The organism is Streptomyces sp. AC627_RSS907 (assembly GCF_019049165.1).
This window is the reverse complement of sequence record NZ_JAGMUE010000027.1, coordinates 30,414-87,071: the sequence shown is the minus strand read 5'-3', so window position 1 is coordinate 87,071 and position 56,658 is coordinate 30,414. Positions and strand designations below refer to the sequence as shown.

General features: G+C 73.3%; 51 protein-coding genes, 1 pseudogene and 1 riboswitch (1 of these 53 cut by a window edge). Of the genes and pseudogenes, 37 read left to right on the top strand and 15 right to left on the bottom strand.

The features are described 5' to 3' along the window. The 3 genes from coaBC to KUM32_RS07915 all read left to right on the top strand — a co-directional run. On the top strand, positions 1 to 514 hold the end of the coding sequence (gene coaBC, locus KUM32_RS07925; RefSeq protein ID WP_217141083.1) for a bifunctional phosphopantothenoylcysteine decarboxylase/phosphopantothenate--cysteine ligase CoaBC. 689 nt of this gene lie to the left of the window's left edge; the window shows 514 of its 1,203 coding nt (coding positions 690-1,203); its start codon lies beyond the left edge, outside the window; the stop codon is at positions 512 to 514. Positions 515 to 754: 240 nt separating this feature from the next. Further along, a complete protein-coding gene (metK, locus tag KUM32_RS07920; protein ID WP_217141082.1) occupies positions 755 to 1,963 on the top strand; it encodes a methionine adenosyltransferase in 1,209 nt (402 codons plus the stop codon). Between the two features lie 278 nt (positions 1,964 to 2,241). Then, positions 2,242 to 4,392, top strand: coding sequence for a primosomal protein N' (locus KUM32_RS07915; RefSeq protein ID WP_217141081.1), 2,151 nt, complete (start codon positions 2,242 to 2,244; stop codon positions 4,390 to 4,392). Between the two features lie 72 nt (positions 4,393 to 4,464). Here the strand turns inward: KUM32_RS07915 and KUM32_RS07910 are convergent, their stop codons facing one another. Continuing rightward, on the bottom strand, positions 4,465 to 5,016 hold the full coding sequence (locus tag KUM32_RS07910) for a hypothetical protein (RefSeq protein WP_217141080.1): 552 nt from the start codon (positions 5,014 to 5,016) through the stop codon (positions 4,465 to 4,467). 307 nt (positions 5,017 to 5,323) lie between these two features. On the opposite strand from KUM32_RS07910, the gene fmt reads away from it, so the two are divergent. The 11 genes from fmt (at position 5,324) to KUM32_RS07855 (ending at position 18,289) form a co-directional block, all read left to right on the top strand. Next, entirely contained in the window at positions 5,324 to 6,256 is a 933-nt protein-coding gene (gene fmt, locus KUM32_RS07905) for a methionyl-tRNA formyltransferase (RefSeq protein ID WP_217141079.1), read from the top strand. Between the two features lie 74 nt (positions 6,257 to 6,330). Next, the gene (locus KUM32_RS07900; protein WP_217141078.1) at positions 6,331 to 7,758 is read left to right on the top strand and encodes an RsmB/NOP family class I SAM-dependent RNA methyltransferase; all 1,428 of its coding nucleotides are present in this window, start codon (positions 6,331 to 6,333) and stop codon (positions 7,756 to 7,758) included. Positions 7,759 to 7,985: 227 nt separating this feature from the next. Continuing rightward, on the top strand, positions 7,986 to 8,672 hold the full coding sequence (rpe, locus tag KUM32_RS07895; RefSeq protein ID WP_217141077.1) for a ribulose-phosphate 3-epimerase: 687 nt from the start codon (positions 7,986 to 7,988) through the stop codon (positions 8,670 to 8,672). Positions 8,673 to 8,749: 77 nt separating this feature from the next. Next, the gene (locus KUM32_RS07890) at positions 8,750 to 9,793 is read left to right on the top strand and encodes a sugar-binding transcriptional regulator (RefSeq protein ID WP_217141076.1); all 1,044 of its coding nucleotides are present in this window, start codon (positions 8,750 to 8,752) and stop codon (positions 9,791 to 9,793) included. A gap of 51 nt (positions 9,794 to 9,844) precedes the next feature. Beyond that, on the top strand, positions 9,845 to 10,198 hold the full coding sequence (locus tag KUM32_RS07885; RefSeq protein ID WP_217141075.1) for a barstar family protein: 354 nt from the start codon (positions 9,845 to 9,847) through the stop codon (positions 10,196 to 10,198). 108 nt (positions 10,199 to 10,306) lie between these two features. After that, complete coding sequence (locus KUM32_RS07880) at positions 10,307 to 11,749, top strand: GuaB1 family IMP dehydrogenase-related protein (protein ID WP_217141074.1); 1,443 nt, start codon at positions 10,307 to 10,309, stop codon at positions 11,747 to 11,749. A 468-nt stretch (positions 11,750 to 12,217) separates the two neighbouring features. Then, the gene (locus tag KUM32_RS07875) at positions 12,218 to 13,702 is read left to right on the top strand and encodes an amino acid permease (protein WP_217141073.1); all 1,485 of its coding nucleotides are present in this window, start codon (positions 12,218 to 12,220) and stop codon (positions 13,700 to 13,702) included. 10 nt (positions 13,703 to 13,712) lie between these two features. Continuing rightward, a complete protein-coding gene (locus KUM32_RS07870; protein ID WP_043375183.1) occupies positions 13,713 to 14,165 on the top strand; it encodes an Lrp/AsnC family transcriptional regulator in 453 nt (150 codons plus the stop codon). Positions 14,166 to 14,349: 184 nt separating this feature from the next. Beyond that, positions 14,350 to 15,582: an MFS transporter gene (locus tag KUM32_RS07865; protein WP_217141072.1), complete on the top strand. Its 1,233-nt coding sequence runs from the start codon at positions 14,350 to 14,352 to the stop codon at positions 15,580 to 15,582. Between the two features lie 158 nt (positions 15,583 to 15,740). Then, entirely contained in the window at positions 15,741 to 16,529 is a 789-nt protein-coding gene (locus KUM32_RS07860) for a carbon-nitrogen hydrolase family protein (protein ID WP_217141071.1), read from the top strand. Positions 16,530 to 16,576: 47 nt separating this feature from the next. Further along, a complete protein-coding gene (locus KUM32_RS07855; RefSeq protein WP_217141070.1) occupies positions 16,577 to 18,289 on the top strand; it encodes an NAD(P)/FAD-dependent oxidoreductase in 1,713 nt (570 codons plus the stop codon). Between the two features lie 97 nt (positions 18,290 to 18,386). On the opposite strand, the gene KUM32_RS07850 is transcribed toward KUM32_RS07855, so the two are convergent. Continuing rightward, entirely contained in the window at positions 18,387 to 19,316 is a 930-nt protein-coding gene (locus KUM32_RS07850; RefSeq protein WP_217141069.1) for an LLM class F420-dependent oxidoreductase, read from the bottom strand. Between the two features lie 103 nt (positions 19,317 to 19,419). Then, positions 19,420 to 20,115 (bottom strand): DUF5995 family protein, encoded by a 696-nt coding sequence (locus KUM32_RS07845; protein WP_217141068.1) that lies wholly within the window; start codon positions 20,113 to 20,115, stop codon positions 19,420 to 19,422. Positions 20,116 to 20,289: 174 nt separating this feature from the next. On the opposite strand from KUM32_RS07845, the gene KUM32_RS07840 reads away from it, so the two are divergent. Then, positions 20,290 to 21,441 carry a glycoside hydrolase family 6 protein gene (locus KUM32_RS07840; protein ID WP_217141143.1) on the top strand — a complete coding sequence of 384 codons (1,152 nt, stop codon included), beginning with the start codon at positions 20,290 to 20,292 and terminating at the stop codon, positions 21,439 to 21,441. On the opposite strand, the gene KUM32_RS07835 is transcribed toward KUM32_RS07840, so the two are convergent. Next, a complete protein-coding gene (locus KUM32_RS07835; protein ID WP_217141067.1) occupies positions 21,423 to 22,829 on the bottom strand; it encodes a uracil-xanthine permease family protein in 1,407 nt (468 codons plus the stop codon). The genes KUM32_RS07840 and KUM32_RS07835 overlap by 19 nt on opposite strands. 184 nt (positions 22,830 to 23,013) lie before the next feature. Here KUM32_RS07835 and KUM32_RS07830 point away from each other — a divergent pair, with 184 nt between their 5' ends. After that, positions 23,014 to 23,472, top strand: coding sequence for a thioesterase family protein (locus KUM32_RS07830; protein WP_217141066.1), 459 nt, complete (start codon positions 23,014 to 23,016; stop codon positions 23,470 to 23,472). Here the strand turns inward: KUM32_RS07830 and KUM32_RS07825 are convergent. Beyond that, positions 23,432 to 24,643, bottom strand: coding sequence for an MFS transporter (locus tag KUM32_RS07825; protein WP_217141065.1), 1,212 nt, complete (start codon positions 24,641 to 24,643; stop codon positions 23,432 to 23,434). The two genes, KUM32_RS07830 and KUM32_RS07825, sit on opposite strands and share 41 nt — an antisense overlap. A gap of 132 nt (positions 24,644 to 24,775) precedes the next feature. Here KUM32_RS07825 and KUM32_RS07820 point away from each other — a divergent pair, with 132 nt between their 5' ends. From KUM32_RS07820 to KUM32_RS07775, 10 genes are all read left to right on the top strand, one after another. Further along, positions 24,776 to 25,969: an ROK family transcriptional regulator gene (locus KUM32_RS07820; protein ID WP_217141064.1), complete on the top strand. Its 1,194-nt coding sequence runs from the start codon at positions 24,776 to 24,778 to the stop codon at positions 25,967 to 25,969. A gap of 241 nt (positions 25,970 to 26,210) precedes the next feature. Then, positions 26,211 to 26,341, top strand: a riboswitch (FMN riboswitch). Positions 26,342 to 26,491: 150 nt separating this feature from the next. After that, positions 26,492 to 27,103, top strand: coding sequence for a riboflavin synthase (locus tag KUM32_RS07815; RefSeq protein ID WP_217141063.1), 612 nt, complete (start codon positions 26,492 to 26,494; stop codon positions 27,101 to 27,103). Then, positions 27,100 to 27,744 (top strand): nicotinamide mononucleotide transporter family protein, encoded by a 645-nt coding sequence (locus tag KUM32_RS07810; protein ID WP_217141062.1) that lies wholly within the window; start codon positions 27,100 to 27,102, stop codon positions 27,742 to 27,744. The genes KUM32_RS07815 and KUM32_RS07810 overlap by 4 nt, the downstream gene beginning before the upstream one ends. Continuing rightward, positions 27,741 to 29,030: a bifunctional 3,4-dihydroxy-2-butanone-4-phosphate synthase/GTP cyclohydrolase II gene (locus KUM32_RS07805; protein ID WP_217141061.1), complete on the top strand. Its 1,290-nt coding sequence runs from the start codon at positions 27,741 to 27,743 to the stop codon at positions 29,028 to 29,030. The genes KUM32_RS07810 and KUM32_RS07805 overlap by 4 nt, the downstream gene beginning before the upstream one ends. Before the next feature lie 30 nt (positions 29,031 to 29,060). After that, entirely contained in the window at positions 29,061 to 29,546 is a 486-nt protein-coding gene (gene ribH / locus KUM32_RS07800; protein WP_217141060.1) for a 6,7-dimethyl-8-ribityllumazine synthase, read from the top strand. Between the two features lie 34 nt (positions 29,547 to 29,580). Then, positions 29,581 to 29,853 (top strand): phosphoribosyl-ATP diphosphatase, encoded by a 273-nt coding sequence (locus KUM32_RS07795; protein WP_030946750.1) that lies wholly within the window; start codon positions 29,581 to 29,583, stop codon positions 29,851 to 29,853. Between the two features lie 46 nt (positions 29,854 to 29,899). Beyond that, positions 29,900 to 30,748: an ATP phosphoribosyltransferase gene (hisG, locus tag KUM32_RS07790; protein ID WP_217141059.1), complete on the top strand. Its 849-nt coding sequence runs from the start codon at positions 29,900 to 29,902 to the stop codon at positions 30,746 to 30,748. 21 nt (positions 30,749 to 30,769) lie between these two features. Next, positions 30,770 to 31,237 (top strand): PH domain-containing protein, encoded by a 468-nt coding sequence (locus tag KUM32_RS07785; protein WP_217141058.1) that lies wholly within the window; start codon positions 30,770 to 30,772, stop codon positions 31,235 to 31,237. A gap of 249 nt (positions 31,238 to 31,486) precedes the next feature. Next, the gene (locus tag KUM32_RS07780) at positions 31,487 to 32,818 is read left to right on the top strand and encodes a hemolysin family protein (protein ID WP_217141057.1); all 1,332 of its coding nucleotides are present in this window, start codon (positions 31,487 to 31,489) and stop codon (positions 32,816 to 32,818) included. After that, positions 32,815 to 33,852, top strand: a complete 1,038-nt coding sequence (locus KUM32_RS07775) for a hemolysin family protein (RefSeq protein ID WP_217141056.1) — start codon at positions 32,815 to 32,817, stop codon at positions 33,850 to 33,852. The genes KUM32_RS07780 and KUM32_RS07775 overlap by 4 nt, the downstream gene beginning before the upstream one ends. Positions 33,853 to 34,044: 192 nt before the next feature. Here the strand turns inward: KUM32_RS07775 and KUM32_RS07770 are convergent, their stop codons facing one another. After that, on the bottom strand, positions 34,045 to 35,910 hold the full coding sequence (locus tag KUM32_RS07770) for an AAA family ATPase (protein WP_217141055.1): 1,866 nt from the start codon (positions 35,908 to 35,910) through the stop codon (positions 34,045 to 34,047). 429 nt (positions 35,911 to 36,339) lie between these two features. Continuing rightward, a complete protein-coding gene (locus KUM32_RS07765) occupies positions 36,340 to 36,960 on the bottom strand; it encodes a uridine kinase (protein ID WP_217141142.1) in 621 nt (206 codons plus the stop codon). A 219-nt stretch (positions 36,961 to 37,179) separates the two neighbouring features. Between KUM32_RS07765 and KUM32_RS07760 the strand changes: the two genes are divergently transcribed. From KUM32_RS07760 to KUM32_RS07745, 4 genes are all read left to right on the top strand, one after another. After that, positions 37,180 to 38,553, top strand: a complete 1,374-nt coding sequence (locus KUM32_RS07760) for a peptidase C39 family protein (RefSeq protein ID WP_217141054.1) — start codon at positions 37,180 to 37,182, stop codon at positions 38,551 to 38,553. 144 nt (positions 38,554 to 38,697) lie between these two features. Continuing rightward, the gene (locus tag KUM32_RS07755; protein WP_217141053.1) at positions 38,698 to 38,838 is read left to right on the top strand and encodes an SCO1431 family membrane protein; all 141 of its coding nucleotides are present in this window, start codon (positions 38,698 to 38,700) and stop codon (positions 38,836 to 38,838) included. 81 nt (positions 38,839 to 38,919) lie between these two features. Further along, complete coding sequence (locus KUM32_RS07750) at positions 38,920 to 39,579, top strand: TetR/AcrR family transcriptional regulator (RefSeq protein WP_217141052.1); 660 nt, start codon at positions 38,920 to 38,922, stop codon at positions 39,577 to 39,579. Positions 39,580 to 39,899: 320 nt separating this feature from the next. Continuing rightward, a complete protein-coding gene (locus KUM32_RS07745) occupies positions 39,900 to 41,072 on the top strand; it encodes an acyl-CoA dehydrogenase family protein (RefSeq protein WP_217141141.1) in 1,173 nt (390 codons plus the stop codon). On the opposite strand, the gene KUM32_RS43325 is transcribed toward KUM32_RS07745, so the two are convergent. Beyond that, positions 41,035 to 41,316, bottom strand: a complete 282-nt coding sequence (locus KUM32_RS43325) for a hypothetical protein (RefSeq protein ID WP_254405179.1) — start codon at positions 41,314 to 41,316, stop codon at positions 41,035 to 41,037. The two genes, KUM32_RS07745 and KUM32_RS43325, sit on opposite strands and share 38 nt — an antisense overlap. 270 nt (positions 41,317 to 41,586) lie before the next feature. Further along, positions 41,587 to 42,024, bottom strand: coding sequence for a hypothetical protein (locus KUM32_RS07740; protein ID WP_217141051.1), 438 nt, complete (start codon positions 42,022 to 42,024; stop codon positions 41,587 to 41,589). A gap of 267 nt (positions 42,025 to 42,291) precedes the next feature. On the opposite strand from KUM32_RS07740, the gene KUM32_RS07735 reads away from it, so the two are divergent. The 4 genes and pseudogenes from KUM32_RS07735 to fxsA all read left to right on the top strand — a co-directional run bounded on the left by KUM32_RS07735 (position 42,292) and on the right by fxsA (position 46,585). After that, positions 42,292 to 42,732 carry an Lrp/AsnC family transcriptional regulator gene (locus tag KUM32_RS07735; RefSeq protein ID WP_217141140.1) on the top strand — a complete coding sequence of 147 codons (441 nt, stop codon included), beginning with the start codon at positions 42,292 to 42,294 and terminating at the stop codon, positions 42,730 to 42,732. Between the two features lie 95 nt (positions 42,733 to 42,827). Then, positions 42,828 to 44,432, top strand: coding sequence for an amidohydrolase (locus KUM32_RS07730; protein ID WP_217141050.1), 1,605 nt, complete (start codon positions 42,828 to 42,830; stop codon positions 44,430 to 44,432). A gap of 524 nt (positions 44,433 to 44,956) precedes the next feature. Then, positions 44,957 to 45,752: pseudogene (locus tag KUM32_RS07725) on the top strand (polyprenol monophosphomannose synthase); the annotation flags it as partial. Between the two features lie 260 nt (positions 45,753 to 46,012). Continuing rightward, a complete protein-coding gene (fxsA, locus tag KUM32_RS07720) occupies positions 46,013 to 46,585 on the top strand; it encodes an FxsA family membrane protein (RefSeq protein ID WP_217141049.1) in 573 nt (190 codons plus the stop codon). Positions 46,586 to 46,679: 94 nt separating this feature from the next. Here the strand turns inward: fxsA and KUM32_RS07715 are convergent, their stop codons facing one another. From KUM32_RS07715 to KUM32_RS07700, 4 genes are all read right to left on the bottom strand, one after another. After that, the gene (locus KUM32_RS07715) at positions 46,680 to 47,054 is read right to left on the bottom strand and encodes an RNA polymerase-binding protein RbpA (RefSeq protein WP_003977404.1); all 375 of its coding nucleotides are present in this window, start codon (positions 47,052 to 47,054) and stop codon (positions 46,680 to 46,682) included. Between the two features lie 277 nt (positions 47,055 to 47,331). Continuing rightward, entirely contained in the window at positions 47,332 to 48,678 is a 1,347-nt protein-coding gene (locus tag KUM32_RS07710; RefSeq protein WP_217141048.1) for an MFS transporter, read from the bottom strand. Positions 48,679 to 48,762: 84 nt separating this feature from the next. Beyond that, a complete protein-coding gene (locus tag KUM32_RS07705) occupies positions 48,763 to 49,530 on the bottom strand; it encodes a glycerophosphodiester phosphodiesterase (RefSeq protein ID WP_217141047.1) in 768 nt (255 codons plus the stop codon). Then, complete coding sequence (locus KUM32_RS07700) at positions 49,527 to 50,183, bottom strand: YitT family protein (RefSeq protein WP_217141046.1); 657 nt, start codon at positions 50,181 to 50,183, stop codon at positions 49,527 to 49,529. The genes KUM32_RS07705 and KUM32_RS07700 overlap by 4 nt, the downstream gene beginning before the upstream one ends. Positions 50,184 to 50,288: 105 nt before the next feature. On the opposite strand from KUM32_RS07700, the gene KUM32_RS07695 reads away from it, so the two are divergent. Beyond that, positions 50,289 to 51,788 carry a PLP-dependent aminotransferase family protein gene (locus KUM32_RS07695; protein ID WP_217141045.1) on the top strand — a complete coding sequence of 500 codons (1,500 nt, stop codon included), beginning with the start codon at positions 50,289 to 50,291 and terminating at the stop codon, positions 51,786 to 51,788. 179 nt (positions 51,789 to 51,967) lie between these two features. Here the strand turns inward: KUM32_RS07695 and KUM32_RS07690 are convergent, their stop codons facing one another. Together KUM32_RS07690 and KUM32_RS07685 are read right to left on the bottom strand one after the other, a co-directional pair. Then, entirely contained in the window at positions 51,968 to 53,692 is a 1,725-nt protein-coding gene (locus KUM32_RS07690) for a hypothetical protein (RefSeq protein ID WP_217141044.1), read from the bottom strand. 53 nt (positions 53,693 to 53,745) lie between these two features. Further along, entirely contained in the window at positions 53,746 to 53,940 is a 195-nt protein-coding gene (locus KUM32_RS07685; protein WP_217141043.1) for a hypothetical protein, read from the bottom strand. A gap of 311 nt (positions 53,941 to 54,251) precedes the next feature. Here KUM32_RS07685 and KUM32_RS07680 point away from each other — a divergent pair, with 311 nt between their 5' ends. Continuing rightward, complete coding sequence (locus KUM32_RS07680; protein WP_217141042.1) at positions 54,252 to 54,644, top strand: ankyrin repeat domain-containing protein; 393 nt, start codon at positions 54,252 to 54,254, stop codon at positions 54,642 to 54,644. A 345-nt stretch (positions 54,645 to 54,989) separates the two neighbouring features. After that, complete coding sequence (locus KUM32_RS07675; protein ID WP_217141041.1) at positions 54,990 to 56,408, top strand: HEAT repeat domain-containing protein; 1,419 nt, start codon at positions 54,990 to 54,992, stop codon at positions 56,406 to 56,408. Positions 56,409 to 56,658: the final 250 nt, after the last annotated feature.

Below are 56,658 nucleotides of genomic sequence, written 5' to 3'. Positions count from 1 at the left end.
CACGCTGGTCGCGGCGAACGCGTCGCTGCCGGACCCGGCCGGCGTGGACGTGGTCCCGGTGGGCACGGCCGTGGAACTGCGTGAGGCGGTGCTGCGCGCCGCGGCGGACGCCGACGCCGTCGTCATGGCCGCCGCGGTCGCGGACTTCCGACCGGCGACGTACGCCGCCGGGAAGATCAAGAAGAAGGACGACCAGGAACCCGCACCGGTCACCCTGGTGCGGAATCCGGACATTCTCGCGGAGATCTCGGCCGGGCGGGCCCGCTCCGGGCAGGTGGTCGTCGGTTTCGCCGCCGAGACCGACGACGTCCTCTCCAACGGCCGGGCCAAGCTGAAGCGCAAGGGCTGCGACCTTCTCGTGGTGAACGAGGTGGGGGAGCGCAAGACGTTCGGTTCCGAGGAGAACGAGGCCGTGGTCCTCGGCTCCGACGGCAGCGAGACCCCCGTCGCGCACGGCCCGAAGGAAGCGCTGGCCGACACCGTGTGGGACCTCGTGGCGGAGCGGCTCGGCTGAATGACTCATTCGTTCCACGGTCCCCGTGAACCCCGCGCATTCGGGCGTGGCGGCCCTGGCCAAGGGTGCTTCGTTCCGGGCAGAATGCCCGTGCCGCAGGTCACAGCCCTTCCGAGAGGCGAGACGGGTGGGCCTGCGACGGAGTGCGACCGATAAACTGTTCTCGGACGTCGCCGGGTGCAGCTCCCCGTGCCGTCCACCAATGATCAGCCAGCAGCCGCTGCAACCCCAGGGAGCGTTGTGTCCCGTCGCCTGTTCACCTCGGAGTCCGTCACCGAGGGCCACCCCGACAAGATCGCTGACCAGATCAGCGACACCATTCTCGACGCGCTTCTGCGCGAGGACCCGACCTCCCGGGTCGCCGTCGAAACCCTGATCACCACCGGTCTGGTGCACGTGGCCGGAGAGGTCACGACCAAGGCCTACGCGGACATCGCCACGCTCGTGCGCGGCAAGATCCTGGAGATCGGCTACGACTCCTCGAAGAAGGGCTTCGACGGCGCCTCCTGCGGCGTCTCGGTCTCGATCGGCGCCCAGTCCCCCGACATCGCGCAGGGCGTCGACACGGCCTATGAGAACCGGGTCGAGGGCGACGAGGACGAGCTGGACCGGCAGGGCGCCGGAGACCAGGGCCTGATGTTCGGCTACGCGTCCGACGAGACGCCGACCCTGATGCCGCTGCCCGTCTTCCTGGCGCACCGTCTGTCCAAGCGCCTGTCGGACGTCCGCAAGAACGGCACGATCCCCTACCTGCGCCCGGACGGCAAGACGCAGGTCACCATCGAGTACGACGGCGACAAGGCCGTCCGGCTCGACACGGTCGTCGTCTCCTCCCAGCACGCGAGCGACATCGACCTGGAGTCGCTGCTCGCTCCCGACATCCGCGAGTTCGTCGTGGAGCCGGAGCTGAAGGCGCTGCTGGAGGACGGCATCAAGCTCGACACCGAGAACTACCGCCTCCTGGTCAACCCCACCGGCCGCTTCGAGATCGGCGGCCCGATGGGTGACGCCGGCCTCACCGGCCGCAAGATCATCATCGACACCTACGGCGGCATGGCCCGCCACGGTGGTGGTGCCTTCTCCGGCAAGGACCCGTCCAAGGTCGACCGCTCCGCGGCGTACGCGATGCGCTGGGTCGCCAAGAACGTCGTCGCCGCGGGTCTCGCCGCCCGCTGCGAGGTCCAGGTCGCCTACGCCATCGGCAAGGCCGAGCCGGTCGGTCTCTTCGTCGAGACCTTCGGCACCGCCAAGATCGACGCCGAGAAGATCGAGAAGGCGATCGACGAGGTCTTCGACCTCCGCCCGGCCGCGATCATCCGCGACCTCGACCTGCTCCGCCCGATCTACGCCCAGACCGCGGCGTACGGCCACTTCGGCCGTGAGCTCCCCGACTTCACCTGGGAGCGCACGGACCGCGTGGACGCGCTCCGGCAGGCCGCGGGGGTGTAGGGCCCGGCCCACCCCGTTCCACGGCAGGTCGCCGAGGCCCGGTGTCCCCGACGGGGCGCCGGGCCTCGGCGCGTCCGCGAGCCGCCGGTCCGGGCTCCCCTGGTGCCAAGGGCGACGGACACCACGGGGTGGCGAGCCCCACGGGCCGGTCCCGTCACCGACAGGACACGACCGGCGACCGTGGCCGCGTCGTCCGAGGCCGGAGCCGGCCGGCGCCGCAGAAGCGGTGAGGACTCCGGCGCCGTCCGTTGTCAGTGGGGTTTGGTAGGAATGCAGGCGTGAGCAGCGAGAACGAACGGGCGGACGGCGGCGCGGAGGACGCGCCGCCCGAGCAGCTCGCGCTCATCCGGGAGAGCGTGCGCAAGGCGAAGGCGCCGCGGGCCAAACCGCGGACCTGGCGCGGTGCCGCGCTCGCCAAGGAACTGCCCGTCGCCCGCGTCCTCGTCGACAAGGGCGTGCTCCATCTCGACCGGTACTTCGACTACGCCGTGCCCGAGGAACTCGACGCCGACGCCCAGCCCGGCGTGCGGGTGCGGGTCCGGTTCGGAGCCGGCCGGCACCGGGTGCGGGACGGGCGGCGCGAGGGCGGCGGGCTCGTCGACGGCTTCCTGATCGAGCGGCTCGCCGCGTCCGACTACTCCGGCCCCCTGGCCGCCCTGGCCCAGGTCGTCTCGCCCGAGCCGGTGCTCGGCGAGGAGCTGCTGGGCCTCGCGCGGGCGGTCGCCGACCGGTACGCGGGCAGCCTCGCCGATGTGCTGCAGCTCGCCGTGCCCCCGCGCAACGCGCGCGCCGAACAGCGGCCCTCGCCGGACCCGCTGCCGCCACCACCGGTGCCCGACCCCGGATCCTGGACGCGGTACGAGCAAGGCGCCGCCTTCCTCGCCTCCCTGGCCGCCGGAGGTGCGCCGCGCGCGGTGTGGAACGCGCTGCCCGGCCCCCGGTGGAGCGAGGAGCTGGCGCGGGCCGTGGCGGCGGCGCTGGCCTCCGGCCGGGGCGCGCTCGTCGTCCTGCCGGACGGGCGGGCCGTCGCCCGCGCCGACGCCGCGCTGACCGCCCTGCTGGGCGAGGGACGGCATGCCGTGCTCACCGCCGACGCCGGACCCGAGAAGCGGTACGCCCAGTGGCTCGCGGTGCGCCGGGGAGCCGTACGGGCCGTCATCGGGACCCGGGCCGCCATGTTCGCCCCGGTGCGGGACCTCGGGCTGGTCGCCCTCTGGGACGACGGCGACGACAGCCACAGCGAACCGCACGCCCCGCAGCCGCACGCACGCGAGGTGCTGCTGCTGCGCGCCGCTCAGGACCGGTGCGCCTTCCTGCTGGGCGGCTGGAGCTGCACCGTCGAGGCCGCCCAGCTCGTGGAGACCGGCTGGGCCCGCCCCCTGGTCGCCGCGCGGGAGCAGGTGCGGGCCGCCGCCCCCCTCGTGCGGACCGTGGGCGACGGGGACCTGGCCCGGGACGAGGCCGCCCGGGCCGCACGGCTGCCGACCCTGGCCTGGCAGGCGGTGCGGGACGGGCTGCGGCAGGGGCCGGTGCTCGTGCAGGTGCCCCGGCGCGGTTACGTACCGCGGATGGCGTGCGCCGCGTGCCGGACGCCCGCGCGGTGCCGGCACTGCTCCGGCCCGCTGGCGGGGCAGGAGTCCGGGGCCGCGCTGCGGTGCGGATGGTGCGGGCGCGAGGAAGGCGGCTGGCACTGCCCGGAGTGCGGGTCCTTCCGGCTGCGCGCGCAGGTCGTGGGGGCGCGGCGCACCGCCGAGGAGCTGGGGCGGGCCTTCCCGGCCGTTCCCGTGCGCACCTCCGGGCGGGAGCACGTGCTGGACACGGTGTCCCCGGCGCCCGCCCTGGTCGTGAGCACCCCGGGCGCCGAGCCCGTCGCCGAGGGCGGTTACGCGGCGGCCCTGCTGCTCGACGGCTGGGCGATGCTCGGGCGGCCCGACCTGCGCGCCGGCGAGGACGCGCTGCGGCGCTGGCTCGCCGCGTCGGCGCTGGTGCGCCCGCAGAGCGCCGGGGGCACCGTCGTCGCGGTCGCGGAGCCGACCCTGCGGCCGGTGCAGGCACTGGTGCGCTGGGACCCCGTCGGTCACGCCGTCCGGGAGCTCGCCGAGCGCGCGGAGCTGGGTTTTCCGCCGGTGTCGCGGATGGCGGCCGTGTCGGGACCGGCGGAGGCGGTGGCCGCCTTCCTCCACGCCGTCGAACTGCCGCGCGAGGCCGAGGTGCTGGGGCCCGTGCCGCTGCCGGTCACGCCCGTGGGGCGTCCGCGGCGTGTGGGCGCGCCGCCGCCCGGGGAGCACTGGGAGCGGGCGCTGGTCCGGGTGCCGCCGGGGCGCGGGGCGGCACTGGCCGGTGCGCTGAAGGCCGCTCAGGCGGCGCGGATGGCGCGGGGGAGTGAGACGGCGGTGTGGGTGCGGATCGATCCGCCCGACATCGGATGAGGGGCCCGCACGCGGCGGCCCGCCGCCCCCGGCGAACCGGAGGGCGGCGGGCCGGTGGGCCGTCGTCGGGGTTCAGCCGTTGCGCGGGCCCGGGAAGGCCGTCGGCCTGACCTCTTCGCGCAGGGCCGGACTGCCGGCCGTCGGCTGGGTCGGCATCGAACGGGCGGCCGGGACCGTGGGCACGGCGGGCAGGCCGGAGCCCACGTTGACCGCCTGGGTGTCCGACGGCTCCGGCGCGTGCGCGGGGGCCTCGGCGGCGGGCGCCGCCTGTGCCGTGGCGCGACGGGACCCGTAGCGGCGGTGCACCGCCTGCTTGGTGACGCCGAGCGCGGAGCCCACCGCGTCCCACGAGAAGCCGAGCGAGCGGTCGAAGTCCACGGCGGCCGTGACCAGGGTCTCGACACTGTCCCGCAGCTCCTGGGCGAGACGGACCGTCGGAGCGGGGGCCCGTCCGTAGACGACGAAGCCCGTGGAGGGTCCGGAGCGGCGCGGGCGGTAGACGTTGCCCAACTGGGCGGTGAGGGTGCGCAGTGCGTCCACCTGCCGGCGGACCCGCTCGATGTCCCGCACCAGCAAGTGCAGGCTGGCCCGAGCCTGGGCGTCGTGGGTTGCGTGGTCGGCCATGAACAAGCCTCTCGAACCGGCGTTGAAAGGAATCGGGCCGCGCGGGCGGCCCGGGGTCAACTCTTTCTTGACCAACGCGTGGGCGCTCCGCTGGTCACGGGGTGGGGGCGTGGCGGCATATGCGTGCGCCCCTCGGTCTGCGGCCGCCCCGGTCTTCCCTCCCACCCGCGCACCACCCGTTCTCCAGTCGGCCGGGAAGCCGGGCCTCCCGTGGGGCGGTGCGCCGTCGGCGGCTTTCCGTTGCGTTCGGGCTCGTAGACTGGTGCGTCGCCCGCATCCTCCCTCGCCCGAGAGGCCCGTCCCACCCATGAAGCTCGTCTTCGCCGGTACCCCCGAGGTCGCCGTTCCCGCCCTGGACGCCCTGATCGCCTCCGGGCGCCACGAGGTGGCCGCCGTCGTCACGCGGCCCGACGCGCCGGCCGGGCGCGGGCGCCGGCTCGTCGCCTCTCCCGTGGCCGAACGGGCCGAGGAGGCCGGGATCGAGGTGCTCAAGCCCGCCAGACCCCGCGACCCGGAGTTCCTGGAGCGGCTGCGCGAGATCGCGCCCGACTGCTGCCCGGTCGTCGCCTACGGGGCGCTGCTGCCCCGGGTGGCCCTGGACGTCCCCGCCCAGGGCTGGGTGAACCTGCACTTCTCCCTGCTGCCCGCCTGGCGGGGGGCCGCGCCCGTGCAGCACGCGCTGATGGCCGGCGACGAGATGACCGGCGCGTCGACCTTCCTGATCGAGGAGGGCCTGGACTCCGGCCCCGTCTACGGGACGGTCACCGAGACCATCCGCCCCACCGACACCAGCGGCGACCTGCTGACCCGGCTCGCCTTCGCCGGCGCGGGGCTGCTCGCCGCCACCATGGACGGCATCGAGGACGGCAGCCTGAAGGCCGTACCGCAGCCCGCCGACGGCGTCACCCTCGCCCCGAAGATCACCGTCGAGGACGCGCGGGTCGACTGGACCGCCCCGGCGCTGCGCGTGGACCGGGTGGTGCGCGGCTGCACCCCGGCGCCCGGCGCCTGGACCACCTTCCGGGGCGAACGGCTCAAGCTCGTGCAGGCCGTACCCGTGCCCGACCGCACGGACCTCGCCCCGGGGCAGCTCGCCGCCGGCAAGAACAACGTGCACGTCGGCACCGGCTCGTACGCGGTCGAGCTGCTGTGGGTGCAGGCCCAGGGCAAGAAGCCGATGCGGGCCGCGGACTGGGCGCGCGGGGTGCGGATCGCCGAGGGCGAGCTGCTCGGCGGCTGACCGCCGTATCCCCCTTCACCGGCCCGACGTACGCTGGTGAGCGCACTTCACCCCACACCCGGAGCACCTTTTTCGTGAGCGAGCAGCCCCGTCGTCCCCGTAAGCCCGGCAAGCCGTACCGCAGGCCCCAGAAGGACCCCGTCCGCATCCTCGCCTTCGAGGCGCTCAGGGCCGTGGACGAGCGGGACGCGTACGCCAACCTCGTCCTGCCGCCGCTGCTGCGCAGGGCGCGGGAGAAGGAGGGCCCCGAGAAGTTCGACGCCCGGGACGCGGCCCTCGCCACCGAGCTGGTCTACGGGACGCTGCGCCGGCAGGGGACGTACGACGCGATCATCGCCGCCTGCGTCGACCGGCCGCTGCGGGAGGTCGACCCGCCCGTGCTGGACGTGCTCAGCCTCGGCGCGCACCAGCTGCTCGGGACCCGGATCCCCACCCATGCCGCCGTGTCGGCGTCCGTGGAGCTGGCGCGGGTCGTGCTCGGTGACGGGCGGGCCAAGTTCGTCAACGCGGTGCTGCGCAAGGTCGCCCAGGACGACCTCGACGGATGGCTGGCGCGGGTCGCCCCGCCCTACGACGAGGACCCCGAGGACCACCTCGCCGTCGTGCACGCGCACCCGCGCTGGGTCGTCTCCGCGTTGTGGGACTCGCTCGGCGGCGGCCGGGCCGGCATCGAGGACCTGCTGGCCGCCGACAACGAGCGGCCCGAGGTCACGCTGGTCGCCCGGCCCGGCCGGGCCACGCGCGACGAACTGCTCGGCGAGGAGGCCGCCGTACCGGGGCGCTGGTCGCCCTACGCCGTGCGACTGAGCGAGGGCGGCGAGCCCGGAGCGGTCGAGGCCGTGCGGGAGAACCGGGCCGGCGTGCAGGACGAGGGCAGCCAGCTCGTCGCGCTCGCGCTGGCGAACGCGCCCCTGGACGGGCCGGACCGGCGGTGGCTGGACGGGTGCGCCGGTCCGGGCGGCAAGGCCGCGCTCCTCGGCGCCCTGGCCGCCGAGCGGGGGGCCTTCCTGCTCGCCTCCGAGAAGCAGCCGCACCGGGCCGGGCTGGTGGCGAGAGCGTTGGACGGCAACCCCGGGCCCTACCAGGTGATCGCGGCCGACGGGACCCGTCCGCCGTGGCGGCCCGGCAGCTTCGACCGGGTCCTGGTCGACGTGCCGTGCACCGGCCTCGGCGCCCTGCGACGCCGCCCCGAGGCGCGCTGGCGGCGTCGCCCCGAGGACCTGGACGGGTTCGCCCCGCTCCAGCGCGGGCTGCTGCGCAGCGCCCTGGAGGCGGTGCGCGTCGGCGGTGTCGTCGGCTACGCGACCTGCTCGCCCCACCTCGCCGAGACCCGCGCCGTCGTCGCGGACGTCCTCAAGCAGTTCCCCGACACCGAACTCGTCGACGCCCGCCCCCTCCTCCCCGGCGTCCCCGACCTGGGCGAGGGCCCCGACATCCAGCTCTGGCCCCACCTCCACGGCACGGACGCGATGTACCTGTCCCTGATCCGCCGCACCGCGTAACGCGCCAGAAGACCGCCCCTGCGACCACTCACCCCCCACGCCCACGGCAACGCGCCCCGAAGGGGCGCGGGGAACCGCGCGAGCAACCGCGCAGGGCCGGCGGCCGGAGAACGAAGCACGCAGGGCCCGCGGCCGGAGAACGAAGCACGCAGGGCCGGCGGCCGGAGAACAACCGCGCCCCCGGTGCCGATGCCCCCCACCCCCGGAGGGCATGGCAGTCTTGGGGCATGGCAGCGCAGATCAATCCCAGCATCCTGTCCGCCGACTTCGCCCGCCTCGCGGACGAGGCCAGGGCGGTCGAGGGGGCCGACTGGCTCCACGTCGACGTCATGGACAACCACTTCGTCCCCAACCTCACGCTCGGCGTGCCGGTCGTGGAGTCACTGGCCCGGGCGACGGACACCCCGCTGGACTGCCACCTCATGATCGAGGCCCCCGACCGGTGGGCGCCCCAGTACGTGGAGGCCGGCGCCGGTTCCGTCACCTTCCACGTCGAGGCGGCCGCCGCGCCGGTGCGGCTGGCCCGGGAGATCCGGGCCAAGGGCGCCCGGGCGTCCATGGCGCTGAAGCCCGCGACGCCGATCGAGCCGTACGAGGACCTGCTCCCCGAGCTCGACATGCTGCTCGTCATGACGGTTGAACCGGGCTTCGGCGGGCAGGCGTTCCTCGACATCATGCTGCCGAAGATCCGGCGCACCCGTGAGCTGATCAAGAAGCACGGACTGGAGCTGTGGCTCCAGGTCGACGGCGGGGTGTCGGCGTCGACGATCGAGCAGTGCGCCGACGCCGGCGCCGACGTCTTCGTCGCGGGTTCCGCCGTGTACGGGGCGTCCGACCCGGCCGACGCGGTACGTGCATTGCGCACGCAGGCGGATGCCGCGACCGCCAAGGCATCGTGGGCGTGCGACCACTGAGGAACAGAACGTGAACGGCTCCCATCAGGGCTGATCAAGCGCGCCGAATCTGCAAGGATGAACGGCGAATCCAGAGTGTGAACAGCAGTGAGGAGATCGCCGTGTCGGGTATGTCGGCGGGCCGTTCAGCCATGCGGATGGGACCCGCTGAGCTGGTCCAGGCGGCGGCCATGGCCCGCCGCTTCTACCTCGAGGGCAAGTCCAAGATCCAGATCGCGGAGGAGTTCGGCGTCAGCCGCTTCAAGGTGGCCCGGGTCCTGGAGACCGCCCTCGAGCGGGACCTTGTACGAATCGAGATCCGGGTGCCGGCCGAGCTGGACGCCGAGCGTTCGGACGCCCTGCGGGCGCGCTACGGCCTCAGGCACGCCGTCGTGGTGGAGTCCCCGGCCGACGCCGAGGAGACGCCCGACCCGGAGAACCTGGGCGAGGTGGCCGCCGACCTGCTCGGCGAGCTGGTCAACGAGGGTGATGTGCTGGGCCTGGCCTGGGGCCGGTCCACGATCCACATGGCGGCGGCGCTCGACCGGCTGCCGCCGTGCACGGTGGTGCAGCTGACCGGTGTGTACGACGCCGGGACCGCCGAGCGCGGCTCGGTGGAGGCCGTGCGCCGCGCCGCCCAGGTGTCGGGCGGCGACGCCCACCCCATCTACGCGCCGATGCTCCTGCCGGACGCGGCCACCGCGCAGGCCCTGCGCCACCAGACCGGGATCGCCCGGGCCTTCGAGTACTTCGACAAGGTCACGGTCGCCTGCGTCTCCATCGGCTCCTGGGAGCCGGGCATCTCGACGGTGCACGACATGCTCAGCGACGAGGAGCGGGCGCACTACGCCTCCCTCGGTGTCGCCGCCGAGATGTCCGCGCATCTCTTCGACGCCGAGGGGCGCCGGGTCGGGCGGGACCTGGGGGAGCGGTGCATCACGGTCAAGGCCGACCAGCTCCGCCGTATCCCCGAGGTCGTGGCGATCGCGGGCGGGCAGCGCAAGGCCGCGGCCATCGACGCGGTGCTGCGCTCCGGGCTGGTCACCAGCCTGGTGACGGACACGTCGGCCGCGGACTACCTGATGACGGCCGGCCCGGCGCCGAAGTCGACGCTCAACCGGACGGACCCCGACGGAGCCTGACGGGTCGTCAGGAACGTCGGGAGAACGTCAGAAGAAGGGGAAGGGCACGACATGACCGAGGACCCCGCGGGGCGGCTCGTGGTCACGCTGGACCTCGACGGGGTCACGGACAAGGCGGGCCTGATGGACCGCTGCGTCCGTGACCTGGCGCTGCCCGACTGGTTCGGCCGGAACTGGGACGCGCTCGCCGACTCCCTCGCCGACCCGTCCGTCTGGCCCGAGGGGGCGGCGGACCGGGGTCTGCTGCTCGTCGTGCGGGGGTGGCGGGCGTACGCGGACGCGCGCCCGGACGAGTGGGCCGTCGCCGAGGAGGTCTTCGCCGAGGCGACGGACCGCGGCCCGGGGCTCTTCGTCACCCTCGGCCCTGGAGGAACCTCCAAGGAGGCCACCGAGCGGCCTGGATGATCCGCCCGGGGTCGATCGGGCCGTTGACGTGGGAGAATGAAGTACGTGCTCTTTCCCCCTGGCTGACCTGTCCGGGGGCCACTTCTGATCGACTGGGATGTGCAGCACGTGCGTTTCCTCAATGACATCCAGCCCTCGTACGACCTGACGTACGACGACGTCTTCATGGTGCCGAGCCGCTCCGCCGTCGGCTCCCGGCAGGGCGTGGACCTCGGTTCCCCGGACGGCACGGGCACTACCATCCCGCTGGTCGTCGCCAACATGACCGCCATCGCCGGGCGCCGCATGGCCGAGACGGTGGCGCGGCGCGGTGGCCTGGTGGTCATCCCGCAGGACATCCCGATCGAGGTCGTCACCGACGTCGTGACCTGGGTGAAGAGCCGCCACCACGTCCTGGACACCCCCATCGTGCTGGCCCCGCACCAGACCGTCGCCGACGCGCTGGCCCTGCTGCCCAAGCGCGCGCACAACGCCGGTGTCGTCGTCGACGAGGACCACAAGCCGATCGGTGTGGTCACCGACACCGACCTGACCGGCGTGGACCGTTTCACCCAGCTCGAAGAGGTCATGTCCAAGGACCTGATCCTCATCGACGCGGACGTGGACCCGCGCGAGGCGTTCAACACCCTCGACGCCGCCAACCGCCGCTACGCGCCCGCCGTGGACAAGGACGGCCGCCTGGCCGGCATCCTCACCCGCAAGGGCGCCCTGCGCGCCACGCTGTACACCCCGGCCACCGACGCGCAGGGCAGGCTCCGCATCGCCGCCGCCGTCGGCATCAACGGCGACGTGGCGGGCAAGGCGAAGCAGCTGCTGGACGCGGGCGTGGACACCCTCGTCATCGACACCGCGCACGGCCACCAGGAGTCGATGATCAGCGCCGTCAAGCTGGTGCGCGACCTCGACCCGCAGGTGCCGATCGTGGCCGGCAACATCGTCTCCGCCGAGGGCGTGCGCGACCTCGTCGAGGCGGGCGCCGACATCGTCAAGGTCGGCGTCGGCCCCGGCGCCATGTGCACCACCCGCATGATGACCGGCGTCGGCCGGCCGCAGTTCTCCGCCGTCCTGGAGTGCGCGGCCGAGGCGAAGAAGTACGGCAAGCACGTCTGGGCCGACGGCGGCATCCGCCACCCGCGCGACGTGGCGATGGCCCTCGCGGCCGGTGCCTCCAACGTGATGGTCGGCTCCTGGTTCGCCGGGACCCACGAGTCCCCGGGCGACCTCCAGCACGACGCCAACGGACGCCCCTACAAGGAGTCGTTCGGCATGGCCTCCGCCCGCGCGGTGCGCAACCGCACCTCGGAGGAGTCGGCGTACGACCGGGCCCGCAAGGGACTGTTCGAGGAGGGCATCTCCACGTCCCGCATGTTCCTCGACCCGGCCCGCCCCGGCGTCGAGGACCTGATCGACTCGATCATCGCCGGTGTCCGCTCCTCCTGCACCTACGCCGGTGCCGCCTCCCTGGAGGAGTTCGCCGAGAAGGCCATCGTCGGCATCCAGAGCGCCGCCGGCTACGCAGAGGGCAAGCCGCTGCACGCCAGCTGGAGCTGACCGCGCACCTCTTCCGTACGGCCCCTGGTCCTCCCGCCGCCCGGGAGGGCCGGGGGCCGTGCGCCGTCACCGGCGACGACGCCCGCCCGCGCCTCGGCCGCGTCCGCCGCCGGACGGCCGCCGGCCAGGGCTGCCCCCGCCGGCCAGGGCTGCCCCCCGCTGGCCAGGGCTGCCCTCCCCCCGCACTGCGAGCGCCGTACGCAACGCCCCGCAGCCCCCGCGCAACGAACACACGTCCCGCTCCGGCGAACGCAACGATCGTGCGGGGACACGCAAGGTTGCTGCATTACCCCGGCACCGTCCCGCTCGTAGTGTTCTGCGCTGTACGTGGCGTGGCGTGGACCCCGCTCGGTGGGTTCCCGCTCCTTCGCGTGGCTGCCCGCCGTGTCCCCGCCGCTCCAGAGGCCTGCCGGGGCGCGTCCGCTCCCACCCGGCGGGCGCGACCGGCAGCGACAAAGGAGTCAACGCGTGCTCGACCAAGGCGCCCCCCTGCACCGCGAGGCATCGGCCCTCCCCCCGTCCCCGGGGCCGGCCGCGCGCCTCATGCGCCGCAAGCCCGTGGAACGCCTGGTCGCGGAGGGCGGCCAGGGCGAGGGCGGCAGCCTTCGCCGTTCGCTGGGCCTGTGGCAGCTCACGATGATCAGCATCGGCGCCACCCTCGGCACCGGCATCTTCGTCGTCCTCGGCGAGGCCGTCCCCAAGGCCGGTCCGGCCGTCACGCTCTCCTTCGTCATCGCCGGCCTCACGGCGCTCTTCTCGGCCCTGTCCTACGCCGAGCTGGCGGGCACCATCCCGGTCGCCGGCTCCTCCTACTCGTACGCCTACGCGACGATGGGCGAGCTGGTCGCCTGGGTCTGCGGCTGGTGTCTGGTCCTCGAGTACGGCGTGTCGGTCGCCGCTGTCGCCGTCGGCTGGGGCGAGTACCTCAACGAGCTCCTCGACGGCACCGTCGGCGTCACGATCCCCTCCGTCCTGTCGGCGCCGCCCGGCGACGGCGGCGTCTTCAACCTGCCCGCGCTGATCGTGGTGCTCCTCGCCATGACGTTCCTGCTGGGCGGTGCCCGCGAGTCCGCCCGCGCCAACACGATCATGGTCGTCGTCAAGATCGCGGCGCTGGTGCTGTTCTGCGCGATCGGCGTCCAGGGCTTCCGCTCCGGCAACTACGAGCACTTCATGCCGCTCGGCATGGCCGGCGTCAGCGCGGCCGGGGCCACGCTCTTCTTCTCGTACATCGGCTTCGACGCCGCCTCCACCGCCGGTGAGGAGGCGAAGAACGCCCAGCGTGACCTGCCCCGCGCCATCATGCTGTCCCTCGTCATCGTCACGGTGCTGTACGTCCTCGTCGCGGCCGTCGCCGTCGGCGCCCGGCCCTGGCGCACCTTCACCGACTCCGAGGCCTCCCTCGCCCAGATCATGACCGACGTCACCGGGCAGGACTTCTGGGGCACCCTGCTGGCCTTCTGCGCCGTCGTCGCCATCGCCAGCGTCGTCCTGACCGTGCTCTACGGCCAGACCCGCGTCCTGTTCGCCATGTCCCGCGACGGACTGGTGCCCAAGGTGTTCTCCCGCGTTCACCCGAAGACCGGCGCGCCGCGCGCCAACACCGTGATCGTCTCCCTGTTCTGCGGTGTCCTGGCCGCCGCCATCCCGCTCGGGCAGCTCGCCGACGCCACCAGCATCGGCACCCTCTTCGCCTTCGCCCTGGTCAACGTGGCCGTCGTGGTGCTGCGCCGGACCCGTCCGGACATGCGCCGCACCTTCCGGGTGCCGCTGTCGCCGGTCCTGCCCGCGCTGGGCTTCGCCTTCTGCGTCTGGATGATGGGCAGCCTGTCCACCGTCACCTGGGTGGTCTTCGGTGTCTGGATGGCCGTCGGGCTCGTGTTCTACTTCGTGTACGGCCACCGCCGCTCCCGGCTGGCCGCACCGGACACCGTGACACCGGAAGCGAAGTGAACCACCCGCAGTGCTGAACGATCTCGACGAACGCATCGTGCACGCCCTCGCCGAGGACGCCCGCCGCTCCTACGCGGACATCGGGCAGTCGGTCGGCCTGTCCGCGCCCGCCGTGAAACGGCGCGTGGACCGGCTGCGCGCCACCGGAGCCATCACCGGGTTCACCGTCCGGGTCGACCCCGCCGCGCTCGGCTGGGAGACCGAGGGATTCGTCGAGATCTTCTGCCGCCGCAACACCTCGCCGGAGACCATCCAGCGGGGCCTGGAGCGCTACCAGGAGGTCGTGGCCGCCTCCACCGTCACCGGGGACGCGGACGCCGTCGCCCAGGTCTTCGCCTCCGACATGCGGCACTTCGAACGGGTCCTGGAACGGATCGCCGGGGAGCCGTTCGTGGAGCGGACCAAGTCCGTACTGGTGCTGTCGCCGCTGCTGCGGCGCTACTCGTCGGGGTCGCCCACGTAGTCCCCGGGGGCCCGGGGGTCCGTGGGCCGTGCCCGGTGCCCACAATCCGGGGGACCGGGGGCCGGTCCCCCGCTAGCATCGGTGCCATGACCTGGCGACATTGATCCACCCGTCGTGCCACCTCCCGAGGGCCGCCTCGGACGCCGTACCACCGGTGTCCGATCCGCCCCCTCGGGAAGGCCTCATGACTCTCTCACCCGAGCGTGCCTCCGCCACCGCCGGTACCCGGCGGCTGACGCGCACGCTGTACGCCTCCGCGTTCTGCGACGAGTTCGTCCTGCTCTACCCGGTGTACGCGCTGCTGTTCAGCGACACCGGTCTGTCCGTCTGGCAGATGTCCTCGCTGTTCGCCCTGTGGTCGCTGACCGGCGTGGTCCTGGAGGTGCCCTCCGGCGCCTGGGCCGACGCCGTCTCCCGGCGGCTGCTGCTGGTGATCGGCCCGCTGCTCACCGCCGCCGGCTTCGCCCTGTGGCTCCTGGTGCCCTCCTACGGCGCCTTCGCGCTCGGCTTCGTGCTGTGGGGCACCGGCGGAGCGCTCGGCTCGGGGGCCCTGGAGGCACTGGTCTACGACGAACTGGAACGGGCCGGCGCGGCCGACCGGTACGCCCGCGTCATGGGCCGGGCACGGGCGACCGGGATCGCCGCGACGATGGCCGCCATGGGCCTGGCCGGACCGGTGTTCGCCTGGGGCGGCTACACGGCGGTGGGCGTGGCGAGCGTGCTGGCCTGCCTGGCCGGGGCGGCCGTGGCGACCCGGTTCCCCGAGCACCGCACACCGTCCGTCGGCGGTGACCGCTGGACGGCGACCCTGCGCGCCGGTCTCACCGAGGCCCGCACCGACCGGTCCGTGCGGGGCGCGCTGCTGCTCGTCCCGGCCGTGACCGCCGTGTGGGGCGCGCTCGACGAGTACACGCCCCTGCTGGCGCGTGAGACCGGCGTGGCGCCGCAGACCGTTCCCTGGCTGCTGCTGGTGATCTGGGCCGGTGCCACGGCCGGCAGTCTGCTGGCCGGCGTCGCCGAACACCTGACCACGACCGGGTTCGCCGCGCTGCTCACCGGCTCCGCGCTCGCCCTGGGGGTGGGGGCCGCGGCGGGCGCCCCGGCCGCCCTGGTCCTGGTCGCGCTCGCCTTCGGCGGCTTCCAACTGGCGACCGTGCTGGCCGACGCCCGCCTCCAGCGGCGTATCGACGACACCGGGCGGGCCACCCTGACCTCGGTCGCGGGCCTGGGCTCCGAGCTGGGCAACCTCGCCACCTACGGTGCCTACGCCGCGGTGGCCACGACGACGGGGCACGGCACCGCGTTCGCCCTGTCCGCGGTGCCGTACCTGCTGACGGCGCTGCTGCTGGCCACCGCCGCCCGGACCGCCGCCGGGGCCGCCGGGAGCACCACTGCGAAGCCGCCGTCCTCCTCCTGACCGAGCGCCGGCCCCCCGCGCAACGAATCGCCGCGGGGGGCCGCACGGACGCAACGATCAGCTCACCGGCGCGCAACAGGTCCTTCTTGTCCGGCCGAGTCCGCCGACCGTACCGTCTATCTGGCCCCCGACCCCCTGCCCACCGGTGAGGAACACGCATGCGCACCGTCCTGCTCCAGAGCTCCGGCCGGCCCGGCTCCACCGCCGGGAACCTCGAGGTCCTCGACGAGGCCGCGGGGCGGGCCGCCGCCACGGGGGCCGGGCTGCTGGTCACCTCGGAGCTGTTCCTGACCGGGTACGCCATCGGCGACGACGTGGCCGTCCTCGCCGAGCCCGCCGACGGCGACTCGGCCGACGCCGTCGCGGAGATCGCCGGACGGCACGGCCTCGCCGTCGCGTACGGCTACCCCGAGCGGGCCGGCGAGACGGTCCACAACTCCGTCCAGCTGATCTCCGCCGACGGGACCCGCCTGGCCAACTACCGCAAGACCCACCTCTTCGGCTGCTTCGAACGCGACCACTTCGCGCCGGGCGACCAGCCGGTCGTCCAGGCGGAGCTCGACGGGGTGACCGTCGGCCTGATGATCTGCTACGACGTGGAGTTCCCGGAGAACGTCCGCGCCCACGCGCTGGCCGGCACCGACCTGCTGCTCGTCCCCACCGCGCAGATGCACCCGTTCCAGTTCGTCGCCGAGTCCGTCGTCCCGGTGCGGGCCTTCGAGAACCAGATGTACGTGGCGTACGTCAACCGGGTCGGCCAGGAGGGCGAGTTCGAGTTCGTCGGCCTCTCCACGCTCGCCGCGCCCGACGGGACCGCCCGCGCCCGGGCCGGGCGCGGCGAGGAACTGGTCGTGGCCGACGCCGACCCGGCCTTCCTCGCCGCCTCCCGCGAGGCCAACCCGTATCTGACCGACCGCCGCCCCGGCCTCTACGGGTCCCTCGTCTGAGCCCCGGCCGTCACCTCCGTCCCACCTGTGCAAGGAGTCCGTACCCCATGACGTCCACCGTGCCCAACGCGATCGAGCACGCAGACGAGCAGCAGCCGCCGATCACCATGTTCGGCCCGGACTTCCCGTACGCGTACGACGACTTCCTCGCCCACCCCGCGGGCCTCGGCCAGATACCCGCGACCGAGCACGGCACCGAGGTCGCCGTCATCGGCGGCGGCCTGTCCGGCATCGTGGCCGCCTACGAGCTGATGAAGATGGGCCTCAAGCCCGTCGTGTACGAGGCCGACCGGATCGGGGGACGCCTGCGGACCGTGGGCTTCGAGGGCTGCGACCCCTCGCTGACCGCCGAGATGGGCGCGATGCGCTTCCCGCCGTCCTCCACCGCCCTCCAGCACTACATCGACCTGGTGGGGCTGGAGACCCGTGCCTTCCCCAACCCCCTCGCCGAGGCGACGCCCTCGACCGTCGTCGACCTCAAGGGCGAGACGCACTACGCCGAGACGCTCGACGACCTGCCGCAGGTCTACCGTGACGTCGCCGACGCCTGGGCCAGGTGTCTCGAAGAGGGCGCCGACTTCTCCGACATGAACCGCGCCCTGCGCGAGCGCGACGTTCCGCGCATCCGTGAGATCTGGTCGAAGCTGGTCGAGAAACTCGACAACCAGACCTTCTACGGCTTCCTCTGCGACTCCGAGGCCTTCAAGTCCTTCCGGCACCGCGAGATCTTCGGGCAGGTCGGCTTCGGCACGGGTGGCTGGGACACCGACTTCCCCAACTCCATCCTGGAGATCCTCCGCGTCGTCTACACCGAGGCAGACGACCACCACCGCGGCATCGTCGGCGGCTCCCAGCAGCTGCCCCTCAGGCTCTGGGAGCGCGAGCCGGAGAAGATCGTCCACTGGCCCCACGGCACCTCGCTGAAGTCCCTGCACACGGACGGCGGGCCGCGCCCGGCGGTGACGCGGCTCAACCGCACCGCCGGCAACAGGATCACGGTGACGGACGCCGACGGCGACATCCGCACCTACCGGGCGGCGATCTTCACCGCCCAGTCCTGGATGCTGCTCTCGAAGATCACCTGCGACGACTCGCTCTTCCCGATCGACCACTGGACCGCGATCGAGCGGACCCACTACATGGAGAGCTCCAAGCTCTTCGTGCCCGTGGACCGGCCGTTCTGGCTCGACAAGGCCGTCGACGACGAGGGGAACCCGACCGGGCGGGACGTCATGTCGATGACGCTCACCGACCGCATGACCCGCGGTACGTACCTCCTGGACGACGGACCCGACAAGCCCGCCGTCATCTGCCTCTCCTACACCTGGTGCGACGACAGCCTGAAGTGGCTGCCGCTGTCCGCGAACGAGCGGATGGAGGTCATGCTGAAGTCGCTCGGCGAGATCTATCCGAAGGTCGACATCAGGAAGCACATCATCGGCAACCCGGTGACGGTCTCCTGGGAGAACGAGCCCTACTTCATGGGCGCCTTCAAGGCCAACCTCCCCGGCCACTACCGCTACCAGCGGCGCCTGTTCACACATTTCATGCAGGACCGGCTGCCCGAGGACAAGCGGGGCATCTTCCTCGCCGGCGACGACATCTCCTGGACGGCCGGCTGGGCCGAGGGCGCCGTCCAGACCGCGCTGAACGCGGTCTGGGGCGTCATGCACCACTTCGGCGGGCACACCGACGCGACCAACCCCGGCCCGGGCGACGTCTACGACGAGATCGCACCCGTCGAACTCCCCGAGGACTAGGGCCCGTCGTTCGGGCCGGGTCGGCTGAGAGCGACTCCGCCTCCCGTTCGGGTCGTCATGACCCGAACGGACAGGCCCCGGCTTCGACCGGCGTCGGCTAGATCCCGCTCGCCCGCGCCTTCTCGTAGACCTCGGCGGCGACGTCCTTCAACTCCTCGGCGTCCCGCGCCGTGCTCTGGAGGTCGAGGAGGATCTCGTCCAGGCCGATCTCGGCGTACGCGGTGAGGTCCTCGACGATCTGGTCGACGCTGCCGTGGAAGGGGCGGCGGCCGGCGGCGGCCCCGGTCGCCGCCTGGTAGCGGGCGTTGACCCGCAGCACCGTCCGGATCGGTTCTGTCCGACCGCGCTCGGCGGCCAGGTCCCGCAACCGCCGCCACTGCCCGGCCAGTTCCCCGGCGCCCATGCCGGCCGGGAGCCAGCCGTCGGCGTGGTCGACGAGCCGGCGCCGGGCCTTCGCGCTGCCCGCCGCCAGCAGGACCGGAATCGGCCGGGCCGGCTTGGGGCCGACCACGGCGGACGTGATCTTCGTGAGGTGCCCGTCGTACACCACCGGGTCCGGGCCCCAGACCGCGCGGCACACCTCGAGCAGCTCGTCCAGGGCCTGACCGCGCTCGGCGAACGGGCGCACGGACGACGCCGCGTACTCGTCGTGGGACCAGCCGGTGCCGAACCCCGCGAGCACCCGGCCACCGCTCGCGGCGTCCAGCGAGGCCAGCGCCTTGGCCAGCTGGAACGGGACGTGCAGCGGGGCGACCAGGACACTGGTGCCCAGCTCCACCCGCTCGGTGGCCGCGGCGGCGAGGGTCAGGGTGACCAGCGGCTCCGCCACGTTCCGGTACTCGTCCGGCCAGGGCAGGCCCTCGACGCCGTACAGCCCCTGGGTGGCGGGCTCGGGGAACAGGGCCCGTTCGAAGACCCACACGCTCCCGTACCCCATCGCTTCCGCCGCGCGTGCCACGTCGGGGACGTCCTTGCCGAGGTCGTACTGCCGCATCTGGGGGAGGCCGAGTCCGAGCCTGGTCGTCATGCCTGGTGCTCCTTCGCCGTCGCGGTGCGATGTTGCCCGAGGGAGCAACGTACAGCGACCGCCCGGTGGTTCTGGAGGTGCGCACCGGACAGCCCCGGCCGGATCAGTCCGGCAGCGGTGTGAGCAGCATGCGGCCCGCGAAGCCGGCCGCCGCGTCCAGCCGCTCCGTGAACTCCCCGGCGACGTCGGGCAGCCGGCGCAGCGCCCACAGCGCGCGGGCCGCCGCCCAGCTCGCGTCGCGGGCGCGCTCCAGGCTCCAGGAGCCCACCAGATGGGTCAGCGGGTCGGCGATCCGGAACAGGTCGGGAGCCGGCATCAGCTCGTCGCGTACGCGCTCCTCCAGCGACACGAGGAGGTCACCCACCCGGTCGAACTCGTCCTCCAGGTCGACGGGTTCGCAGCCGAGCGTACGACAGGTGTCCACCACGGCCAGCGCGAGATCGTGGCCGATGTGCGCGTTGATGCCCGCCAGCGCGAACTGCAGCGGCCGTACACCCGGATGACGGCGGAACTGGAACAGGGGGCGCCAGCAGGCCGGCGGGCGGCGGCCGTCCTCCGCGGCGTCGACGGCGGCCAGGTACCGCTCCGCGAACCGTACGTCCAGCGTGCTCGCGGCCCGGGCGTCCGGGAACAGGCCGCCGTCGATGTGCCGGTCGACCGCCTCCGTCACGGCCAGGTAGACGCGGTTGAAGACCGCCACGCCGTCCCGGGCGGGCAGCGTCGTGTCGAGGGCGCGCATCCGGGTCAGGACCGCGTCCACCCTCCGGTCGGCCGTCAGGACTTGTTCGCAGTGCGCCATGGCGGCAGGGTCGCAGCTTTAGGGTGGCGGGAGCGCCGGCGGGCCCGACGCTTCCCCAGAACGGGGGAACGCGCCCGTCGTGCGGGGGAGGGGGGACCGTACGTGTCAGGGCTTCGTGTCCGGCGTCTGGCCGCTCGCAGGGCCGAGCGCAGGCGTGCCGCCCGCCGCGGGGCGATGGTCGCCGCGGCGTCCGTCGTGGTCGCGGTCGGCACCGCGACCGGCGTGCTGACCGCGCTCGGCGACGACGGCGGCGGGGCGGACGAGGCGCGGCCGGAGGTGACGCGGTCGCCGCTGCCGCACCCGTCGCCGGTCGCGCCGTCCCCTTCACCGTCGGCGACGCCCTCGGCCTCCGCCCCGCCCTCCGTCTCCGCCCCGCCCTCCGCCTCGGCGGAAAAGACCAGCCCCGGCCCGTCGCCGCGACGGAAGTCCGGGGAGGAGAAGCCCCGGACCGCCGCCACGGTCTCCGACCGGCTCTACCGGCACCCCAGGTCCCGGGTGCTCGACTGGGTGCGGGCCCACCCCGGCGACCCGCGCCAGGACGTGATCGAATCCCGCATAGCCGGCCACCCGGCCGCCGTGTGGTTCGCCGACTTCACGCCCGCGACCATCACCTCCCGGGTCCGCGCCGTCACCGCGGGCGGGGCCGCCGAGGGCCGGGTGCCGGTCCTGGTGCCGTACGCGATACCCGACCGCGACTGCGGCGGTCACTCCGAGGGCGGCGCGCCCGGCCTCGACGCCTACGACGACTGGATCGACCGCTTCGCCGCCGGGCTCGGCTCCGGCGACGTCATCGTCGTCCTGGAGCCCGACTCGGTCGCCCAGGCCGACTGCCTGTCCGCCGGTGAACGCGCCGACCGCTTCGCCTCCCTGGCCCGCGCCGGCCGCGCCCTGAAGGACGCCAACCCCCGCGCCCGGGTCTACTTCGACGCGGGCCACTCCGGCTGGCACGCGCCCGCCAAGCAGGCGGGCTGGCTGAAGCAGGCCGGCGCCGCCTCGGCCGCGTCGTCCGACGGCGTCTTCAGCAACGTCTCCAACTTCCACGCCACCGCCGACGAGGTCGCCTACGCCCGCGCGGTCCTCGACGCCCTCGGCGGCCCGGCGAGCCTGGGCGCCGTCATCGACACCAGCCGCAACGGCAACGGCGCCCCGCCCGACGGCGAGTGGTGCGACCCGGCCGGGCGCAAGCTCGGCAGGGCACCGACCCTGAGCACCGGCCTGGGGCGCATCGACGCCTACCTGTGGGTCAAGCTGCCGGGGGAGTCGGACGGCTGCAAGGGGGCGCCGGGCACGTTCACGCCGTCGTACGCCTACGACCTGGCGCGCTGAGGCCCGTCGTCCCCGCCCTGGGTGTCGTACGACGACGTGCCCTCGTCGAGCAGCGGCCGCTGACCCTTGAGGTGGGCCGGGGCGAAGGCCCGCAGCGCGTGGTAGCCGGTGATGACGACCACGGTGCCCAGCGCGATGCCGCTGAGCGAGAAGGTGTCGGTGAACTTCATGCTGACGTTGCCGACACCGATGATGATGCCCGCGGCGGCCGGCACCAGGTTGAGCGGATTGCGCAGGTCCACCTTGGCGTTGATCCAGATCTGCGCGCCCAGCAGGCCGATCATGCCGTAGAGGATGACGGTGATGCCGCCGAGGACGCCACCCGGGATCGCGGCCACGACCGCGCCGAACTTCGGGCAGAGGCCGAAGAGGAGGGCGAAGCCGGCGGCGGCCCAGTACGCGGCCGTCGAGTAGACCCGGGTCGCGGCCATCACGCCGATGTTCTCGGAGTACGTGGTGTTGGGCGGGCCGCCGACCGCGGTGGACAGCATCGAGCCGACACCGTCGGCGGAGATCGCCGTGCCGAGCTTGTCGTCGAGCGAGTCGCCGGTCATCTCGCCGACCGCCTTGACGTGTCCGGCGTTCTCGGCGACCAGCGCGATGACGACCGGCAGGGCGACCAGGATCGCCGACCACTCGAACGTCGGCCCGTGGAAGGACGGCAGCCCGATCCAGTCGGCCTGGCCCACGGCGGAGAAGTCCAGCCGCCAGTGGTCGGTGACCTTGCCGCTGCCGTCCACCGCGTGGATCTTCCCGAAGATCCGGTCCAGGGCCCAGGAGAGGGCGTACCCGAAGACCAGGCCCAGGAAGATCGCGATCCGGGACCAGAAACCGCGCAGGCAGACCACGGCCAGACCGGTGAACAGCATCACCAGCAGGGCCGTCCACTGGTCCTGCGGCCAGTAGGTGGTGGCGGTGACCGGGGCCAGGTTGAAACCGATCAGCATCACCACCGCGCCGGTGACGATCGGCGGCATCGCGGCGTGGATGATCCGCGCCCCGAACCGCTGCACGGCGAGTCCCACCAGGAACAGCGCGGCGCCGACGACGAGCACCGCGCCGGTCACCGTGGCGCTGGTGCCGCCCTGCGCCCGGATCACCGCGGCGACGCCGACGAAGGAGAGCGAGCAGCCGAGGTAGCTGGGCACCCGGCCGCGGGTGGCGAGCAGGAAGATGACGGTCGCCACGCCCGACATCATGATCGCGAGGTTGGGGTCCAGGCCCATCAGGACCGGGGCCACGAAGGACGCCCCGAACATGGCCACCACGTGCTGGGCGCCGAGCCCGACCGTGCGGGGCCACGAGAGCCGTTCGTCGGGGCGGACCACCGCTCCGGGGGCGGGGACCTTCCCGTCCCCGTGCAGCTTCCAGCGCACGCCGAGGTCCATGGTGAGGTTTCGCTTTCTGTTACGTGAGGACTGTCCGGACCATTGTCAGGGGTCCCCGCCCGTCCCACGTCCCGCACCCCCCGGCTGACCAGCGCCTTCCCGCCCATCGGTGCTGAGCGTCCGCTTAGGATGGTGGGGATCCGCCGTACCTGGGCACAGCCGGGCAGGACCAGGAGCCCCACCCGTGACCGCCGAAGCCCCCGCCTCCCCGCTGCTCTCCTACGGCCGGCTCGTCCCCGTCACCGTGCACTTCGACGACCTGGACGCGCTCGGCCTGTTGCACGACGCCCGCTGCCCGGTGATGGTCGAGCGGGCCTGGGCCGAGCTGTGGACCGAGCACGGCTTCCGCTTCGAGGGCGACGGGGCCGCGGCCGGCGAGGCCTGCAACGCGGTCAAGGAGCTGACGATCACCTATGAGGCGCCGGTCACCCGGCCGGGCGCGTACGCCGTCCACCTCTGGCTGGACCGGCTCGGCACGACCGGGCTGACGTACGGCTTCCGCTTCTGCTCGGCGGACGGCGCCACCACGTACGCCCACGGCACCCGGGCGCTGGTCCGGCTGGACTCGGGGACGCTGCGCCCGGCGCCGTGGAGCGACACCTTCAGGACTGCCGGCCGGGCACTCCTGCGTTCGACGGACTGATCTTCGGGCGGTCCCGGTCCCCGGCGCGCAGCACCTTCGCGAACACCACCAGGCAGCAGGCCAGCACCGTCACCAGGCCGAACGACACCACCAGGCTGGTCGCCTGGGCCAGACCGCCGATCGCGCTGGGTGCGACCAGCCCCGAGGTGTACGTGATGGTGGCGACGCCCGCGATGGCGAGGCTCGGGTTGGAGCCGGCGCGGCCGGCCGCGGCGAAGCACAGCGGGACGACCACGGCGATGCCGAGGCCCACCAGCGCGAAGCCGGTCATCGCCACCGCCGGATGACCCCCGACGACGATGAGCAGGCCGCCGAGAGTGGCCAGTACCCCGCTCACCCGCACCGTGCGCACCGCGCCGAACCGGTCCACCACCCTGTCTCCGGCCAGCCTGGCCAGGGCCATGGTGAGCGTGAAGCCCGTCGTGCAGGCCGCCGCGAGTCCGGCCGAGGAATCCAGCTGGTCCCGCAGATAGACCGCCGACCAGTCCAGGCTCGCGCCCTCCGCGAACACCGCGCAGAACCCGACGGCGCCGATCAGCACCGCCGACCTGGGCGGCAGCGCGAACCGCGGCGGTGGCTCCTCGTCCTCGGCGGGCTGGAGATCCAGCACCCAGGTGCAGGCGACCAGGCCCGTCAAGGTCAGCACCGCGGCGGCCAGGGCGTGGTGGAGCCGGGCGTCCGAACCCAGATGGGCGGCGAGCGTGCCGCCCGCGGAGCCGATCAGGGCGCCCGCGCTCCACATGCCGTGCAGACCGGACATGATCGACTTGTCGAGACGGTTCTCGACCTCGACGCCGAGCGCGTTCATCGCCACGTCCGACATGCCCGCCGAGGCGCCGTAGACGAAGAGGGCGAGGCACAGGGTCAGCAGGTTCGGGGCGAGGGCGGGCAGGACCAGCGCCAGGGTCCACAGGGCCAGCAGGCCGCGCAGGGCGGTGCGGGCGCCGAAGCGGTGGCTGACGCTGCCCGCCAGGGGCATGGCGACCGACGCGCCGAGCGCGGGGAAGGCCAGCGCCAGACCCAGCTGACCCGCGCTCACCCCGGCGTGGTCCTGGATCCAGGGCACGCGGGTCGCGAACGAGCCGGTGACGGCGCCGTGCACGGCGAACACGGCCGCCACGGCGTACCGGGCGCGCCTCACCTCGCGCTGCTCGTAGACCACTGTGCTCATTCTCGGGCCCCCCGTCGGTTCTGCTCCACTGCCTGCCTCCGCTGCGCCGCGTAAACTATCAGGAAGCCTGCCTGATAGATAGGGGGTTCCGGCGCGGGCTCTCCCGCGCCGCCGATCTGGGAGGATCCCGGCATGCCCGCATCCCCGAGCACCGCCCGGGCCATCAACGACCGGCTCGCCCTGCGTCTGCTCCAGCAGGAGGGCCCGTTGACGGCAGCGCAGTTGAAGCAGCTGACCGGCCTGTCCCGCCCCACCGTGGCCGACCTCGTCGAACGTCTCACCGTCGCCGGCCTGATCGAGGTGGCCGGGGAGTCGGGCGCACAACGCCGCGGCCCCAACGCCAAGCTGTACGGCATCGTCGCCGGCCGCGCCCACCTCGCCGCCCTCGACGTACGCACCGAGGGCGTCGCCGTACTGGTGTCCGACCTGGTCGGCCGGGTGCTCGCCGAGGCCTCCGTGCCGATCGGCGACGACACCGGCACCGGTCCGGCGGTGGAGCGGGCGGTGGGCCTGGTCGAGCGGGCGGCGAAGGAGGCCGGCGCCGACGGGCTGCACACCGTCGGCATCGGCGCGCCCGGCCTGATCGACCCGGCGAGCGGCGAACTGCGGGCAACGACCGGCCTGCCCGCGTGGCACCGCCGGCTGGTGGCCGCGTTGCAGGAGCGGTTCCCCGAGGCGCGGATCGGCGTGGAGAACGAGACCAACCTCGCCGCCCTGGCCGAGCAGCGCGACGGGGCCGCCCGGGACCGGGACACCTTCGTGCTGCTGTGGCTCGGCCTCGGCATCGGCGCCGCGGTCGTCCTCGACGGCACGCTGCGGCGGGGCGTGAGCGGTGGGGCGGGTGAGATCGGCTTCCTGCCGGTGCCCGGCACGTCCGGCCTGCCGTCGGCCACGGGCTGCGACGGCGGCTTCCACTCGCTGGCCGGCGCCGAAGCCGTGGCCGCGCTCGCGGCGGAGCACGGGGTGACGGCGACTCCCGCCGGGCCCGAGCCGCACGCGGCGGCGCTGGTGCGGCAGGCGGTGCGCCGGGCGGCCATGGTCCCGGCCGCCGGGGATTTCCTCGACGCGCTCGCCGACCGGGTGGCCCTCGGTGCCGCCGCCGTCGTCTCCGTACTGGACCCCGGTTGCGTCGTGCTGGCCGGCGAGGTCGGCCTGGCGGGCGGCGACGCGCTGGCCACCCGCGTCCGCGCCCGCCTCGCCCGGATGTCCCCCCTCGCCGCCGAGGTGCGACCCGGCGCGCTGGGCGGCGGCGCCGTCCTGCGCGGAGCCCTGCTGACCGCACGCGACCGCGCTCAGGACGACCTGTTCGGGCCACCGGCGGGCTAGGGGCGTCGTTTGGATCGTGCCGGGCCCGAGCGGGGTCCGGCACGCGCATCTGCGGCGTCGTCGTCGGTTGCCGACTCCCGCGCGCCCGGCAGTGCTCGCGCGGGGGAAGCCCATCGCGTCGACGCCCTCCTCCGCCGTGCGGGACGCCCACCGGTGCGAAGGATGAGGCCTGTGAGCCACCCCACACCACTCGCCCGCATGGACGCCGACCAGGCGTGGCAAACTGGCCCTGTACCAGAAGCAGCGCACTCCGGGGTCGGTGAAAGTCCGAACCGGCGGTTACAGTCCGCGACCCGGTCGCCTCCAGCGACCGGTTGACCAGGTGAAATTCCTGGACCGACGGTTAAAGTCCGGATGGGAGGCAGTGCGCGGCGGGCGAGCATCCGTGCGCGCCGCCGATCTCTGGGCTCGCCCGTCGCCGGGCGGGTCCCGTCCGGCGACGTCCCCGGTGTCCTCGCTCGTACACTCTGTCGTCTCGACAGCCCCGGAGTCCGTGCCCGAAGAGGCAGGAGGACCCGGGAAGTGTTCACCGGAATCGTCGAAGAGCTGGGCGAGATCACCGCCGTCGAAACCCTCGACGACGCCTGTCGCTTCCGCCTGCGCGGCCCCGCGGTCACCGAAGGGGCCCGGCACGGCGACTCCATCGCCGTCAACGGCGTCTGCCTCACCGTCGTCGACCACGACGGCGACGAGTTCACCGCCGACGTGATGGCCGAGACCCTGAACCGCTCCAGCCTGGGCGTCCTCACCGTCGGCTCCCGTGTCAACCTGGAGCGCCCCACCGCCGTCGGCGCCCGCCTCGGCGGGCACATCGTGCAGGGCCACGTCGACGGCACCGGCGAGATCCTGGAGCGCCGGCCCTCCGAACACTGGGAGATCGTGAAGATCTCCCTGCCCGCCGACCTCGCCCGCTACGTCGTCGAGAAGGGCTCCATCACCGTCGACGGCATCAGCCTCACCGTCGTCGACGCCGGCCCGGACTTCTTCACGGTCAGCCTCATCCCCACCACCCTCGCCCTGACCACGCTCGGCCTCAAACAGCCCGGCGACCCGGTCAACCTGGAAGTGGACGTCATCGCCAAGTACGTCGAGCGGCTGCTCGGCGCCCACGTCGAACGGGGAGACGCCCGGTGAACTGGCTCAACTCCGAGGCGTTCACGCTCTTCGACCAGCACATCAAGTGGTCGGACATGATCGGCAACGTGATCGGTCTGCTCGGCCTCGCGCTCGGCTGGCGGCGCTCCATCTGGACCTGGCCCGTTCAGTTCGTCTCCGGGCTCGTCCTCTTCACGGCCTTCGCCACCGCCCACCTCTCCGGCAGCGCGGGCAAGCAGATCGTCGTCATGGTCGTCGCCGCCTGGGGCTTCTGGCAGTGGAACCGCGGCCGGCACGGGACGCGGGACGGCTCCATCGCCGTCCGCTTCGCCACCTGGCGCGAACGCGCCGCCCTGCTCGCCGCCGCCGCCCTCGGCACCCTCGCGGTCGGCGGCCTCTTCACCGCCTTCCCGACCCTGTCCTGGGACCCCTGGCCGGACGCCTACATCTTCGTCGGCACCGTCGTCGCCATGTACGCGCAGGCCCGGGGCATGGTCGAGTTCTGGTTCGCCTGGCTGCTGGTCGACCTCGTCGGCGTCCCGCTGAACTTCGCCAACGGCTTCGCCTTCTCCGGCTTCGTCTACGTCCTCTACGGCGCGCTCGTCCTGTGGGGCCTGCGCGACTGGTGGCTGCGCTCCCGCGAGGCGACGCGGCCCGTCCCGGAAGGAGCGCCCGCATGAGCACCGCCCCGATCCTCTACCGCACCGACGGCTACGACGACCTCGTCCTCGACCCCGTCGAACAGGCCGTCGCCGACATCGCCGCCGGCCGGCCGGTCGTGGTCGTCGACGACGAGAACCGCGAGAACGAGGGCGACCTCGTCATCGCCGCCGAGAAGGCGACCGAGGAGATCGTCGCCTTCATGATGAGCGAGTGCCGCGGCCTGATCTGCGCCCCCATGGAGGGCGAGGAACTGGACCGGCTCCGGCTCCCGCAGATGGTCGACGACAACACCGAGTCGATGAAGACCGCGTTCACGGTCTCCGTGGACGCCACCGCCGCCCACGGTGTGAGCACCGGCATCTCCGCCTCCGACCGCGCCACCACCCTCCGGCTCCTGGCGAGCGGCACCGCCGAGCCCGCCGACCTGGTCCGCCCCGGCCACATCTTCCCCCTGCGCGCCCGCTCCGGCGGCGTCCTGGTGCGCGACGGCCACACCGAGGCCGCCGTCGACCTGGCCCGCCTCGCCGGGCTGCGCCCGGCCGGTGCCATCGTGGAGATCGCCGGCGAGGACGGGCGCATGCTGCGGCTGCCCGAGCTGATCCCGTTCGCCCGCAAGCACGGCCTGACGATCATCTCCATCGAGGACCTGATCGCCTACCGACGCAGCAGCGAGCCCACCGTCCGGCGCGAGGCCGAGGTCCACCTGCCCACCCGGCACGGCGAGTTCACGGCGTACGGCTACCGCTCCACGGTCGACGGCGTCGAGCACGTCGCCCTCGTGCACGGCGACCTCGGCCACGGCGAGGACGTCCTGGTCCGCATCCACTCCGAGTGCCTCACCGGCGACATCTTCGGCTCCCAGCGCTGCGACTGCGGCCCCCAGCTGGACGCCTCCCTGGACCGCATCCAGGCCGAGGGCAGGGGAGTGGTGGTCTACCTGCGCGGCCACGAGGGACGCGGCATCGGCCTGATGTCCAAGCTGCGCGCCTACGAACTCCAGGAGCGCGGCCGGGACACCCTCGACGCCAACCTGGAGCTCGGCCTGCCCGCCGACGCCCGCGACTACGGCGCCGGCGCCCAGATCCTGGCGGACCTCGGCGTGCGCGCCGTCCGCCTGATGACCAACAACCCCGACAAGCGCGACGCGCTCGAGCGGCACGGCATCCAGGTCACCGGCCGCGAGCCGATGCCCGTCCAGGCCGGCGAGCACAACCTCCGCTACCTGCGCACCAAGCGGGACCGGATGGGACACGACCTGCCCTGGCTGGACACGACCCCCGTGTCCACCTGCGGCAACCAGTAAGACCCGTGAGCCAGGGATGCGAGGAGAGACGTGAGCGGCAAGGGTGCACCGGAACTGTCCGTGAGCAACGTGGGAGACCTGCGGGTCGCCGTCGTCGCGGCACAGTGGCACGACAAGGTGATGGACGGACTGGTCGACGGCGCCCTGCGCGCCCTGCACGAGCTGGGCATCGACGAGCCCACCCTGCTCAGGGTGCCGGGCAGCTTCGAGCTCCCGGTGGTCGCCAAGGTCCTCGCGGACCGCGGCTACGACGCGGTCGTGGCCCTCGGCGTCGTCATCCGCGGCGGCACCCCCCACTTCGACTACGTGTGCCAGGGCGTGACCCAGGGCCTCGTGCAGGTCTCCGTCGAGACCGGTGTCCCCGTCGGCTTCGGCGTCCTCACCTGCGACACCGAGGAACAGGCCCTGGACCGGGCGGGTCTCGCGGGCTCCAGCGAGGACAAGGGCCACGAGGCGGTGACCGCGGCCGTCGCCACGGCGGCCACGCTCCGCTCAGTATCCGAACCGTGGCACTAGGCCGGTCGGCACAGCGCGTAAAGTGGGCGCCACCATGTCCAATAAGACGTTCGAGGAGCTCTTCACCGAGCTCCAGCACAAGGCCGCACACGGCGATCCCGCCACGTCCCGCACCGCCGAACTGGTGGGCAAGGGCGTCCATGCCATCGGCAAGAAGGTCGTCGAAGAGGCCGCCGAGGTCTGGATGGCCGCCGAGTACGAGGGCAAGGAGGCGGCGGCCGAGGAGATCTCCCAGCTGCTGTACCACGTCCAGGTGATGATGGTCGCCCGCGGCATCTCGCTGGACGACGTCTACGCCCACCTCTGAGCCCGAGCTCACCCCCACCCCCTCCCACACGAAGGAAGCCGACCTCATGCTGCGCATCGCCGTCCCCAACAAGGGTTCCCTCTCCGGTCCCGCGGGGGAGATGCTGCATGAGGCCGGCTACCGGCAGCGTCGCGAGTCCAAGGAACTGCGGATCGTCGACCCGGTCAACGAGGTCGAGTTCTTCTACCTCCGCCCCCGCGACATCGCGATCTACGTCTCCTCCGGCCGCCTCGACATCGGCATCACCGGGCGCGACCTGCTCCTGGACTCGGGCGCCGACGCGGAGGAGATCCTCCCGCTCGGCTTCGCCCGCTCCACCTTCCACTACGCCGCCAGGCCGGGCTCGGCCGACGGCGTGGCGGACCTGAAGGGCAAGACGGTCGCCACCTCGTACGAGGGCATCGTCGCCAAGCACCTCGCGGACAGCGGCGTCGACGCCTCCGTCGTCCACCTCGACGGCGCCGTCGAGACCGCCATCGAGCTGGGCGTCGCCGAGGTCATCGCCGACGTCGTCGAGACCGGCACCTCGCTGCGCAACGCGGGCCTGGAGATCTTCGGCGAGCCGATCATGAAGTCGGAGGCCGTGGTGATCCGCCGTACGGACGCCGACACGGAGGACCCCAAGGTGCAGCAGTTCCTGCGCCGCCTGCAGGGCGTCCTGGTGGCCCGGACGTACGTCATGATGGACTACGACTGCCGCGTGGAGCAGCTGGAGAAGGCCGTCGCGCTCACGCCCGGCCTGGAGTCCCCGACCGTCTCCCCCCTGCACAACGAGGGCTGGGTCGCCGTCCGCGCCATGGTCCCCTCCAAGGAGGCCCAGCGGATCATGGACGACCTGTACGAGATCGGCGCCCGGGCCATCCTGACCACGGCCATCCACGCCTGCCGTCTCTGAGCGCCACCCCGGAGCGACGCCATGTCCGACACCCCGCGGGACCTGCCCGCCCTGCCCGTCACCTTCCGTCCGGGTCTCACCCGGGCCGTACTGACGGTCCTCGCCGCCGTCACCTTCGTGACCATCGCGGCGGTGGGGATGCTGCTGGACGGCCTCGGTCTGGGGGAGCGCCTCAGCTTCGTGCTGACGGCTCTCGTCCTGGCGGGCGTACTGCTCCTGCTGGCCCGGCCCCGGGTCGTCGCCGACGAGGCGGGCGTCACCGTCGTCAACCTCACCAACAAGCGGCGCCTGGCCTGGCCCGAGATCCTCCGCGTCAACCTCCGGCACGGCGACCCCTGGGTGTTCCTCGACCTCAGCGACGGCACCAGCCTGCCCGCCCTCGGCATCCAGCCGGGGATCGCCCGGCAGCGCGCCATCGACGACGCACGCGCTCTGCGGGCGCTCGTCGAGGCCCGCTCCTCCGCCGCCCCCGAGGCCCCTCGCGGCTGACACCGGGTGTGGCGTGGACCGCTTCGGGCCCGCATCGGGGACCGGCTCGGCGGCGCCCACCCTGCCGCGGGCACCCTTTTCATGATTAATCTGGGAACACGGACGCGGCCCCCGCGTCCGTACCCCTGTCGCTCCGCCCGGTGCGCGGGGGTTCCCGCTACCCGAGGAGTGACTCCCTCCGGCGATGGACGGACCGTCCTGCAGTACCTGCGCCGCTCCCTGCTGTGACACCCCACAGGCGGCGGCATCATGACCACCCCCCTGCTGCTCCTGGCAGCCGCGTTCCTGCTGATCCTCGCCAACGGCTTCTTCGTCGCGGCCGAGTTCGGCCTGGTGACCGTCGAACGGCCGGACGCCGAGCAGGCCGCCGCGGCCGGCGACCGGCGCGCCCGCCGGGTCGTCGAGTCCCTCAGGGAGCTGTCCTTCCAGCTCTCCGGCACCCAGCTCGGCATCACCATCACCTCCCTCGTCGTCGGCATGCTCGCCGAACCGGCGCTGGCCCGACTGCTGGACGGCCCGGTCACCGCGACCGGCGTCCCCGACGGTGCCGTCTCCGGTGTGTCGGTCGTCGTCGGCATGCTGCTGGCCTCCGCCGTGCAGATGGTGATCGGCGAGCTCGTGCCCAAGAACTGGGCGGTGTCCAAGCCCCTGCAGGTCGCGCGCTTCGTGGCCGGCCCGCAGCACGTCTTCGCCCGGCTGTTCCACCCGGTGATCGCCGCGCTGAACGGCGTGGCCAACCGCCTGGTCCGCGCCCTGGGCATCGAACCCGCCGAAGAGCTGGCCTCCGCCCGCACCCCCGACGAACTGGTCTCCCTGGCCCGGCACTCCGCCCGGGCCGGCGCCCTGGAGCAGGACACCGCCGACCTCTTCGTACGGACCCTGTCGCTGGGCGAACTGACCGCGCAGCACGTCATGACCCCCCGCGTGAAGGTCAGCGCGCTGCAGTCCTCGGCCACCGCCGAGGACGTGGTCAACCTCACCCGCGCCACCGGTCTGTCCCGCTTCCCCGTCTACCGGGAGAAGATCGACGAGATCGTCGGCATGGTCCACCTCAAGGACGCCCTCGCGGTCCCCGCGCACGACCGGCTGCGCACGTCCGCGGCCCGGATCGCCCGCCCGGCACTGCTCGTCCCCGAGACCCTGCCCGTCCGACCGCTGCTCACCCGCCTGCGCAGCGAGCAGCCCATCGCGGTCGTCGTCGACGAGTACGGCGGCACGGCCGGCGTCGTCACCCTGGAGGACATCGTCGAAGAGATCGTCGGCGAGGTCCGCGACGAGCACGACGGCCTGGACGTGCCCGAACTCGCCCCCGCCCCGCCCGACGACGGACGTCCCGCCTGGGACGTCGACGGCAGCTGCCGCGTCGACGCCCTGCGACGCATCGGCCTGGAGGCGCCCGAGGGACCGTACGAGACCGTGGCCGGGCTCGTCGCCGACCTGCTCGGCCGCATCCCGGCCGTCGGCGACCGGGCGGAACTGCCCGGCTGGCGGCTCTCCGTCCGCCAGGTCGGCCACTACCGCGCCGAACGGATACGGCTGGTGCGCACGGCGCCGGTCGCCGCGCCGGAGGCCGCCCGGTGAGCGTCCTCCAGCTCCTCTTCGCCGCGCTGCTCGTGCTGGCCAACGGCTTCTTCGTCGGCGCCGAGTTCGCCCTCGTCTCCGTGCGCCGCAGCCAGATCGAACCCCTCGGTACCGCCCGGGCCCGGCAGGTGCTGTACGGCCTGGAACGGCTGCCGCAGATGATGGCCGCCGCCCAGTTCGGCATCACCGTCTGCTCGCTGACGCTCGGCGCGGTCGCCGAACCGACCGTCGCCCATCTGCTGGAACCGGTCTTCGAGTGGATCCGTCTGCCGCACGGCATGATCCACCCGCTCGGCTACGTGATCGCCCTGGCCGCCGTGGTCTTCTGCCACCTCGTCATCGGCGAGATGGTGCCCAAGAACCTCGCGATGGCCGCCCCCGAGAAGGCCGCGCTGTGGCTGAGCCCCGGCCTGGTCGCCTTCGCGCGCCTGTGCAGGCCGATCACCGCCGCCCTCGGTGCCTGCGCGCAGGGTGTCCTGCGCCTGTTCCGCGTCGAGCCCAAGGACGAGATCGAGGCCGTCTTCACGAGTGAACAGCTCAACCGGCTGGTCGAGGACGCCGGCCAGGCGGGCCTGCTCGACCCGGAGGAACAGGAACGCCTGGAGGACGCCCTGGAACTGGGCTCCCGCCCGGTGACGGACGTGCTCCTCGGACGCGAGTCCCTGGTGACGGTCAGTCCCTCGGTCACGCCCGGGGAGGTCGTCGGGCTCACCGCCCGCACCGGGTACTCGCGCTTCCCGGTCGCGGCGGAGCGGGGCGCCTTCATGGGGTACCTCCACGTCAAGGACGTCCTCGACCTGGAGGACTCCGACCGGGCCGTGCCCCAGCACCTGTGGCGCCCCATGACGACGCTGCGCCCCGAACTGCCGCTCGACGACGCCCTCACCGTGATGCGCAGGGCGGCGACGCACCTGGCCCAGGTGGCGGACGCGTCCGGGAAGGTCCTGGGCCTGGTCGCCCTGGAGGACGTGCTGGAGCTCCTGGTGGGCGAGGTCAAGGACCCGGCCCACCGGGAGGTGACACTGGCCACGTAACCGCTCCCGGCCGCGGGTGGTGGTGCCGCTCGCGGCCGTGGGCGCACCTGCCGCCCGCGGCCTCGGCCGGTCGTGCCGCCCGCGACCTCGGCCGGTCGTGGGCGGGTCGTGCCTCCCCGGCTCCTGAACGGCCCGGAAGGCGCCCCGCCGCGCCGTGCCGCGCACCGACCGCCGGCGCGGACGCCCGGCGCCCTACAGGGCCGAGGGGTCCTGCGGCCCCCGCCCCGAGAGCACCTCCCCGTACGCCTGCATCAGGTCCGGCAACCGCAACGTCGCCAGGTCGTCCCGCGTCAGCGTGCCGGGGTACACCGACAACCGCAGATCCCGGTACGCGCAGCTCTTCTCGTACAGCGTCCGCAGAAACCGCCCGTTCCCCAACTCGTCGATCCACCCCTGGTCCACCACGTGCCCGGCGATCGACCGCAGTTCGTCGAGCGCCTCCTCGTCCCACACGTCCCCGTTCTCGGCCGCCAGCACCTCACCGATCGAGGTGAGCTCCAGCGGCCGGTACGACGGGAAGTCGACCCGGGTGGTGAAGCGGGAGGACAGTCCCGGGTTGGCGGTCAGCAGCCGGTCCATGCCCTCCGGATAGCCGGCCAGGATCACCACCAGGTGGTCGCGGTTGTCCTCGGCCCGCTTCAGCAGGACCTGCAGCGCCTCGTCGCCGTAGGCGTCGCCCTTGCCGTAACCGGAGTTGGACAGCGAGTACGCCTCGTCGACGAAGAGGACGCCGCCGAGCGCGGAGTCGATCAGTTCGTTGGCCTTCACCGCGGTCTGGCCGAGGTACTCGCCGACCAGGTCGGCGCGCTGCGCCTCCACGAGGTGGTCGCCGCCGAGCAGGCCGAGGGCGTAGAAGACGCGGCCCAGGATGCGGGCCACGGTGGTCTTGCCGGTGCCGGAGGGGCCGGAGAAGACGAAGTGACGTTTGGGCGGCTGGACCGGCAGGCCCTGCCCGGCCCGCAGCCGCGCCATGTTCAGCTGCGCGGACAGGGCCTTGACCTGGCGCTTCACCGGCTCCAGCCCCACCATGCCCTCCAGCTCGGCGAGCGCCTCCTCCAGGAGGGCGGGGTCGGTGGGCCCGGTGGGCAGGGACGGGTCGGGACCGTCGGTCTTCTCGCGCACCGACGGTCCGCCCAGCGAGGGCAGCGGGGCGGACAGCGAAGGCTCGGGGACGGAGAGCTTGAGGTCGCGCTCCTCGGCGCCGAAGAGAGGATCGAGTCCGTCGGTGCCGTCCAGGCCGTCCAGTCCCATGCCGGCCTGCGCGAGCCCCGCGAGGTCGGTGGAGTCGTCGTAGCCGTCGGCCTCGGCGATCGCCGCCAGCCGGGCCGAGGTGTCCATGAAGGCCGGGTCGACGCGGTGCACGGCCCGGTACAGCGGCAGCGCGGCGGCGCTGCGGCCCGTCCCCTCGTGGGCCCGGGCCAGCCAGTAGCGCAGTTCCTTGCGCTGCGGCTGCTCGCTGCGGCACCGCATGAGGGCCGCCGACAGCAGTGGCTCGGCCTGCCCGTACATCTCCAGCCGCACCCGCGCCATACCGCCGAACAGGCCCGCCTCGATACCCAGCAGCGGATCACCGAGCAGCGGGTCGGTGTGCCGGACGAGCTCCTCCCAGTCCTTGACGAGGTAGGCGCGGCACGCGTGCAGAAAACGGACCTGGGGGTCGGTGTCCACCGGCGGCAGCCCGGCCAGGGCGCGGTCCAGCTCCGGGACGTGGCGGCCGTCCAGCCAGTGGGAGGCGTGCGCCAGCAGCAGGTCGCGGGGCTCCTCCAGCACGGGCTGCACCCACCAGCCCAGCCAGTACCAGGAGTTGAGCGCTCGGCGGTGACGGGCGCGCTGCTCGCCGAACCGGTCCCGGTGGCGGAACATCCTGAGCAGCGCGTTGGCGGTGTCGACGCGCAGGGCGTGCAGCCCCAGCCAGCCGTCGGCCATCGCGGGGTCGATGCGTACCGCGGTCCGGAACTCCTCCTCCGCCTGTGGGTACGCCCCCATGGTGTAGGCGTCCACGCCGCGCAGCCAGGCGAGGTCGGCCGGGGCCGGTGGGCCCTGAGTGCCGAAGTCCATCCCGTCCCCCACGAACCGTGCCCCCGTCGGTAAGCCGGCGGGCCGTCGCCCACCGGCCGCTCGGTCAACGGCTTTGCCGCGGACCGGAGTTGCAAGGTGCGCGCGGCAACCGCCCGTAGGTCGCACCGAGGTGCATCGTACCCGCGCCGCTCTTCCCGCCGAAGGGTGCCGGGACAGGCTGTCGCGTGAGGTGGAGCGGACGGGGCACTCGCGGAATGGTGACCGAGGGTGAGCGGATCGCGTCGTGGAGCAGCCGGAAAACGCGCTGAGGGCAGAACGAAGCCCCCGGTCACGGGGGAACAACCGGGGGCTTCGCGTCTGCGGGCGGCTCCGAATGGCCGCACATTGAGAACGTAAGACCTGTACGGCCCTTGGGTCAAGCGGAGTTGGGACACTCCGGCGAGTCGCCGAGCGGCGATCTTCACGAGTTCAACACATAGCGGAGGGTCCGTCACCCTCCGTGAGGAAGAGGGCTCCGCCAGGGCTTCCCGCCGGCCCCGGGAGCACCTCGTACCCCTGCTCGCGCTGCCGCACGAGCAGATGCGCGAAGGGGCGCGAGGGGTCATGGGCGAAGTGCCGGCGCTCCGCCGGGATCCACCCGTCCCAGAAGGCCCGCTGTTCCGCTCCGTCGCGCGCCCGTCCGCGCGCCCACGCCTCCTCGCGCGGCAGCTCCATCCAGAGCAGCCCGGCCAGATGCGGACGCAGCGCCGCGCGGCCCGCGCCGACCCCCTCCATCAGGACCACCGGGGCGGGCGGCAGCGGGCGCGGCGCCCCGAAGGACCGGGCCCGCCAGTCGTAGGGGGCGTAGCGCGCGGTCTCGCCGCGCCGCAGGGGCTCGATCACCTGGCCCAGCAGCCGCCCGGTCCAGTCGAACAGCTCGTCGTGGCTGGCGAGGTCGTCGAGGTGCAGCACCGGCGCGCCGCCCAGCTCGGCGGCCAGCCGTCCGGCGAACGTGGACTTCCCGGAGCCGGCGTGCCCGTCGACGCCGACGAGGCGCACGGGTCCGCACGAGGGGGGTAGCCGGCAAAGCCGGGCTGCGAGGGCGTGGATGGCGGGTCCTGGACGGTGCGAGGGACGGTCGTGTTCGCCCCGCACTCTAATGGCCGCCCTTCATCCCCCGTGCCACTGGTCGACACCAATATTCGTGGCGTGGCGTGCGCGGAAGTGCTGGCAGGAGCGGGCGCCCGCGGCCATAGTGGGCGCACGACCGTGCAACGGATCCGCCCCGACCGACCCGCCCCGACTCGGACACCTGGGGGTCTTCCGCCCATGAGCAGAGCCGAACAGCCGTCCCGCAGAACCGTCCTGGCCGCCGCGGTCGCCGCCGCCGTGGCGGGCAGCGCGGTCTCCGCCACCGCGGAAGCCGCGCCCGGCGCGGGCACCGGCACCGCGGACCTGGACCGTGCCGCCGCCCGGCAGGTGGACTACCGCGCCTGGACCACGTACGCGGACTGGCGGGGCGGGAGCGTGCGAGGAGCCCGCCCCGTCGCGGGCGTCCGGCCCGGTGTCGTGATCGGCGCCCCGGCCGGCACCACCGACTACACCGACCCGCACACCGGGAGGACCGCCGCCTGGGAGTACGCGACCTGGACCTCGCCGGTCCACCGGCTCGCCGTGCCCGCGACCGAGGTGATCGGTTCCTGGAACGCGCACACCCCGAACGGGACCTGGCTCCAGGTGGAGCTCAAGGGCACCTACTCCGACGGCACGGACACGCCCTGGTACGTGCTGGGCCGCTGGGCTGCGGGCGACCAGGACATCAGGCGGACCTCGGTCGATGGCCAGGGCGACGGCAAGAGCAGCGTCTGGACCGACACCCTCGCCGTCGACGACGCCGCCACGGGCCTGCGCCTGGTCTCCTACCGGCTCAGGCTCACCCTCTACCGCCGTCCCGGTGTCCGGACCACCCCCACCGTCTGGCGGCTCGGCGCCATGGGCTCCGACGTTCCCGACCGCTTCACGGTCCCGGCCTCCACACCGGGCCCGGCCCGGGAGCTGCGCGTCCCCCGCTACTCGCAGGAGATCCACAAGGGCCAGTACCCCGAGTACGACAACGGCGGCGAGGCCTGGTGCAGCCCCACGTCCTCGCAGATGGTCATCGAGTACTGGGGCGGCCGGCTGAGCGAGGAGCAGCTGGCCTGGGTCGACCCCTCCTACGCCGACCCGCAGGTCTGCCACGCGGCCCGGCACACCTACGACCACCAGTACGCCGGCTGTGGCAACTGGCCCTTCAACGCCGCCTACGCGGCCACCTTCGAGGGCCTCCAGGGGGTGGTCACCCGCCTCGGCTCCCTCACCGACCTGGAGACGCTGATCGCGGCCGGCATCCCGGCCATCACGTCCCAGTCCTTCCTGGAGAAGGAGCTGACCGGGGCCGGTTACGGCACCTCGGGTCACCTGATGGCCGTGGTCGGCTTCACCGCCGCCGGCGACGTGATCGCCAACGACCCGGCCTCGGACGACAACGAGTCCGTGCGCCGCGTCTACAAGCGGCGCGAGTGGGAGAACATCTGGCTCCGGACCAAGCGGTACAACGCCAGTGGCAAGGTCGTCTCCGGCACCGGCGGCGTCTGCTACCTGTACTTCCCGGCCCACCCGAGTCCGGGCCAGCGCCAGGCGCTCGCGGCGGTGGGCGTGCGCTGACCCCCACCCCGACCACGGCCCCCGGCACCGGACCACCGCCGGGGGCCGCTTGTGACCAACGTCTCCGCCGCAAAAGCCGCCTGCGGTGGCAAGGTGGACAGAGTCCAGGGGGAGCCCACCGAGCACCGAGATCAGCGAGCAGCCATGACCGCACACAGCACCGCCGCCGCCCGTGTCCGCACCGGCGGCCCCAAGGACGACGGCCCTCAGATCCTCGAGCACGTCATGGGCTGGACCCTCGTCGTGGTCGTCGCGATGCTCGTGGTCCAGCTCGGCCTGCTCTGACGCGGCCTTCGTGTGACCTGTCCCACGGTCCGGCCTGCCATACTGCGAAGGTCCCGCCGCCCGTAGGAGACCGGGGTCGAATTGACTATCAGTCAACAACGTGCCGCCGCCCGTCCCCGGGCGCGCGGCACGGAGCGTTCGCTGGCACGCCGCGCCGAACTCATCGCCATCGGGCGGAGGCTGTTCGCCGACACGTCGTACGACGCGCTCTCGATGGACGACATCGCCCGCCAGGCGCACGTCGCCAAGGGGCTGATCTACTACTACTTCCAGTCCAAGCGGGGCTACTACCTGGCGATCATCCAGGACTCCGTGGCCGGCCTGGTCACCACCGCCGCGGGCGGCACCGAACTGCCGCAGGTGGACCGCGTCCACCGCACCATCGACGGCTATCTGCGCTACGCCGAGCACAACCAGGCCGCCTACCGCACGATCGTCAGCGGCGGCGTCGGCTTCGACGCCGAGGTGCACGCCGTCCGGGACGGGGTGCGCGAGGCGATCGTCGTCACCATCGCCGAAGGGGCGTACGGCCGTTCCGACATCGGACCGCTGGCCCGCATGGGCCTGCTCTCCTGGATGTGCGGCGTCGAGGGCGCCACCCTGGACTGGATCGGCCGCCCCGGACCGCCCCGCGCGGCCATGCGCGACCTGCTGGTGAGGACACTCGGCGGCACCCTGCGCGCCATCGAGGAACTGGACCCCTCCTACCCGGCCCCGGCCCCCGCCCGCCGGGACACCTGAGGCACCCGTCCGACGGACGCGGGGCCGGTGACGTGCCCCCCCGGGGACCCCTGGAGAGCCCCCGGGGACACCGGGCCCGGCCGGTGCCGAGCGCGGCCGTTCCCCCGGCCGGAGCGGTCCGCGCCAACGTCCAGAAGTAAGCGGTCGTTAACTGGTGACTCCATGCCTCCGATCGGGCATACTCACAGCGCACAGCCGCTGGTCAGCCGCTTCCGTGACCCGGGGGTGCGAGCATCGGCCAGGCCCGAGAGACCCGGCGGAACCGCCTCCACCCAAGGCGCACCTCCGTCGCCATGCCCGACAGGGAGGAGAGCGTCGCCATGCCCGACCGCGCCCCGCAGCCGGTGGACCGGCAACTGCCCACGGACGAGGCCCGGGATCTGATCTCGCTCGTCCGCGACATCGCGCAGCGCGAGATCGCCCCGAACGCGGCCGAGGAGGAGGACGCCGGACGCTTCCCGCGCGAGGTCTTCACCCTGCTCTCCGACTCCGGCCTGCTCGGTCTGCCCTACGACGCCGAGTACGGCGGCGGGGAGCAGCCGTACGAGGTCTACCTCCAGGTCCTGGAAGAGCTCGCCGCGGCCCGGCTCACCGTCGGCCTCGGTGTCAGCGTGCACACGCTCGCCTCCTACGCCCTCGCCACCTTCGGCACCAAGGAACAGCAGGTCGAACACCTGCCCGCGATGCTCGGCGGCGGCATGCTCGGCGCCTACTGCCTCTCCGAACCCGCCTCCGGCTCCGACGCCGCCTCCCTGCGCACCAAGGCGGTGCGCGACGGCGAGGACTGGGTGATCACGGGTACCAAGGCGTGGATCACGCACGGAGGCATCGCCGACTTCTACACCGTCATGGCGCGCACGGGGGAGGAGGGCCCTCGCGGGATCACCGCCTTCCTGGTCCCCGGTGACGCCGAAGGGCTGAGCGCGGCGGTGCCGGAGAAGAAGATGGGCCTCAAGGGCTCGCCCACGGCGCAGGTCCACCTCGACGGCGTACGGGTCCGCGACGCGCGGCGCCTCGGCGAGGAGGGGCAGGGCTTCGCGATCGCCCTGTCCGCACTCGACTCCGGGCGGCTCGGCATCGCGGCCTGCGCGATCGGCGTGGCCCAGGCGGCACTGGACGAGGCGGTGTCCTACGCGGCGCAGCGTCGGCAGTTCGGCAAGCCGATCGCGGACTTCCAGGGGCTGCGCTTCCTGCTCGCCGACATGGCGACCCAGATCGAGGCCGGCCGCGCGCTGTACCTGTCGGCCGCGCGGCTGCGCGACGCCGGGCTGCCGTTCGCCAAGCAGGCCGCCATGGCCAAGCTGCTCTGCACCGACACGACGATGCGGGTCACCACCGACGCCGTGCAGGTCCTCGGCGGCTATGGCTACACCGCGGACTTCCCGGCCGAGCGGTACATGCGCGAGGCCAAGGTGCTGCAGATCGTCGAGGGCACCAACCAGATCCAGCGGATGGTCATCGCCCGTCACCTCGCGGGTCCCGAGGAACACTGAAGTCGCCGGTGACACGGGAGTCGCCGGCGGCGACGTGGTCCCCGTTTCCGCGCGGGGGCGCCGCGAGCCTGACCCACTCCGGGTCGTGGCGCCCCGGCAGGGTGCGGCCGCGGTCGGCCCACGTCCGCATCAACTCACGGTAGATCGGCGGGTCGGGGAGCTGCGGAGCGGGCGCAACCGCTCCGGGGGGCACCGGGACGAACACGCGGTGCCGAGGCCCGGTCGCCGAGTACGTGACGGTCATGCCCTGGCAACGCGGCGAGGCGCGGACGGGTCACCGGTCCGCCGAATCGAGCGTGTGTTCACGGGCGTCCGGCGCCGAGCCACCGTTGCCGCAGGGGGCCTCGCCCGCCGTCAGACCCGCGCCCGTCCGGTCCCGCTCCGGGCACGCCGATCCGCGCCACGGCGGCTGCGGGCCGTGGCGCGGTGGGTGAACGGAGTGGGGCGACGACCCTCCCGGACGGCGCGGTGGAGCTCACAGCCCGTCCGGTCGGGCGGGAAGGCCGGGCGAAGACTAGGCCGCCTGGCGCCGCATCGCCGGCACGCGCATCGGGCGCGAGCCCGGGCCGCCGACGTGGGAGAAGGGCTGGGTCCGCCAGTCGAGGCCCCGCGGGAGCGTCAACAGCAGGGCGGTGTCCTGCTCGTGGGGCTGGAACGTCTCGTCCGCGGGGCGGGCGTCGGTGGCCCGGCGGCCGGTGCCGGCGCAGACCGTGAGCCCGAACGGGTCCCACGGCGAGGCGCACAGCGCGTGCTCCGGCAGTACCGCCTCGTCCGCCAGCAGGGCGATGGGCTGGGCACAGTCCGGGCAGATCACCCGGTACATCTCGAAGGTGTCGTAGGCGTCGAGTTCCTCGTCGTCGTAGGCGTCGGGTTCGACGCCCTCCGATACGGGCTCGACGACCGGCTGCTGCCGCTTGGACGCGGTACGACCAGGGCGCTGAAGACTCTGCATGGGATTCTCCCCCTCGGGCTGGGCCGTGACGGCACTGCGGCCTCGACCACAGCAAGCACTTCCCGTCCCCCCTCCGGGGTAATCACGAGAACATCACGGAGACTGTTCGAGGGGTGTGGTATTCATCACACGGCCCTCGCGGGTGCCCCGTCCGGCGGTTTTGTCCCCGCTCGGTCGCCGGCCGTCTCCCCGTCACGTCACGAAGCGGGCATGACCCGGGCCGCTCTGGTATCCGAGGAGATCAACCGCACTGTAGGTTCTTGCGCCATGGAGGAGCTGGACCGACGGATCGTGCAGCTGCTCGTCAAGGACGGGCGGATGAGCTACACAGACCTGGGCAAGGCCACGGGCCTGTCCACGTCGGCCGTGCACCAGCGGGTGCGGCGGCTGGAACAGCGCGGTGTCATCCGCGGCTACGCCGCGGTCGTCGACCCCGAGGCCGTCGGGCTGCCCATGACCGCCTTCATCTCGGTGAAACCGTTCGACCCCAGCGCCCCCGACGACATCGCGGACCGCCTGGCCGGCGTCCCGGAGATCGAGGCCTGTCACAGCGTGGCGGGTGACGAGAACTACATCCTCAAGGTACGTGTGTCCACCCCGCACGAGCTGGAGGAGCTCCTCGCCCGGGTGCGTTCCCTCGCCGGGGTGTCGACACGGACCACCGTGGTCCTGTCGACGCCGTACGAGTCCCGGCCGCCGCGGATCTGACCGACGGCCGGGGAGCCCGCGCCGTCGGCCGCCGCCTGGAGCCCCGCGCCGCCCCGCGTGCCGGGCGGTGCGCGTGAGGGGCGAGACTGGTGTCCATGAGCGAGTCCACCACACCGTCCACGACCGTCCTGCTGCGCCGCGGCGAGGTCCACAGTCCCGCCGACCCCTTCGCGACGGCGATGGTCGTCGAACGCGGCCAGGTCGCCTGGGTCGGTTCGGAGGGCGCCGCGGACGCCTTCGCGGACGGCGTGGACGAGGTGGTCGACCTGGACGGCGCCCTCGTCACCCCCGCGTTCACCGACGCACATGTGCACACCACCTCCACGGGCCTCGCCCTCACCGGCCTCGACCTGACCGGTGCCCCCACCCGCGAGGCGGCCCTCGCCCTGGTGCGCGACTTCGCCGCGGCCCGCCCGGACGACCACGTCCTGCTCGGCCACGGCTGGGACGCCTCGCGCTGGCCCGACGGCCTCCCCCCGACGCGCGCCGAGCTGGACGAGGCCACCGGCGGCCGCCCCCTCTACCTCAGCCGCATCGACGTCCACTCGGCCGTCGTCACCACCGCACTGCTCGACATGGTCCCCGGTGACGCCGGCCGCGTGGACGGCCCGCTCACCGCCGACGCCCACCACGCCGTGCGCGCCGCCGCCCTCGGGGCCGTCACCCCCGCCCAGCGCGCCGAGGCCCAGCGCGCCGCCCTCGCCCACGCGGCCTCCCTGGGCATCGGCACCGTTCACGAATGCGCAGGCCCGGAGATCTCCTCCGAGGACGACCTCACCGGGCTGCTCCGCCTGGCGGCCGAGGGGGGCACGCCGCGCGTGATCGGCTACTGGGCCGAGCAGGATGTCGACAAGGCGAGGGAACTGGGCGCGATCGGCGCCGCCGGCGACCTCTTCGTCGACGGCGCCCTCGGTTCGCACACCGCCTGCCTGCACCAGCCGTACGCCGACGCCGGCCACACCGGCGTCGCCCACCTGGACGCCGCCGCGGTCGCCGCCCACGTGGTCGCCTGCACGGAGGCCGGTCTCCAGGCGGGCTTCCACGCCATCGGGGACGCCGCCGTGACCGCCGTCGTGGAGGGCGTGCGGGCCGCCGCCGACAAGCTCGGCCTCGCCCGTGTCCGCGCCGCCCGGCACCGCGTCGAGCACGCGGAGATGCTCACCCCAGAGACCGTCGCCGCCTTCGCCGAGCTGGGCCTGACCGCCTCCGTCCAGCCCGCCTTCGACGCGCTGTGGGGCGGCGAGGACGGCATGTACGCCCAGCGCCTGGGCGTCGAGCGGGCGCGCACCCTCAACCCCTTCGCGGCCCTGCTGCGCGCCGGTGTCCCGCTCGCCTTCGGCTCCGACAGCCCGGTCACGCCCCTCGACCCGTGGGGCACCGTCCGGGCCGCCGCCTTCCACCGCACCCCGGAGCACCGCGTCTCCGTCCGCGCCGCGTTCACGGCGCACACGCGCGGCGGCTGGCGGGCGATCGGACGCGACGACGCGGGCGTCCTGGTGCCGGGCGCGCCCGCGGACTACGCCGTATGGCGTACCGGCGAACTGGTGGTCCAGGCGCCGGACGACCGGGTCGCGCGCTGGTCCACCGACCCCCGCTCCGGCACCCCCGGCCTGCCCGACCTGACCCCGGGCCGGGACCTGCCCGTCTGCCTGCGTACGGTGGTGGGCGGCCGGACGGTCCACGTAGGGCCGGGCGAGTGATCTCCACGCCCGACGGGGCGATGATCTTCTCCCGTGCACGACCTGGGCGGCCTCAGCGCTGACCTGGGCGTTGGCACAGACGTCGCAGGTCGAACGAGTGTTGACAGGCGGCGGCGGGGGGCCGGTAGGTTCGGCGGAGTCCACCACCGGACGCCCGACCGGGGAATCTTCCGCGCACGCGTCGCGGCGCCGCTGGGTCAGGGGCGGTGTGCCGCACCGGGGCACCGCCACTGGGAGCCAGGCTCAGCGTTCGCGCGTGACGAGGGAACATTCCGGCCGGTCGGGAGGTGTGACCCGGGTGGGGCCCGGGCGCTCAGTAGACAACGGCTTTCGGTCGACCCGCAGCCAGCGGGTCCCTGGTCGGCCCGAAGGGCGCCGGGCCCCCATCCGCCGCGGAACGGTCCTAAACAGGCATCCATACCCCGGTCTTGTGGAAAGGACACCACCATACGAACGTCCTGTCACGTCATCGCAGGCCGTGGCCATTATGGTGGTCCCCTGAGTACGGACACGAAGGGGCAGCGGTGAACGACGGCGACGGGACGCCCGCGGTAGCGGGGCAGGGGAGGCGGTTCGGCCCCCTGGGCACGGCCTTGGTGATCATTCCGACCTACAACGAGGCGGAGAACATCAAGACGATCGTCGCGCGCGTGCGCGAGGCGGTGCCCGAGGCGCACGTTCTCGTGGCCGACGACAACAGCCCCGACGGCACCGGCAAGCTCGCCGACGAACTGGTCGCCGAGGACGAGCACGTCCACGTCCTGCACCGCAAGGGCAAGGAGGGCCTGGGCGCCGCCTACCTCGCGGGCTTCCGCTGGGGCCTGGAGCACGGCTACGGCGTGCTGATCGAGATGGACGCCGACGGCTCCCACCAGCCCGAGGAACTGCCCCGCCTGCTGACCGCCCTCAAGGGTGCCGACCTGGTGCTCGGCTCCCGCTGGGTGCCCGGCGGCCGGGTGGTGAACTGGCCCAAGTCCCGCGAGTTCATCTCCCGCGGCGGCAGCATGTACTCGCGCATCGCCCTCGATCTGCCGCTGCGCGACATCACCGGCGGCTACCGCGCCTTCCGCCGGGAGACGCTGGAGGGGCTCGGCCTGGACGACGTCGCCTCCCAGGGCTACTGCTTCCAGGTCGACCTCGCCCGCCGGGCGATCAAGGCCGGGTACCACGTCGTCGAGGTCCCGATCACGTTCGTCGAGCGTGAACTCGGGGACTCCAAGATGAGCCGCGACATCCTCGTCGAGGCGCTGTGGCGGGTCACCACGTGGGGTGTGGGGGAGCGGGTCGGCAAGGTCCTGGGCCGCGACAGGCAGCACGGCAGGGCGACCGGCGGCCCGGCAGCCCGGCCGACGGAGAAGTCGGCCGGGGCGGCGGAGAAGTCGGCCGGGGCGGCCGTGGAGCCGGCCGGGGCTGCGGAGAAGCCCGCCGGGGCGGCCGTGGAGTCGGGTGAGGCGGCGAAGAAGGCGGACGAGCCGACGGAGGCGACCGGTGGGGCCGCCGACGAGTCGGTCCGGACGTCCGACAAGAACGCCTGATCACCCCTTATCCCGCGCTGAGCCGGGGCCAGGCACACTGGGAGCATGACGACTGGCGCCCAGACCCCCAGGTCCTCCGCCCGGCCCCCGCGCTCACGGCTGCGCACGTTCCTGCCGCTGGGCATCGCCGCCTGGCTCGTGCTGGAGATCTGGCTGCTGACCGTTGTCGCGGGGGCGTCCAACGGGTTCGTGGTCTTCCTGCTGCTGGTGGCGGGCATCGTCCTCGGCTCCGTGGTGATCAAGCGGGCCGGCCGCCGGGCCTTCCGGAACCTCACCGGGACACTGCAACAGCAGCAGGCCGGTGTGCCGCCCGAGGCCCGTCCGAACAGCGAGGGCAACGGCCTGATGATGCTGGGCGGGCTGCTCCTCATGCTCCCCGGCCTGATCTCGGACGCGCTGGGCCTGCTCATGCTGCTCCCCCCGGTGCAGAAGGCCGTGAGCCGCTACGCGGAGCGGACGGTGGAGCGCAAGCTCCGTGAGGCCGGCCCGGGCACCCTGGGCGACGCCTTCCGCCAGGCCCGTATGCACCGCCCGGACGGCAAGGTCGTCCAGGGAGAGGTCATACGGGACGAGCAGGACGACGCCCCCCAGGAACCCCGCCCCCCGCTGACGCGCTGACCCGGCTCGGTAGGCAGCGAAAAACCGCGGGTGCCGTACGTGAAGGTCACGTACGGCACCCGCGGTGTTCGGTCGTGCTGCTTACGGTTTCCCGCTACGCACTCTTGCGACTGTCTCGCGGATGCACCGCGATGTTCATCGCGCCGGAGCGCAGAACGGCCAGCCGCTCCTCGAGGACCTCTTCGAGTTCCTCGCGGGTGCGCCGCTCCATCAGCATGTCCCAGTGCGTACGCGCGGGCTTGGCCTTCTTCTCCTCAGGGCCGTCGCCATCCACCAGGAGTGCCTGGGCCCCGCAGACCTTGCACTCCCACTCCGGCGGGATCTCCGCCTCGACCGAGAAGGGCATCTCGAATCGATGCCCCTTCTCGCATGCGTACTCCACGGCCTGGCGCGGGGCCAGGTCGATGCCGCGGTCCGTCTCGTAGCTGGTCACCACGAGGCGCGTGCCGCGAAGAGCTCGCTCACTCATGAATCGTGCCTCCCGGGCTTGTCGCCCACAGGACAGGTGTCGCTGTCGTCGTCATCCGGTCAACGTCCGGGCGGCGGTAAAGATTCCCGTCCCGACTCCCGATCCGGGCCCTGCGTCGCCGTCGCAGCCGCAGCCTTGCAACCAGTGCAGTACCCGCCGACGTCCGGTTTGTCACCTCTGCTAGCAGATGTGGCATAGCGATTCGGCACCTTTGACGCGCAGTAACGGTACGCCTGGCAGGCCAAACGCGTACACTACAGCCCTTTCGCGCCGAGTGCTAAATCCTTTCGGGTACCGGATTTCCGGCGTCGCGGATCGCACGCCGTACCGGTACCCGTGCGAGCAGCGCGAAACCGATGACGAAGAACGCCACCAGGGAGATGATCGCGTCCCGGTAGCTCCCGGTCAGCTGGTAGGTGAGCCCGAAGAGCAGCGGACCGAGCCAGCTCATGCCGCGGTCGCTGAGTTCGTACGCCGAGAAGTACTCGGCCTCCTTGCCGGGCGGGACCAGGTGCGAGAACAGGGAGCGGGACAGGGCCTGGCTGCCGCCCAGGACGAGCCCGATCCCGGCGGCCAGCGCGAAGAACCACCCCGGCGCCCCGGCCGGCAGGAAGTACCCGGCCCCGAGGGTGACGGTCCAGGCGACCAGCGATCCGAGGATCGTGCGCTTCGCCCCGTACGTCCGCGCCAGCCGGCCCAGCGCCAGCGCGCCGGCCACCGCCAGCACCTGGACCAGCAGGACGGCCACGATCAGCGTCGACTGGCCCAGGCCCAGCTCCTCGGAGCCGTAGACCGAGGCCTGGGAGATCACCGTCTGGATGCCGTCGTTGTAGACGAGGTACGCCAGCAGGAAGGCCAGCGTCAGCGGGCGGCGGCGCATGTCGCGGACGGTCGCCGCGAGCTGCCGGAACCCGGGCACGGCCGCCTCCCGCGCGGGAGTGCGACGGTCGCGCAGCCTCCGCAGCGGGATGAGGGCGAAGGCACCCCACCACAGGCCGGCCGACGCCAGGCAGACGCGGACCGCCGCGCTCTCGGTCAGCCCGAAGGAGTCGTGGGCGGTGTAGAGGACCAGGTTCGCGACCAGGACCAGCGACCCGGCCGCGTATCCGAAGGCCCAGCCGCGGGAGGAGACCGCGTCGCGCTCCTCGGGCGGGGCGATCTGGGGCAGGTAGGAGTTGCAGAGCATCATCGCCACGGATTGCGCGGCGTTGGCCACGATCAGGAGCAGGCCGCCCAGCAGGTAGCGGTCGCCGCCGAGGAGGAACATGCCGGTCGTGGCCGCCGCCCCGGTGTAGGCGGCGGCGGCCAGCAGCGGTTTCTTGCGGCCCGTTCGGTCGGCGGCGGCCCCCACCAGGGGCATGACCAGCACCGCCACGATCACCGACAGGGAGACCGAGTACGCGAAGAAGGACCCGGCGCGCACCGGTATGCCCAGCGGGTGCACGTATCCGTCCGCGTCCGCCGCCGACTCGGCGACCGACGTCAGATAGGGCCCCAGGAACACCGTGAGCACGCTCGTCGAGTAGACCGAGCACGCCCAGTCGTAGAAGTACCAGCCGCGCTGTTCACGCCGCCGGCCGTCGGCCCCGTCGGTCGTGTCCGTCCCCAGGGTGTCGGTGCCCACCCGTGCCCTCGCTTCCCCGTGCACGCGCGACGTCCCGGGGTTCGGCCGAGGGCCCCGGACGGTCTCGGACAGCCCCGGACGGTCTCAGACCCAGACGCCGCGGTCCTCCATGACCGTGCGCAGTGTGTCGATGTGATCGGTCATGATGCCATCCACCCCCAGGTCCAGGAGCCGGTGCATGCGGGCGGGATCGTTGATCGTCCAGACGTGGACCTGGAGCCCGCGCGCGTGGGCGGTGCGCAGGAAGCGGTGGTCCACCACCTGGATGCCCGACTGGGCCTCGGGCACCTGCGCGGCCACCGCCGAACGGCGCAGCGCGGCCGGGATGCCCCAGGACCGCAGCCGCAGGCTGAGGACGCCCCGGGTGCCGTACGACGTGGCCAGACGCGGGCCGGCCAGCCGCTGGGCGCGGACCACGCGTGCCTCGGAGAACGAGCCGACGCAGATCCGGTCCCAGCTGTTCGTCCGCTCGATCAGCTCCAGGAGGGGAAGCAGCGCCGGCTCCGCCTTCACGTCGATGTTCCAGCGCACATCGGGGAAGGTCTCCAGGAGCTCCTCGAGGAGCGGCACCGGCTCCTCGCCCGCCACGCGCGCGTGCCGCACCCTTTCCCAGGGCAGGTCGGCGATCCGCCCGGCCCCGTCCGTCACCCGGTCCAGGGTCGCGTCGTGGAAGGCGACCAGCTTCCCGTCCCGTGTGGCGTGCACGTCCGTCTCGATGTACCGGTAGCCCGCCTCGACCGCGCGCCGGAACTGTCGCAGGGTGTTCTCCAGGCCGTCCGCCGCCCCGCCCCGGTGGGCGAAGGCGATCGGGCCGGGGTGGTCCAGATAGGGGTGGCGTATCGCGGTGCTCACCGACGCAGTATCGCTCCCCGGGGTTGACCGGCAGCAACCACCGTGCTGACGGCGGACGCCGAGGGGACGGCGAACACGCGCAGGAACACCTGGGCGAGCGGACCGATCGACACGGCGTACAGCAGGGTGCCGACGCCGACCGTGCCGCCGAGGGCGAAGCCGGTGGCGACCACGGTGATCTCGACGGCCGTGCGCACCAGGCGCACCGACAGCCCCGTGCGCCGGTTCAGCCCGGTCATCAGGCCGTCGCGCGGGCCCGGACCGAACCGCGCCGCGATGTACAGACCGGTCGCCGCGCCGTTCAGGACGATCCCCGCCACCGTCATGCCGATCCGCAGCGTCCAGCCGTGGGCGTCGGGCACCACGGCCAGCGTCGCGTCCATCGCGGCGCCGATCACCAGCACGTTGGAGACCGTGCCGAGCCCCGGCCGCTGGCGCAACGGGATCCACAGCAGCAGCACCGCCGCGCCCACGATCGTCAGCACCACGCCCATCGACAGGCCCGTGCGCTCCGCGAGCCCCTGGTGCAGGACGTTCCACGGTTCCAGGCCGAGTCCCGACCTGACCAGCAGCGCCGAACTCGCGCCGTACAGCACGAGCCCCCCGTAGAGCTGGGTCAGCCGGCGTGGGAGATGCCGCTGACCGGATTTCATGGACACGTCCTGCCCCCTGTGGTGGTAGTGGCCTGATGCGTGACACCCTGTGGCACGAGAAGGAGGGCCAACCATGGCCAATCTGGGGAAGGTGGACTGATTTCCATGGCGCAGTGGACCTCGGCCGTGGGGGCGGGGCAGCTCGCCCGGCTGCTCGGCTCCCAGCAGGACCGCCCCGCCGGGCCCGGCACCCGCCGCCCGCCCGCCTACCGCGCACTGGCCGACGGCATCCGGCTGCTGGTGCTCGAAGGGCGCGTGCCGGTCGCCGCCCGGCTGCCCGCCGAACGCGAGCTGGCCCTCGCCCTGACCGTCAGCCGCACCACGGTCGCCGCCGCCTACGAGGCCCTGCGCACCGAGGGCTTCCTGGAGTCCCGGCGCGGCGCGGGCAGCTGGACCGCCGTACCGGCCGGGAACCCCTTGCCGGCGCGCGGCCTGGAGCCGCTGCCGCCCGAGGCCCTCGGCTCGGTGATCGACCTCGGCTGCGCCGCGCTGCCCGCGCCCGAACCCTGGCTCACCCGGGCCGTGCAGGGCGCCCTGGAGGAGCTTCCCCCCTACGCGCACACGCACGGCGACTACCCGGCCGGGCTGCACGCCCTGCGAGCCGTGATCGCCGAGCGCTACACCGCGCGCGGGATCCCGACCATGCCCGAGCAGATCATGGTGACCACGGGGGCGATGGGCGCGATCGACGCCATCTGCCACCTCTTCGGGGGGCGCGGCGAGCGGATCGCCGTGGAGTCGCCCTCGTACGCCAACATCCTCCAGCTGATGCGTGAGGCCGGGGCGCGGCTGGTCCCCGTCGCGATGGCCGAAGGGCTGACCGGCTGGGACGTGGACCGCTGGCGCCAGGTACTGCGCGAGGCCGCTCCCCGCATCGCCTACGTCGTCGCCGACTTCCACAACCCCACCGGCGCGCTGGCCGACGAGGACCAGCGGCGCCGGCTGGTGGACGCGGCCCGGTCGGCGGGGACGGTGCTCGTGGCCGACGAGACGATGAACGAGCTGTGGCTGGAGGACGAGGTCGAGATGCCGCGCCCCGTGTGCGCCTTCGACCCGGCCGGATCGACGGTCGTCACCGTCGGTTCCGCCAGCAAGGCCTTCTGGGCGGGGATGCGCATCGGGTGGGTCCGCGCCGCGCCCGACGTGATCCGCAGCCTGGTCGCCGCGCGCGCGTACGCCGACCTCGGGACCCCCGTACTGGAGCAGCTGGCCGTCAACTGGCTGTTCACCACCGGTGGCTGGGAGCAGGCGGTCCGGGTGCGGCGCGAGCAGGCCCGGCAGAACCGGGACGAGTTGGTGGCCGCCGTGCGGCGGGAGCTGCCCGCGTGGGAGTTCGAGGTGCCGCGGGGCGGGCTCACCCTGTGGGTGCGCACGGGCGGCCTTTCCGGTTCCCGGCTGGCGGAGGCGGGGGAGCGCGTGGGCGTGCGGGTCCCGTCCGGCCCGCGCTTCGGGGTGGACGGGGCCTTCGAGGGGTACGTCCGGCTGCCGTTCACCGTGGGCGGCGCGGTGGCGGAGGAGGCGGCGGTACGTCTGGCCGCGGCGGCCCGGCTGGTGGAGAACGGGGGCGTCGGGGGGAGCGAGGCGCCGCGGACCTTCGTGGCCTAGCGGCGTGGGGGCGGGGCGGCGGCCTGTCCGTCCGGGGCGTCCGTCCGGGGCGCGGGGCGGTGACTCGCCCCACCAGGGGTTGCCGTGCCCGGCCGGTGGGAGGCGAGCCCCTCAGGAGGGGAGGGGAGGCGGCGGAGGCGTAGTGGGCGGGCGGGGGTGGTGACCCCGCCCGGTGTTCGTCAGGAGGTCTCGGCCGCGACCGCCTTGGCCGGGACCGGTTCCGGGGCCGAGGAGGCCGGCGCCGCCTCCACCACGAACGGTGCCGGCCCGGGGTCCGGCCCGGCCGTCCCCGGCTCGGCCCCGGCCGGTGCGGCCTTCTTCTCCGTGGAGTTCTTCGTGGAGATCGTCTCCGACCCCGCCTCCACGGGAACCGGCGCCCGCTCACCGTCCGCGGGCGTCGTGCGCGGCGGAAGCAGGTCGAGGACCGCCTGCCGGTGGGCGTCGCTGGTCGCGTCGTCGTAAGGGTCCGGCGTGGCCGGCACCTGCAGACGGTGCACCGGACCCGTGCCCAGGCGGGCGTAGCCCCGGCCGGGCGGGACCTGGTCGACGGGAGTGGTGCGCGGGGGAGCGCCCAGCACGGCCGTCAGCTCGTCCACCGTGGCCGGGCCTAGCACGACACGCGCGCGCGTGTGCTGCCGTACGGCGTCGCCGAGGCTGTCCAGGGCGTCCAGCTGGTCGGCGACCACGACCGTCACGTGGGCCGCGCGGCCGTGCCGCAGCGGGACCTGGAGCAGGGACTGCGGGTCCGTGCGGCCGTCCGCGGCGGCCAGGTGCGCGAACGCGCTGGGCCGGTCCAGGAAGATCCACAGCGGCCGCCTGGTGTCGTCGGGCGCGGGGCGGCCCTCCTGGCGGGCCCGGTTGACGGAGATCAGCCGGCGTTCCGTCTCGTGGGAGGCCCACTCGAGGCTGGTCAGTGCTCCGGTGAGGCCGCACTCGACGGCCAGGACGCCGTCCCGGCCGGTCAGGCAGGCGTACTCGCCGGTGCCGCCGCCGTCGACGATCAGCAGGTCGCCGTGGCGCAGCGCCTGAAGGGCGACCGAGCGCAGCAGCGTGGACGTGCCGGCGCCGGGCTGCCCCAGGACCAGCAGGTGGGGCTCGGTCGAGCGGATGCCCGTACGCCAGACGACCGGCGGCACGTCCCGCCGCTCCTCGCCGTGGGTGAGCGGGAGGGTGCGCTGGGCCCCGGTCGGGTCGGTGAAGCCGAGGACGGTTTCGCCCGGCGCCGTGACGAAGCGCTGAGCGGCGATGTCGGTGGGCAGCGCCGCCAGTACGTCGACGGTGAGGTGGTTGGCCTCCTCGTCCCAGCTGAAGTGGTACTCACGGCCCCGGCCCGACTTCGCGGCGAGCAGGTGCTCGATCCGGGCCCGGGACTCGGCCTCCCCGTCGGTGAAATACGCGGGGTAGCGGACCACCAGATGGGCGAAGCGGCCGGTGTCGTCGAACTCGTAGGCCGGGAACGCCTTCTCCCACGTGCCGCCGTGGGCGTACAGGGGCTCGGGATCCTCGGCGAGCGTGAAGTACGGGACCAGGGCCTCGTAGAGCGACTGCAGGCGCTTGGTCTGCGCGTCGTCGGGGCCCTCGGGCACCGGCGGAGTGCGGTCCCTGCCCTGCCAGGCCGCCGCCGCCATCAGGGCGATGCCGGCGAGCAGTGGTCCGTACGGCACCAGCGCCACGACCAGGATCACCGAGGCCACCAGGAACAGCAGTGCACCGCGTCGGTCCTGGGGGGTCCCGGTCCACCTGCGCCGCCCGGCCCCGGCCAGCCGGCCCAGACCGCGGGCGATCGTGATCAGCGGCTGGAGGACGTCGGTGGCGCTGTCGGCCGCCGTCCGGGCCAGCTCCCGGCTCCGGGCGAGCTGCGCGCCGCCGTTGCTCAGAATGCGGGGGAGGGGCCGCCGGGCCACTGCTGCCTCCTTGGAAGTGCGTGCGTGCGGACGTCGGGTGGGGAGGCGGACCGTCAGAAGCTGATTCCCCCGAGCAGGCCCGCCAGGCTCTCGCCGCCGGCCTTGATGCTCGGTGCGACGGCCGTACTCGAGAGGTAGAACCCGAACAGGACGGCGATCAGCGCGTGGCTGCCCTTGAGGCCGTCCTTGCGGAAGAAGATGAAGACGACGAAGCCCAGCAGGACCACGCCTGACATCGAGAGGACCATGTGATTTTCTCCTGGTTCGCGGGACAGTCACCATGAGTGCTTCCAGGCTCACAGGATGTATCCATACGATAAAAGGTGCAAATGGGGGAAAGTCCCCCGGATTGCCTCAGGTGGCGGAGTGGTCGTCGGACCGGTTGATCAGGGCTGTTGCGCCCGGCCGGGCCTGTGCCGATCTTTACCTCGGGCACATCGGCTCACATGCCGCGCGAGCCAGTACCCTGGCGATTCACTCGCACGGCCGCACCGCTCGCGCCCGTGCGCGCACGCAGTCCCCCACGTTCGTACGTTCGTAGTGAGAGGCGGTCCGGCCGATGAGTGAAGCCCCCGACCCCGAGGTCGTGGAGCTGGCGACCAGGATCTTCGATCTGGCCCGGCAGGGGCGGACCGAGGAACTGGTGGCGTACGTGGACGCCGGCGTTCCGGCCAACCTCACCAACGACCGCGGCGACTCCCTCGTCATGCTCGCCGCCTACCACGGCCACGCCGACGCGGTGCGCGCGCTGCTGTCCAGGGGCGCCGAGGCCGACCGCGTCAACGACCGGGGTCAGACCCCGCTCGCCGGCGCCGCCTTCAAGGGTGAGACGGAAGTGACCAAGGCTCTCCTCGAAGCCGGAGCCGACCCGTTGGCCGGAACCCCGTCGGCCGTCGACACGGCGCGGATGTTCGCCCGGACGGAGCTGCTGGAGCTGTTCGGCGTGCGGTGACCGGGCGTGGACCCGGATCCGCCACGAGGCTGCTCCGGACTCGCGCCATACTTTCTGACCAGGGAAAACACTGAACACGGGGGAGGCGGTACAGGGCCGCCGAAATTTCGGTCGCGGCAGATGTGACCGCCGGGTCATCATGACGACGTGGTTCACGGACGTGATGGCTGGGCAGATGTTGCCGCACCGCGCGGGCCGTGACACCGGTCCGCAAGGGCCACCGACGAGAGGCAGAGGAAATGGTCTTCAGCAAGCAAGAGACGGCGGGCGATCCGACGTGCGGGCACACGGCCAGGTAACGCGTGTTCCCCGGTTGCGTCGACGCTTGATGTGAGGCTGTTTCCCATGTTCGATCCGGTCATAGCGCCCAGCGGTACGCTGCTCGGCCTGCTCCAGCGGGGTCGCGGCGACGGCACGCTGCACGCGCTCACCGCCCCGCGCGCCGAAGCGCTCGCGGCACTGAACCACTGTGTGCTGCACGATCCCCGCCACGACTGGCAGGTGGAGAACCGCTCCCTCTACTACGCCCGCCTCTACCTCGACCTCGACGGTGAGCTGGACGCGATCGAGGCGCACCTCTTCGACCCCGAGGACGTCCTCGACTCCGACGAGTCACGGACCGGGCTGGCCCTCGCGGTCCTCGGCCACCTCGCCTCGTACGGCAGGCTGGACGCGCTCGAACTGCTGCGCAGGTACGCGGCCCACGGGGTCAACTGGGCGTGGGCCCTGGACGAGCTGGCGCTGCGCGACGACGACGCCGGCCTGCGGGCCCTCGCGGCGCCCGTACTGGCGCGCTTCCCGCGTGACGCCGAGGGCGACGCGGAGCTGGCCGTCGCCGTGCGCGACGCCTTCGAACCACGCCCCTGGCGCCTGTGGGCCGACGATCCGCGCGAATCGATCGCCACGCGCGTGCGTACCGCCCAGGAGACGGGCTGCTTCGACCGCTGGCAACGGCAGATGAGCCCCCCCGGACCGCGCCCCGGCTGGAGCGTGCGGGCCGTGTTCGAATGGGCCGAGCAGGGTGTCGAACGCGGCACCGCGCTCCACGTGCCGGCCGCCCGGTGCCTCATGGCCGTCGCCGGCCCCGAGGACCGGTCCGAGATCGTCGAGGCCGCGCGGTCCGGCGGCGAGGGCGCCCGCTGCACCGCACTGCGGTATCTCGCCGACGGCGACGATCCGGACGCCCTCGACCTGATCGAGGGTGCCGTGACCACCGGCTCGGCACCGGTCGTGGAGGCCGCCGTCGCCGCCTTCGAGCGCATGCGCGGTCTCGCCGCCGTCGACCGGGCGCGCGGCTGGGTGCACCGGCCCGACGCCCTGGGCGCCGCCGCCGGGCGTGTACTCGCCTGCCGGGGGGGAGCCCGGGACCGCGACCTCGTCCTCGCCGCGCTGCGGGAGGCGGTGCGCGGCGAAGGCCCCGACGCGCCGACCCTCTGGACCCTCGTCGACGGCACCGGACGGCTCGGCATCGCCTGTGCCGCACCCGTTCTGCGCCACGTCTACCGCGAGACCGCCTCCTCCCACCTGCGCGGTCGGGCCGCCCGCGCGCTGGCCGCCACCGACCCGTCGTTCGCCGCCGGGTTCGCCATCGAGTGCCTCTGGGACTGCGAGGAGACCACCCGGGAAATCGCCGCCCGCCATGCCGAGACCGGCGACAACCGCGTCGTCGAACGGCTGCGCAGGCTCGCCGCCGATCCCGCCGAGGAGGACGAGGTCCAGACGGCCGTACGCAGCCGCTTCGGACCGGACGCGCCCGCCGTGTGAGAGGGCGGAGACGGCTGCCCGGGGAGCGTGCGCCCGGGGAGCGTGCGCCCGGGGAGCGTGCGGAGCGCTTCGGCCGGGACGCGGCGGTGGAGGCGTTCCTGGCCCGCGTACGCCGTTCCCCGAGGGGCGTCCGGCTCGCGTCCTCCGGCGGACTCGTCGGCCGGGGCCCCTCCGGCGCGGGTGGCACGGGCGGGCCGCGTCGCCCGCCACCCAGCTCGCCGAGGCGGAGACCTCCGTCCCCCACCCCCGG

What these genes read in the sequence shown, in the direction of transcription:
- KUM32_RS07910 (WP_217141080.1), bottom strand. Translation starts at nt 5,016, where the DNA reads ATGGCCGACCACGCAACCCACGACGCCCAGGCTCGGGCCAGCCTGCAC.
- fmt (WP_217141079.1), top strand. Translation starts at nt 5,324, where the DNA reads ATGAAGCTCGTCTTCGCCGGTACCCCCGAGGTCGCCGTTCCCGCCCTG.
- rpe (WP_217141077.1), top strand. Translation starts at nt 7,986, where the DNA reads ATGGCAGCGCAGATCAATCCCAGCATCCTGTCCGCCGACTTCGCCCGC.
- KUM32_RS07885 (WP_217141075.1), top strand. Translation starts at nt 9,845, where the DNA reads ATGACCGAGGACCCCGCGGGGCGGCTCGTGGTCACGCTGGACCTCGAC.
- KUM32_RS07865 (WP_217141072.1), top strand. Translation starts at nt 14,350, where the DNA reads ATGACTCTCTCACCCGAGCGTGCCTCCGCCACCGCCGGTACCCGGCGG.
- KUM32_RS07860 (WP_217141071.1), top strand. Translation starts at nt 15,741, where the DNA reads ATGCGCACCGTCCTGCTCCAGAGCTCCGGCCGGCCCGGCTCCACCGCC.
- KUM32_RS07855 (WP_217141070.1), top strand. Translation starts at nt 16,577, where the DNA reads ATGACGTCCACCGTGCCCAACGCGATCGAGCACGCAGACGAGCAGCAG.
- KUM32_RS07850 (WP_217141069.1), bottom strand. Translation starts at nt 19,316, where the DNA reads ATGACGACCAGGCTCGGACTCGGCCTCCCCCAGATGCGGCAGTACGAC.
- KUM32_RS07845 (WP_217141068.1), bottom strand. Translation starts at nt 20,115, where the DNA reads ATGGCGCACTGCGAACAAGTCCTGACGGCCGACCGGAGGGTGGACGCG.
- KUM32_RS07840 (WP_217141143.1), top strand. Translation starts at nt 20,290, where the DNA reads ATGGTCGCCGCGGCGTCCGTCGTGGTCGCGGTCGGCACCGCGACCGGC.
- KUM32_RS07835 (WP_217141067.1), bottom strand. Translation starts at nt 22,829, where the DNA reads ATGGACCTCGGCGTGCGCTGGAAGCTGCACGGGGACGGGAAGGTCCCC.
- KUM32_RS07825 (WP_217141065.1), bottom strand. Translation starts at nt 24,643, where the DNA reads ATGAGCACAGTGGTCTACGAGCAGCGCGAGGTGAGGCGCGCCCGGTAC.
- KUM32_RS07820 (WP_217141064.1), top strand. Translation starts at nt 24,776, where the DNA reads ATGCCCGCATCCCCGAGCACCGCCCGGGCCATCAACGACCGGCTCGCC.
- KUM32_RS07805 (WP_217141061.1), top strand. Translation starts at nt 27,741, where the DNA reads ATGAGCACCGCCCCGATCCTCTACCGCACCGACGGCTACGACGACCTC.
- KUM32_RS07795 (WP_030946750.1), top strand. Translation starts at nt 29,581, where the DNA reads ATGTCCAATAAGACGTTCGAGGAGCTCTTCACCGAGCTCCAGCACAAG.
- hisG (WP_217141059.1), top strand. Translation starts at nt 29,900, where the DNA reads ATGCTGCGCATCGCCGTCCCCAACAAGGGTTCCCTCTCCGGTCCCGCG.
- KUM32_RS07785 (WP_217141058.1), top strand. Translation starts at nt 30,770, where the DNA reads ATGTCCGACACCCCGCGGGACCTGCCCGCCCTGCCCGTCACCTTCCGT.
- KUM32_RS07780 (WP_217141057.1), top strand. Translation starts at nt 31,487, where the DNA reads ATGACCACCCCCCTGCTGCTCCTGGCAGCCGCGTTCCTGCTGATCCTC.
- KUM32_RS07770 (WP_217141055.1), bottom strand. Translation starts at nt 35,910, where the DNA reads ATGGACTTCGGCACTCAGGGCCCACCGGCCCCGGCCGACCTCGCCTGG.
- KUM32_RS07760 (WP_217141054.1), top strand. Translation starts at nt 37,180, where the DNA reads ATGAGCAGAGCCGAACAGCCGTCCCGCAGAACCGTCCTGGCCGCCGCG.
- KUM32_RS07755 (WP_217141053.1), top strand. Translation starts at nt 38,698, where the DNA reads ATGACCGCACACAGCACCGCCGCCGCCCGTGTCCGCACCGGCGGCCCC.
- KUM32_RS07745 (WP_217141141.1), top strand. Translation starts at nt 39,900, where the DNA reads ATGCCCGACCGCGCCCCGCAGCCGGTGGACCGGCAACTGCCCACGGAC.
- KUM32_RS43325 (WP_254405179.1), bottom strand. Translation starts at nt 41,316, where the DNA reads ATGACCGTCACGTACTCGGCGACCGGGCCTCGGCACCGCGTGTTCGTC.
- KUM32_RS07740 (WP_217141051.1), bottom strand. Translation starts at nt 42,024, where the DNA reads ATGCAGAGTCTTCAGCGCCCTGGTCGTACCGCGTCCAAGCGGCAGCAG.
- KUM32_RS07735 (WP_217141140.1), top strand. Translation starts at nt 42,292, where the DNA reads ATGGAGGAGCTGGACCGACGGATCGTGCAGCTGCTCGTCAAGGACGGG.
- KUM32_RS07730 (WP_217141050.1), top strand. Translation starts at nt 42,828, where the DNA reads ATGAGCGAGTCCACCACACCGTCCACGACCGTCCTGCTGCGCCGCGGC.
- fxsA (WP_217141049.1), top strand. Translation starts at nt 46,013, where the DNA reads ATGACGACTGGCGCCCAGACCCCCAGGTCCTCCGCCCGGCCCCCGCGC.
- KUM32_RS07715 (WP_003977404.1), bottom strand. Translation starts at nt 47,054, where the DNA reads ATGAGTGAGCGAGCTCTTCGCGGCACGCGCCTCGTGGTGACCAGCTAC.
- KUM32_RS07700 (WP_217141046.1), bottom strand. Translation starts at nt 50,183, where the DNA reads ATGAAATCCGGTCAGCGGCATCTCCCACGCCGGCTGACCCAGCTCTAC.
- KUM32_RS07695 (WP_217141045.1), top strand. Translation starts at nt 50,289, where the DNA reads ATGGCGCAGTGGACCTCGGCCGTGGGGGCGGGGCAGCTCGCCCGGCTG.
- KUM32_RS07685 (WP_217141043.1), bottom strand. Translation starts at nt 53,940, where the DNA reads ATGGTCCTCTCGATGTCAGGCGTGGTCCTGCTGGGCTTCGTCGTCTTC.
- KUM32_RS07680 (WP_217141042.1), top strand. Translation starts at nt 54,252, where the DNA reads ATGAGTGAAGCCCCCGACCCCGAGGTCGTGGAGCTGGCGACCAGGATC.
- KUM32_RS07675 (WP_217141041.1), top strand. Translation starts at nt 54,990, where the DNA reads ATGTTCGATCCGGTCATAGCGCCCAGCGGTACGCTGCTCGGCCTGCTC.